55 protein-coding genes and 1 riboswitch (2 of these 56 running past the window's edge) are annotated in these 57,671 nt (G+C 40.3%); of the genes, 31 read left to right on the top strand and 24 right to left on the bottom strand.

Translation table 11 applies throughout. The features are described 5' to 3' along the window. Window positions 1-1,890 carry part of the coding region annotated (locus ACWIT3_RS06895; protein WP_457162014.1) for a YopT-type cysteine protease domain-containing protein on the top strand (this coding region is incomplete at its 5' end). 3,078 nt of the annotated region lie to the left of the window's left edge, so 1,890 of the 4,968 annotated nt are shown. Between the two features lie 310 nt (window positions 1,891-2,200). Here the strand turns inward: ACWIT3_RS06895 and era are convergent. The 5 genes from era to grcA all read right to left on the bottom strand — a co-directional run bounded on the left by era (window position 2,201) and on the right by grcA (window position 7,201). After that, on the bottom strand, window positions 2,201-3,109 hold the full coding sequence (era, locus tag ACWIT3_RS06890; RefSeq protein ID WP_457162020.1) for a GTPase Era: 909 nt from the start codon (window positions 3,107-3,109) through the stop codon (window positions 2,201-2,203). A gap of 8 nt (window positions 3,110-3,117) precedes the next feature. After that, window positions 3,118-3,795, bottom strand: a complete 678-nt coding sequence (gene rnc, locus ACWIT3_RS06885) for a ribonuclease III (RefSeq protein WP_457162013.1) — start codon at window positions 3,793-3,795, stop codon at window positions 3,118-3,120. Window positions 3,796-3,800: 5 nt separating this feature from the next. Beyond that, window positions 3,801-4,832, bottom strand: a complete 1,032-nt coding sequence (gene lepB, locus ACWIT3_RS06880; protein ID WP_457162012.1) for a signal peptidase I — start codon at window positions 4,830-4,832, stop codon at window positions 3,801-3,803. Window positions 4,833-4,841: 9 nt separating this feature from the next. After that, window positions 4,842-6,638, bottom strand: coding sequence for a translation elongation factor 4 (gene lepA, locus ACWIT3_RS06875; protein WP_457162011.1), 1,797 nt, complete (start codon window positions 6,636-6,638; stop codon window positions 4,842-4,844). Between the two features lie 179 nt (window positions 6,639-6,817). Then, window positions 6,818-7,201: an autonomous glycyl radical cofactor GrcA gene (gene grcA / locus ACWIT3_RS06870; protein WP_457162010.1), complete on the bottom strand. Its 384-nt coding sequence runs from the start codon at window positions 7,199-7,201 to the stop codon at window positions 6,818-6,820. 275 nt (window positions 7,202-7,476) lie between these two features. Here grcA and ung point away from each other — a divergent pair, with 275 nt between their 5' ends. From ung to pfkA, 5 genes are all read left to right on the top strand, one after another. Next, window positions 7,477-8,145 carry a uracil-DNA glycosylase gene (gene ung / locus ACWIT3_RS06865; protein WP_457162009.1) on the top strand — a complete coding sequence of 223 codons (669 nt, stop codon included), beginning with the start codon at window positions 7,477-7,479 and terminating at the stop codon, window positions 8,143-8,145. A gap of 19 nt (window positions 8,146-8,164) precedes the next feature. Then, window positions 8,165-8,941, top strand: a complete 777-nt coding sequence (gene yaaA, locus ACWIT3_RS06860; RefSeq protein ID WP_457162008.1) for a peroxide stress protein YaaA — start codon at window positions 8,165-8,167, stop codon at window positions 8,939-8,941. A 1-nt stretch (window position 8,942) separates the two neighbouring features. Then, window positions 8,943-9,509: a hypothetical protein gene (locus ACWIT3_RS06855; RefSeq protein WP_457162007.1), complete on the top strand. Its 567-nt coding sequence runs from the start codon at window positions 8,943-8,945 to the stop codon at window positions 9,507-9,509. Next, window positions 9,510-10,424: a cation diffusion facilitator family transporter gene (locus ACWIT3_RS06850; protein ID WP_457162006.1), complete on the top strand. Its 915-nt coding sequence runs from the start codon at window positions 9,510-9,512 to the stop codon at window positions 10,422-10,424. 96 nt (window positions 10,425-10,520) lie between these two features. Continuing rightward, window positions 10,521-11,486, top strand: a complete 966-nt coding sequence (gene pfkA, locus ACWIT3_RS06845) for a 6-phosphofructokinase (RefSeq protein WP_457162005.1) — start codon at window positions 10,521-10,523, stop codon at window positions 11,484-11,486. A 65-nt stretch (window positions 11,487-11,551) separates the two neighbouring features. On the opposite strand, the gene rlmC is transcribed toward pfkA, so the two are convergent. Genes rlmC through hinT form a run of 4 tightly spaced genes read right to left on the bottom strand, consistent with a single transcriptional unit; the run spans window position 11,552 to window position 14,493 of the window. After that, the gene (gene rlmC, locus ACWIT3_RS06840) at window positions 11,552-12,718 is read right to left on the bottom strand and encodes a 23S rRNA (uracil(747)-C(5))-methyltransferase RlmC (protein WP_457162004.1); all 1,167 of its coding nucleotides are present in this window, start codon (window positions 12,716-12,718) and stop codon (window positions 11,552-11,554) included. Between the two features lie 10 nt (window positions 12,719-12,728). Beyond that, window positions 12,729-13,778, bottom strand: coding sequence for a beta-N-acetylhexosaminidase (gene nagZ / locus ACWIT3_RS06835; protein WP_457162003.1), 1,050 nt, complete (start codon window positions 13,776-13,778; stop codon window positions 12,729-12,731). A gap of 14 nt (window positions 13,779-13,792) precedes the next feature. After that, window positions 13,793-14,143 carry a YcfL family protein gene (locus tag ACWIT3_RS06830; RefSeq protein ID WP_457162002.1) on the bottom strand — a complete coding sequence of 117 codons (351 nt, stop codon included), beginning with the start codon at window positions 14,141-14,143 and terminating at the stop codon, window positions 13,793-13,795. Continuing rightward, window positions 14,143-14,493, bottom strand: a complete 351-nt coding sequence (hinT, locus tag ACWIT3_RS06825; RefSeq protein WP_457162001.1) for a purine nucleoside phosphoramidase — start codon at window positions 14,491-14,493, stop codon at window positions 14,143-14,145. Before hinT ends, ACWIT3_RS06830 begins: the two co-directional genes overlap by 1 nt. Window positions 14,494-14,887: 394 nt before the next feature. Between hinT and focA the strand changes: the two genes are divergently transcribed. The 4 genes from focA to pflA all read left to right on the top strand — a co-directional run bounded on the left by focA (window position 14,888) and on the right by pflA (window position 21,291). Next, window positions 14,888-15,739 carry a formate transporter FocA gene (gene focA, locus ACWIT3_RS06820; protein ID WP_457162000.1) on the top strand — a complete coding sequence of 284 codons (852 nt, stop codon included), beginning with the start codon at window positions 14,888-14,890 and terminating at the stop codon, window positions 15,737-15,739. 102 nt (window positions 15,740-15,841) lie between these two features. Next, window positions 15,842-18,166: a formate C-acetyltransferase gene (gene pflB / locus ACWIT3_RS06815; RefSeq protein ID WP_457161999.1), complete on the top strand. Its 2,325-nt coding sequence runs from the start codon at window positions 15,842-15,844 to the stop codon at window positions 18,164-18,166. A 186-nt stretch (window positions 18,167-18,352) separates the two neighbouring features. Further along, entirely contained in the window at window positions 18,353-20,392 is a 2,040-nt protein-coding gene (locus ACWIT3_RS06810; protein WP_457161998.1) for an autotransporter domain-containing protein, read from the top strand. 158 nt (window positions 20,393-20,550) lie between these two features. Next, the gene (pflA, locus tag ACWIT3_RS06805) at window positions 20,551-21,291 is read left to right on the top strand and encodes a pyruvate formate lyase 1-activating protein (protein ID WP_457161997.1); all 741 of its coding nucleotides are present in this window, start codon (window positions 20,551-20,553) and stop codon (window positions 21,289-21,291) included. A 65-nt stretch (window positions 21,292-21,356) separates the two neighbouring features. On the opposite strand, the gene tadA is transcribed toward pflA, so the two are convergent. From tadA to ampD, 6 genes are all read right to left on the bottom strand, one after another. Then, window positions 21,357-21,848, bottom strand: a complete 492-nt coding sequence (gene tadA / locus ACWIT3_RS06800) for a tRNA adenosine(34) deaminase TadA (RefSeq protein ID WP_457161996.1) — start codon at window positions 21,846-21,848, stop codon at window positions 21,357-21,359. 14 nt (window positions 21,849-21,862) lie between these two features. Beyond that, a complete protein-coding gene (locus ACWIT3_RS06795; protein ID WP_457161995.1) occupies window positions 21,863-22,714 on the bottom strand; it encodes a thymidylate synthase in 852 nt (283 codons plus the stop codon). Further along, window positions 22,711-23,523: a prolipoprotein diacylglyceryl transferase gene (gene lgt / locus ACWIT3_RS06790; RefSeq protein WP_457161994.1), complete on the bottom strand. Its 813-nt coding sequence runs from the start codon at window positions 23,521-23,523 to the stop codon at window positions 22,711-22,713. The genes ACWIT3_RS06795 and lgt overlap by 4 nt, the downstream gene beginning before the upstream one ends. A 9-nt stretch (window positions 23,524-23,532) precedes the next feature. Further along, on the bottom strand, window positions 23,533-24,327 hold the full coding sequence (locus ACWIT3_RS06785; protein WP_457161993.1) for a sulfite exporter TauE/SafE family protein: 795 nt from the start codon (window positions 24,325-24,327) through the stop codon (window positions 23,533-23,535). A gap of 2 nt (window positions 24,328-24,329) precedes the next feature. After that, window positions 24,330-24,926: an RNA pyrophosphohydrolase gene (gene rppH / locus ACWIT3_RS06780; RefSeq protein WP_457161992.1), complete on the bottom strand. Its 597-nt coding sequence runs from the start codon at window positions 24,924-24,926 to the stop codon at window positions 24,330-24,332. A 586-nt stretch (window positions 24,927-25,512) separates the two neighbouring features. Continuing rightward, the gene (ampD, locus tag ACWIT3_RS06775; protein ID WP_457161991.1) at window positions 25,513-26,076 is read right to left on the bottom strand and encodes a 1,6-anhydro-N-acetylmuramyl-L-alanine amidase AmpD; all 564 of its coding nucleotides are present in this window, start codon (window positions 26,074-26,076) and stop codon (window positions 25,513-25,515) included. A gap of 167 nt (window positions 26,077-26,243) precedes the next feature. Here ampD and ppdD point away from each other — a divergent pair, with 167 nt between their 5' ends. From ppdD to raiA, 9 genes are all read left to right on the top strand, one after another. After that, window positions 26,244-26,678 carry a prepilin peptidase-dependent pilin gene (gene ppdD, locus ACWIT3_RS06770; RefSeq protein WP_457161990.1) on the top strand — a complete coding sequence of 145 codons (435 nt, stop codon included), beginning with the start codon at window positions 26,244-26,246 and terminating at the stop codon, window positions 26,676-26,678. Beyond that, the gene (locus ACWIT3_RS06765) at window positions 26,675-28,069 is read left to right on the top strand and encodes a GspE/PulE family protein (protein WP_457161989.1); all 1,395 of its coding nucleotides are present in this window, start codon (window positions 26,675-26,677) and stop codon (window positions 28,067-28,069) included. Before ppdD ends, ACWIT3_RS06765 begins: the two co-directional genes overlap by 4 nt. Then, a complete protein-coding gene (locus tag ACWIT3_RS06760) occupies window positions 28,057-29,274 on the top strand; it encodes a type II secretion system F family protein (protein WP_457161988.1) in 1,218 nt (405 codons plus the stop codon). The genes ACWIT3_RS06765 and ACWIT3_RS06760 overlap by 13 nt, the downstream gene beginning before the upstream one ends. Continuing rightward, a complete protein-coding gene (locus tag ACWIT3_RS06755; RefSeq protein ID WP_457161987.1) occupies window positions 29,271-29,990 on the top strand; it encodes a prepilin peptidase in 720 nt (239 codons plus the stop codon). The genes ACWIT3_RS06760 and ACWIT3_RS06755 overlap by 4 nt, the downstream gene beginning before the upstream one ends. A gap of 20 nt (window positions 29,991-30,010) precedes the next feature. Beyond that, window positions 30,011-30,634 (top strand): dephospho-CoA kinase, encoded by a 624-nt coding sequence (coaE, locus tag ACWIT3_RS06750; RefSeq protein ID WP_457161986.1) that lies wholly within the window; start codon window positions 30,011-30,013, stop codon window positions 30,632-30,634. Window positions 30,635-30,641: 7 nt separating this feature from the next. Further along, window positions 30,642-30,842, top strand: a complete 201-nt coding sequence (yacG, locus tag ACWIT3_RS06745) for a DNA gyrase inhibitor YacG (protein WP_046338888.1) — start codon at window positions 30,642-30,644, stop codon at window positions 30,840-30,842. Then, window positions 30,842-31,111: a GNAT family N-acetyltransferase gene (locus ACWIT3_RS06740; RefSeq protein ID WP_046338887.1), complete on the top strand. Its 270-nt coding sequence runs from the start codon at window positions 30,842-30,844 to the stop codon at window positions 31,109-31,111. The genes yacG and ACWIT3_RS06740 overlap by 1 nt, the downstream gene beginning before the upstream one ends. Window positions 31,112-31,334: 223 nt before the next feature. Further along, window positions 31,335-31,453: riboswitch (glycine riboswitch) on the top strand. 112 nt (window positions 31,454-31,565) lie between these two features. Further along, the gene (locus ACWIT3_RS06735; RefSeq protein WP_457161985.1) at window positions 31,566-32,939 is read left to right on the top strand and encodes an alanine/glycine:cation symporter family protein; all 1,374 of its coding nucleotides are present in this window, start codon (window positions 31,566-31,568) and stop codon (window positions 32,937-32,939) included. A gap of 250 nt (window positions 32,940-33,189) precedes the next feature. After that, window positions 33,190-33,507 carry a ribosome-associated translation inhibitor RaiA gene (gene raiA, locus ACWIT3_RS06730; RefSeq protein WP_046338885.1) on the top strand — a complete coding sequence of 106 codons (318 nt, stop codon included), beginning with the start codon at window positions 33,190-33,192 and terminating at the stop codon, window positions 33,505-33,507. A 57-nt stretch (window positions 33,508-33,564) separates the two neighbouring features. Here the strand turns inward: raiA and xerD are convergent, their stop codons facing one another. The 3 genes from xerD to proC are packed head-to-tail and all read right to left on the bottom strand — an operon-like array spanning window position 33,565 to window position 36,445. Beyond that, a complete protein-coding gene (gene xerD, locus ACWIT3_RS06725; protein WP_457161984.1) occupies window positions 33,565-34,458 on the bottom strand; it encodes a site-specific tyrosine recombinase XerD in 894 nt (297 codons plus the stop codon). 2 nt (window positions 34,459-34,460) lie between these two features. Continuing rightward, on the bottom strand, window positions 34,461-35,618 hold the full coding sequence (locus tag ACWIT3_RS06720) for a 3-phenylpropionate MFS transporter (protein WP_457161983.1): 1,158 nt from the start codon (window positions 35,616-35,618) through the stop codon (window positions 34,461-34,463). Next, the gene (gene proC, locus ACWIT3_RS06715; RefSeq protein WP_457161982.1) at window positions 35,618-36,445 is read right to left on the bottom strand and encodes a pyrroline-5-carboxylate reductase; all 828 of its coding nucleotides are present in this window, start codon (window positions 36,443-36,445) and stop codon (window positions 35,618-35,620) included. The genes ACWIT3_RS06720 and proC overlap by 1 nt, the downstream gene beginning before the upstream one ends. 95 nt (window positions 36,446-36,540) lie before the next feature. Here proC and rdgC point away from each other — a divergent pair, with 95 nt between their 5' ends. Further along, window positions 36,541-37,449 carry a recombination-associated protein RdgC gene (rdgC, locus tag ACWIT3_RS06710; RefSeq protein WP_457161981.1) on the top strand — a complete coding sequence of 303 codons (909 nt, stop codon included), beginning with the start codon at window positions 36,541-36,543 and terminating at the stop codon, window positions 37,447-37,449. A gap of 82 nt (window positions 37,450-37,531) precedes the next feature. Here rdgC and oapA read toward each other — a convergent pair whose 3' ends face one another. Together oapA and epmB are read right to left on the bottom strand one after the other, a co-directional pair. Continuing rightward, complete coding sequence (gene oapA / locus ACWIT3_RS06705; RefSeq protein ID WP_457161980.1) at window positions 37,532-38,692, bottom strand: opacity-associated protein OapA; 1,161 nt, start codon at window positions 38,690-38,692, stop codon at window positions 37,532-37,534. A 90-nt stretch (window positions 38,693-38,782) separates the two neighbouring features. Continuing rightward, entirely contained in the window at window positions 38,783-39,796 is a 1,014-nt protein-coding gene (gene epmB / locus ACWIT3_RS06700) for an EF-P beta-lysylation protein EpmB (RefSeq protein WP_457161979.1), read from the bottom strand. A gap of 35 nt (window positions 39,797-39,831) precedes the next feature. Here epmB and efp point away from each other — a divergent pair, with 35 nt between their 5' ends. The 7 genes from efp to mfd all read left to right on the top strand — a co-directional run bounded on the left by efp (window position 39,832) and on the right by mfd (window position 48,738). Further along, window positions 39,832-40,398, top strand: a complete 567-nt coding sequence (efp, locus tag ACWIT3_RS06695) for an elongation factor P (protein ID WP_046338879.1) — start codon at window positions 39,832-39,834, stop codon at window positions 40,396-40,398. Window positions 40,399-40,536: 138 nt separating this feature from the next. Continuing rightward, window positions 40,537-41,634, top strand: a complete 1,098-nt coding sequence (locus ACWIT3_RS06690) for a PhoH family protein (RefSeq protein WP_457161978.1) — start codon at window positions 40,537-40,539, stop codon at window positions 41,632-41,634. Continuing rightward, complete coding sequence (ybeY, locus tag ACWIT3_RS06685) at window positions 41,635-42,102, top strand: rRNA maturation RNase YbeY (protein ID WP_457161977.1); 468 nt, start codon at window positions 41,635-41,637, stop codon at window positions 42,100-42,102. It begins immediately after the preceding gene. A 134-nt stretch (window positions 42,103-42,236) separates the two neighbouring features. Beyond that, on the top strand, window positions 42,237-42,971 hold the full coding sequence (locus tag ACWIT3_RS06680; RefSeq protein WP_457161976.1) for a DUF5358 family protein: 735 nt from the start codon (window positions 42,237-42,239) through the stop codon (window positions 42,969-42,971). Between the two features lie 18 nt (window positions 42,972-42,989). Beyond that, window positions 42,990-44,942 (top strand): tRNA(Met) cytidine acetyltransferase TmcA, encoded by a 1,953-nt coding sequence (locus ACWIT3_RS06675; RefSeq protein WP_457161975.1) that lies wholly within the window; start codon window positions 42,990-42,992, stop codon window positions 44,940-44,942. 37 nt (window positions 44,943-44,979) lie between these two features. After that, window positions 44,980-45,168: a DUF5363 family protein gene (locus ACWIT3_RS06670; protein ID WP_457161974.1), complete on the top strand. Its 189-nt coding sequence runs from the start codon at window positions 44,980-44,982 to the stop codon at window positions 45,166-45,168. Window positions 45,169-45,300: 132 nt separating this feature from the next. Next, on the top strand, window positions 45,301-48,738 hold the full coding sequence (gene mfd, locus ACWIT3_RS06665; protein ID WP_457161973.1) for a transcription-repair coupling factor: 3,438 nt from the start codon (window positions 45,301-45,303) through the stop codon (window positions 48,736-48,738). 89 nt (window positions 48,739-48,827) lie between these two features. Here mfd and mglC read toward each other — a convergent pair whose 3' ends face one another. The 4 genes from mglC to ACWIT3_RS06645 all read right to left on the bottom strand — a co-directional run bounded on the left by mglC (window position 48,828) and on the right by ACWIT3_RS06645 (window position 53,731). Next, the gene (gene mglC, locus ACWIT3_RS06660; RefSeq protein ID WP_046338872.1) at window positions 48,828-49,838 is read right to left on the bottom strand and encodes a galactose/methyl galactoside ABC transporter permease MglC; all 1,011 of its coding nucleotides are present in this window, start codon (window positions 49,836-49,838) and stop codon (window positions 48,828-48,830) included. Between the two features lie 24 nt (window positions 49,839-49,862). Continuing rightward, the gene (gene mglA / locus ACWIT3_RS06655; RefSeq protein WP_457161972.1) at window positions 49,863-51,383 is read right to left on the bottom strand and encodes a galactose/methyl galactoside ABC transporter ATP-binding protein MglA; all 1,521 of its coding nucleotides are present in this window, start codon (window positions 51,381-51,383) and stop codon (window positions 49,863-49,865) included. A 68-nt stretch (window positions 51,384-51,451) separates the two neighbouring features. After that, window positions 51,452-52,444, bottom strand: a complete 993-nt coding sequence (mglB, locus tag ACWIT3_RS06650) for a galactose/glucose ABC transporter substrate-binding protein MglB (protein WP_457161971.1) — start codon at window positions 52,442-52,444, stop codon at window positions 51,452-51,454. A 288-nt stretch (window positions 52,445-52,732) separates the two neighbouring features. Further along, on the bottom strand, window positions 52,733-53,731 hold the full coding sequence (locus tag ACWIT3_RS06645) for a substrate-binding domain-containing protein (RefSeq protein WP_457161970.1): 999 nt from the start codon (window positions 53,729-53,731) through the stop codon (window positions 52,733-52,735). A 225-nt stretch (window positions 53,732-53,956) separates the two neighbouring features. Between ACWIT3_RS06645 and galT the strand changes: the two genes are divergently transcribed. The 4 genes from galT to corC form a co-directional block, all read left to right on the top strand. Next, window positions 53,957-55,003: a galactose-1-phosphate uridylyltransferase gene (gene galT / locus ACWIT3_RS06640; RefSeq protein WP_457161969.1), complete on the top strand. Its 1,047-nt coding sequence runs from the start codon at window positions 53,957-53,959 to the stop codon at window positions 55,001-55,003. 78 nt (window positions 55,004-55,081) lie between these two features. After that, entirely contained in the window at window positions 55,082-56,239 is a 1,158-nt protein-coding gene (gene galK, locus ACWIT3_RS06635) for a galactokinase (RefSeq protein WP_457161968.1), read from the top strand. Next, window positions 56,233-57,261 carry a galactose-1-epimerase gene (gene galM, locus ACWIT3_RS06630; RefSeq protein ID WP_457161967.1) on the top strand — a complete coding sequence of 343 codons (1,029 nt, stop codon included), beginning with the start codon at window positions 56,233-56,235 and terminating at the stop codon, window positions 57,259-57,261. Before galK ends, galM begins: the two co-directional genes overlap by 7 nt. A gap of 116 nt (window positions 57,262-57,377) precedes the next feature. Next, window positions 57,378-57,671: the beginning of a CNNM family magnesium/cobalt transport protein CorC gene (gene corC / locus ACWIT3_RS06625; protein ID WP_457161966.1), read on the top strand. Its footprint extends 609 nt past the window's final position; 294 of the gene's 903 nt are visible here — the first part of the coding sequence; it begins with the start codon at window positions 57,378-57,380; the stop codon falls past the right edge of the window.

Genomic DNA, 57,671 nt, shown 5'->3' with positions numbered 1-57,671 from the left:
CGTGATGATTCGAGAAACCGTATCAATGAAGCAAATGTTGAAGATAACCAACGTATTATTCGTGAGTTAATCAAGAATGAAAATGCAGTGGATGCCTTGAAACGTATTGCGACCTTGAGCGATCAAGAACAAGACATGTACGATGCCTTGAGAAAAAATCCAAAATTCGATATGGAAGAGCTACAAGAGTCAGCTAACTACACTACGGAAGAAAATAAAGCCATTCGTGACTATCAAACGACACAAACGGCTTTAAATGACGCCCGAATGGATTTCTTTGCAGAAAAAACGAAGTTTATTGCGAAAGAAACGTTAGAACGTGGTGGACAATTATATTTCGCGTTAGATGGCTTGGCGACAGATACACCAACTTATCGAGAAAATTCAAAAATTGATTTAGCTCGTTTGAAAGAGGTGTTTGATCCTGCAAATCCGTTCTATGATTCTGTGACATCGAGAGAGTTAAGATACTTGTATGAAAACTACAAAGATCATCCAAACTTGAAATTTACGATTAAGGATCATGTTATTGAGAATCCGCTAAAAACATTAGAGATTCCAACTACGGAAAGTGCGGTTTCTTCTGGTGAACAAAGTACGGCATACAAAAAACAATTGTTGCCTAACTTGTTCAAGCGTAAAGCAAAATCAGAATCAGAAGGTCCAAAAATCGAGCATCTTGGTGGAACAACAGATAAAGACGCGTTCTATTTCCCATTAGATAAGATCGTGACGAAAAATAATGGTATTTCTAAAGATATGAAAGTGAATCTTGATAATATTAAGAAAGCATTCAACCCGAAAGATAGCCATTATGAGAGTTCGGAAGCGAGAAATCTAAGAGCGTTGTATGAACAAGATCCAACGATGTCTTCTACTCGATTTGTGATCGGTAACCAAGTGATTGAAAATCCATTTAAATCACCTGAGTTACAAGATTACATTAAGAAACATCATGTGAACGAGCCAGTTGCGAAGAAAGCAAAACCATTACCAGCGGTACCGACTAAAGCGGTGGCAGGTAAAGAAGACGCTTTACAAAAACCATCTCATACTAACCCAAGAAAACCTGTGCAACCGCCGAAGCCAAAAGCGGAGCAAGCGGCTGATCCAAGCGCTATTTATGCACAAGTGAATAAAAATAGAAAAGCGGCGCAAGTAGACGGTTTCTATCCTGAGTCTCAATTGAGAACCAGAAGTGATCGAATTGTAGAACAAGTGAGCCATGCACCGACAACGGAGCCAACTTATGCGGACTTACAATTCCCTCGCAACGCAACGCGTTCTCAGGCACATGGCTCAGATGCGGTGATTTATGATGAAGTGGCATCTGCGGCACAACGCAATGGTGCGAAAAAGCCAGAGAAACCAAAAACAGCGCAAAAACCTCAGAAACCACAGGCATTAAGTCATGGGATTATTCCAGAATCACAACTGAAAACCAGAAGTGATCGTCTTGTGGAGCAGGTGAGTCATGTACCAACAACGGAACCAACGTATGCTGAGTTGCAGTTCCAAAATCAAGGGAAACACGCACCGCGCCGTGATTCAAATGAGGTGGTATATGAAACGCTGACGCCTAAAGCACCGAGCAAACCTGCGCCTAAAAAGCCAGAAAAACCGCAGAAAGTGCAAAAGCCTCGCGCCGCTCAACCACTTAGCAAAGGGATTATTCCTGAGTCACAACTGAAAACCAGAAGTGATCGAATTGTAGAACAAGTGAGTCATGCACCGACGACTGAACCCGTCTATGCTGACGTGCAATTCCGTCCAGCGGGTAAGAATCAAAATGTGATTTCTTCTCACGAAGAAACGATTTATGAGAAAGTTGGGACAAAAACGCAGGAAGAACCGATTTATCAAAACGTGATTAGAAAAAATGCGAAATGATAAACGAAACTTGCTAATAATATAGCGTTGTCAACAAAATAGGGTCTCATTATGAGGCCCTATTTTTTTATATTGTATGAGTCAATAAGTGTGTTATTGCTTATGCGAGCAAGGTATCGGATATGATGTATTGGCAAGCGTGTGTTAGGTATCAGTAACATAGACGATAGACGCAGCGAGTGAGTATTGTGATGGCTGCATAGTGAGGGTGTTTATACAGTATAAAAAGAGAAAAGGCAGCGTACTGAGTGCTGCCTATTATAGAAAGATGAGTGCTGCAATCGTGCAGCGTATTCGAGGGAAGAAAAGCTTACTCGTCCATATAACCTAAGCTACGCAATGCGCGCTCATCGTCTGCCCAACCAGATTTGACTTTTACCCAGAGTTCTAGGTGTACTTTATTATCAAATAAGCGTTCCATATCTGCACGCGCTTCGGAACCAATTTGTTTAATCTTCTGACCTTTGTTTCCAATGACCATTTTCTTTTGACCTTCTCGTTCGACAAGAATGAGTCCATTGATTTCATAAGTGCCGCGCTCATTGACTTTAAATTGTTCAATTTCTACCGTCACGGAATAAGGCAATTCTTCGCCAGTAAAACGCATGAGTTTTTCTCGAATAATTTCGGAGGCCATAAAACGTTGGGAGCGGTCGGTAACATATTCCTCAGGGAAATGATGTACTCCTTCACGTAGGGATTGGCGTACAATTTTTTCTAGTTCATCGACGTTTTTCCCTTTTTCCGCAGAAATGGGTATGACATGCGCAAAATCAAATTTTTCAGTTAACGTCGAGATGAAAGGCAACATCTCTTCTTTATTTTTAATGTTATCAATTTTGTTAATAGCTAATACAACGGGCGCTTTAGCGGCACGTAGTTTATTCAGCACCATTTCATCATCATCGTTCCAATGTGTGCCATCTACAACAAAAATAATTAAATCCACATCGCCGATTGCGCTGCTTGCCGCACGATTCATTAAGCGGTTAATTGCACGCTTTTCTTCAATGTGAAGCCCTGGTGTATCCACGTAAATGGCTTGGTAAGGACCTTCGGTTTGGATTCCAACAATGCGATGTCGTGTTGTTTGTGCTTTGCGCGAGGTGATGGAAATTTTTTGCCCTAAGATTTTATTGAGCAACGTTGATTTGCCAACATTGGGACGACCGACGATGGCGATAAAGCCACAATAAGTCGTGCTATTGTCTGTTAACATGGTTTCTGTCATTTGTTTTCCAATTCTTGTAAAAGTTTTTCTGCTGCCGCTTGTTCTGCTTTTCGGCGACTTGAGCCGATGCCAACAAAAGTGCGGTCGATCGTTTGAATATTACATTCCACCGTAAAGGTTTGACAATGCGCTTCCCCTTTGATGTCGACAACATGATAAGTGGGTAGGGGTAAACGCTTGCCCTGTAAATATTCTTGTAAGCGAGTTTTAGGATCTTTTTGATTTTCGCCAGGTTTAATTTGGCTAAGTAGCGTTTGGTACCAGGTTTTTATGACTTGATTGGCCGTGTCAAAATTGCTATCAAGTGAGATGGCACCGATAATCGCCTCTACACAATCGGCGAGGATAGATTCGCGGCGAAATCCGCCGCTCTTTAATTCTCCAGGGCCTAATGCCATATAATCCCCTAGCTCAAATTCACGCGCTAAGATCGCGAGCGTAGGTTCTCTGACGAGCGACGCTCGCATTCGACTTAATTCCCCTTCATTCGATTTAGGGAATTGATGGTACAAGGCTTCAGCAATGGTGAAATTCAAAATTGAATCACCAAGAAACTCAAGACGCTCATTGTGTTTAACCGCGGCACTACGATGAGTTAAGGCTTGTTTGAGCAGGGTCTCTTGTTTGAAACAATAACCAAGTTTGCGTTGTAAACGTTCTAAATTTGAGGTCATTATCTTTACTTAATTTCTGTAAAAAAGCGTTCGAGGCGAATACCTGTCGGCCATTGATCTTGTTTTTTATCTAAACTCAACCAGATGTAAGTCGCTTTTCCAACAATGTTCTTTTCTGGTACAAATCCCCAGAAACGACTGTCTTCACTATTATTGCGATTATCACCCATCACAAAATATTCACCTTCGGGGACGACCCATTCGGTCACCCCATTGTCTTTTGAACGATAGGCTTTATAGCGAAATCCTTCATTTGCCAGATCTTCAGGATTTGGGTACCAGTGAATTTTATGAGAGATGTCGCCTGTTTCCGTGGTTTCTAATGGGCTTGGTCCATATAAGTATTCACCTTTATGATTACGACCAATGAGATACTGGAAATCTGGATTTTCAACTGGTTCACTGTAGGTAAATGGTTTAGTGATGCAGTTTACTGTACATTCTTTTCCATCTTTTGCGTAAGTAAGTGTTAACTGGCGAGTATATTCATTATATTGAATTTTGTCTCCCGGTGTTCCGACGATCCGTTTAATATAATCCACATTAGGTTGTGGTGGTGCTTTGAAGACGATGATATCCCCTCGTTCTGGTTTGCCTGTTTCAATCAACGTATTTTGAAAAACAGGATCTTTAATACCATACGCATATTTTTTTACTACTAAGAAATCGCCAATGCGTAATGTCGGCTCCATTGAGGAAGAGGGAATTTGAAACGGTTCAAACAAAAATGAACGCAAGATCAGCACAAAGGCAAGCACAGGGAACAGCGATGAGAGAAACGCAGAGCCCTCTGAAATGGGCTCAATCTTGGCTTTTTCTTCTTCGCTGAGTGGTTGACCTGAGCGTTGTTCTGCACGCACGATTTGGCGGGCACGCTTTGGTAGAACAGTGAAGCGGTGGTAACACCATAACACGCCAGAAATTACCGTTAAAATAATCAGTAAAATAGAAAATGTATTGGGTAAGGCAAAATAATCTAATGCCTTCCACATACCAAATCCGACGGCTAATAAAATCACGAGAAATAAGTTTGACATGGGCGTTCCTTATTTATCTTTTCCAACGTGTAAAATCGCTAAGAATGCTTCTTGTGGTACTTCTACGTTACCTAAAGACTTCATGCGTTTTTTCCCTTCTTTCTGTTTCTGTAACAGTTTTTTCTTACGGCTGACGTCCCCACCATAACATTTTGCTAAGACGTTTTTACGTAATTGTTTTACGGTTGAACGCGCAATAATGTGGTTACCGATAGCGGCTTGAATGGCAATATCGAATTGTTGACGTGGAATCAATTCACGCATTTTTTCCACTAATTCACGACCGCGGTAAGGCGCATTGTCTTTGTGTACGATTAATGCAAGGGCATCAACACGTTCGCCGTTAATCATAATATCAACACGTACCATGTCTGCCGTTTGGAAACGTTTAAAACCGTAATCCAGTGAGGCATACCCACGTGATGTGGATTTTAAGCGGTCGAAGAAGTCGAGAACCACTTCTCCCATTGGGATTTCATAAGTCAGTGCCACTTGGTTACCATGATATACCATATGAGTTTGTACACCGCGTTTTTCCACACAAAGCGTGATCACGTTACCTAAGTAAGATTGTGGCAATAACATATTACATTCAGCAATCGGCTCGCGAATTTCCGCAATGTTATTGAGTGGGGGTAATTTTGATGGGCTATCCACATAAATCACTTCGCCATCGGTTTTTTCTACTTCGTACACTACGGTAGGTGCAGTCGTAATCAGATCAAGATCGTATTCGCGTTCTAAACGTTCTTGAATGATTTCCATATGTAAAAGACCTAAGAAACCACAGCGGAAGCCAAAACCAAGTGCGGTCGAATTTTCTGGTTCATAGAACAATGACGCATCGTTAAGGCTTAATTTGCCTAATGCGTCACGAAAGGCTTCATAGTCGTCTGAACTGATCGGGAATAATCCTGCATAAACTTGAGGTTTGACTTTTTTAAAGCCCGGTAATACAGAAGAGGCAGGGTTGTTGTGTAAGGTGAGGGTATCCCCCACAGGTGCGCCCAAAATGTCTTTGATGGCACACACGACCCAACCTACTTCACCACAGTTCAATACTGTCGTATCCACTTGTTTTGGCGTAAAGATACCAAGACGATCAACGTTGTAAGATTGTCCAGTTGACATCACTTTGATTTTATCGCCTTTGCGTAAAGTACCATTTTTGATACGTACTAACGAGACGACGCCGAGGTAGTTGTCAAACCATGAGTCAATGATCAATGCTTGTAATGGCGCTTCTGGATCGCCTTCTGGGGCGGGAATTTTGTGGACGATTTCTTCTAGTACATCCTCAATACCAAGACCAGTTTTCGCTGAGCAGCGTACCGCTTCCATTGCGTCAATACCGACGATGTCTTCGATTTCTTCGGCAACACGTTCAGGGTCTGCCGCAGGCAAGTCAATTTTATTTAAGATCGGTACCACTTCGAGATTCATTTCGATTGCAGTATAACAGTTTGCTAGGGTTTGGGCTTCTACCCCTTGTCCTGCGTCGACGACTAATAAGGCGCCTTCACACGCAGCTAATGAACGTGAGACTTCATAAGAGAAGTCAACGTGCCCTGGTGTATCAATGAAGTTTAATTGATAGGTTTCGCCATCTTTTGCGGTGTAATTTAAGGTTACACTTTGTGCTTTGATCGTGATACCGCGCTCACGTTCAAGATCCATCGAGTCAAGGACTTGCGCTTCCATTTCACGATCGGATAATCCACCACAAGTTTGGATTAAACGGTCAGATAAAGTGGATTTACCGTGGTCAATGTGCGCAATAATAGAAAAGTTACGTATATTCTTCATATTAAAAAATCAATTTAAGTGTAAAAATTTGATAAAGTTAAACTGGACGATTTTACCTGAATATTCACTTGTTCGCTAGCAATAGCTGAAAAGTGCAGCGAAATAAGCCGTGGAGCAGTACGTAGGGAAGAAAAATGCCCCAAACATGTTGGGGCATCGTGATGAATAGGTGGAATGGATTATAAACTTTCTGTGAAAGTACGAGTAATCACATCACGTTGTTGTTCTGGTGTTAATGAGTTGAAACGTACAGCATAACCAGAAACACGGATAGTTAATTGTGGGTATTTTTCAGGGTGATTTACCGCATCTTCTAATGTTTCACGACGTAATACGTTTACGTTTAAGTGTTGACCACCTTCAACTTTCACTGTTGGTGCAACATCAACTGGCAATTCACGATATTCGATTTGACCTAATTCGCTGACTGCAACAATTTGATCTTCAACGAATTCACCTTTAGCACATAAACAACGCGCTTCACCTTTGTCGCTATCTAATAGCCAGAATGAATTTAATAAATTGTCATTAGCTGCTTGGGTAATTTGAATACCTTTAATCATGGTATGCCTCCTAAATTGGCGATTTGTTAATCATTTTAAATTGTTCGCGATTTTATCAAAAATTTTGATGATTTCAAATTGTTTTGACATAGAACAAAGTATTTTTATCATGTAATTTTTAAATTTTGATTTAAGTCAAAATTATTTGTAACTTTTTGATTTATATGCACTTTATTTTAACAAAAATCAAACAAGTATTTAACATTTGATGGTCTGTAACTGTCAATTTTATGCGAAGTTATTTATAATCAATTTGTCATTGAAAGGAGATAAAAATGAAAACGTGGAAAGATGTGATTGGGATAGAAAAAGAACAGCCGTATTTTAAACGAATTTTAGCGTTGGTTCATCAAGCAAGAGCATCTGGCAAGGTGATTTATCCTCCTGCACAGGAGGTTTTTAGTGCATTCCAACTCACTGAATTTGATCAGGTAAAAGTCGTGATTTTGGGACAGGATCCTTATCATGGTCCTCATCAAGCACATGGTCTGGCGTTTTCCGTCAAACCAGGTGTCGCTCCCCCTCCTTCTTTGATGAATATGTATAAAGAATTGTCACAAGATGTCGCTGGTTTTCAGATTCCAAACCATGGGTATTTAATTCCTTGGGCACAACAAGGGGTATTAATGCTTAACACGGTGTTGACTGTCGAACAAGGGCAAGCCCATTCTCATGCTAATTTTGGTTGGGAGACGTTTACAGATCGTGTGATCTCTGTATTAAATGAACAGCGAGAGCATCTTGTTTTTTTACTGTGGGGCAGCCATGCTCAAAAGAAAGGGCAGTTCATTGATCGTCACAAACATTGTGTTTTGACCGCTCCCCACCCTTCTCCTTTGTCTGCGCATCGTGGTTTTTTTGGATGTCGCCATTTTTCTAAAGCCAATGAATACTTAATTCAACAAGGATTATCGCCAATTCAATGGCAATTAAGTTCACGTTAAAAAACAGGAATATCATATTATGTTAGCCATTATTTCACCTGCAAAAACGTTAGATTTTGAGAGTGATACGCCCAAATTCCCATTTTCTCAACCTACGTTGACCGATTACAGCGAGCAGTTGGTTGCAATTTGTCGTCAATTTTCTCCCGCGCAACTTGCCTCACTAATGTCGATTAGTGACAAACTTGCGGGGTTGAATGTAGCACGCTTTGCCGAGTGGCAAAAAACGCACGATGAACACAATGCACGAGCAGCGATTTATGCTTTTAAAGGCGATGTATATACGGGGCTGGATGTAGAATCTTTATCAGTACAAGATGTGCAATTTGCACAACAACATTTGCGTATGTTGTCGGGATTATATGGTTTATTAAAACCCTTAGATTTGATGCAGCCTTATCGTTTAGAAATGGGAACGAAATTGGCAAATCAGCGCGGGAAAGATTTATATGCTTTTTGGGGCAATGTGATTACGACGGCATTGCAACAAGCTATCGATGAACAGGGGGATGATGTCTTAATTAATCTTGCATCAGATGAATACTATAAAGCAGTGAACGAAAACACATTAAAAACCACTATCATTAAACCTGTTTTTTTAGATAACAAAAATGGGCGTTATAAAGTGATTAGCTTTTATGCGAAAAAAGCACGTGGCTTAATGTGCCGTTATATGATTCAACAGCGTGTCACTGAAGCCGAGCAGCTTAAGGGATTTGATTTAGCGGGTTACCGTTTTGATCCCATGAGCTCAAGTAAAACAGAATGGGTATTTAAACGTGATTTGGCGGAATAATATGCAAAAAAGTCGCTTAATGTTAACCGCACTTGTCGCTTTGTTATTAAGCGGCTGTGCCTCAAATTCACAACTTCTTGTTCCACCCCAATTGACTCATAATAAGCACACCTATCGGCTGGTTGCACAGCAAGATTTAGGTTCGATGGCGCGTTTTTTCTACCTTGAAAACGGTGAACAGTTAGAAACGTGGAAAAGTGCGGTGGAGTTATTGCTCGATCGCAATCAGGCGAAGCTGACTTTGGATGAGCGAGCCGCATTGCGTTCACGTGTTTATCAAAATACGGGAGTGAAACACTTCAAATTGCAGAATGAAGAAGATAGCTTATATGCTTATGTGATTTATGAACCTACGGTGAAAAATAATGATTGGCAAGTAGATGTGGCTAAAGGGAAAACTATACAAAATTGTGGTTTTGTGCAATATCAATATTCTTTAAAAGTTCCTAAAACGAAAAAATTGCGTCACATGACCAATGAAAAAGTCGTACGTTATTTAAAAAAATATGTGGTCGAAAAAGAGATGAAACATGTGAAAGCGCATGATTGGCAATGGACTTGTAAATAGATGGAAGAAAAGCTTTACTCCGCACAGGTTAAAAAGGCAGCGAATTGTGCGGTTTATACTGCATTGATGTTGATTTTAGTGAAAGGCTTTGCGTGGTGGGAAACAGGGTCGGTCAGTATGTTAGCATCCGTTGTGGATTCGACCTTAGATTTGGCTGCGTCTTTCTTAAATATGTTGATCTTACGTTTTGCGTTGATGCCTGCGGATGAAAATCATTCTTTTGGGCACGGTAAAGCAGAATCACTTGCTTCGCTGATTCAAAGTGCCTTTATTTCTGGTTCTGCTGTTTTTTTGTTATTACAGGGGATTCACCGTTTTAATGATCCACAGCCGTTGGAAAATACGACATTAGGCATCGGCGTGATTTGTTTTTCTATTCTGATGACGTCAGCATTGGTTTATTATCAAAGCTGTATCGTGAAGAAAACCGACAGCCCTGCGATTAAGGCAGATCAATTACATTATCAAACTGACTTGTTTATGAATGTGGCAATTTTGCTTTCGTTGATTTTGACCTTGTGGGATGTGGTGATTGCCGATGCCATCGGGGCAATTGTGATTGCCATCTATATTTTAGTGAGCGCACTTAAGATGCTATTTGATGCAGTACAGTTGTTGTTAGATCGTGCCTTACCAGATGAGGAAATTCAACAAATTGAACAGATCATTATGTCCGATCCCCGTATTCTCGGCTTTCACGATTTGCGTACACGTCAATCAGGTGCGGTGCGTTTTATTCAATTTGATTTGGAATTGGATGATCATTTGTCGTTCTTAGACGCTCATGATATTACAGAGCAACTTGAGCAGCGTTTGCGAAAAGCGTTTTCATTAGTGGATATCGTCATTCATCATGAGCCCACGAGTGTCGTACAAGCAGAAAAATTAGAAAATGCGAAACTAGATCAAATGTAATGAGTTTTTTGATAAATTTTGCTAGAGCCCTGTTAGTGAATAGTGTAATCTTAGCGACGATTTTGAATTGATTTTTTAGTGAGAAAGGCTGGAATTATGATAAAAAAAATAGCAGTGTTAACTAGCGGTGGTGATGCACCGGGTATGAATGCCGCCATTCGTGGTGTTGTACGCTCAGCGCTATCAGAAGGGTTAGAGGTCTATGGTATTTATGAAGGTTACTACGGTTTATATCACAATAAAATTAAACAAATGACACGTTACAGTGTGTCAGATGTGATTAACCGGGGGGGGACATTCTTAGGTTCGGCACGTTTCCCTGAATTTAAAAACCCTGAAGTACGCGCTAAATGTGCAGAGATCTTACGTTCACATGGTATTGATGCGTTAGTTGTAATCGGTGGGGACGGTTCGTATATGGGCGCCAAATTGTTAACCGAAGAGCACGGTTTTCCATGTGTTGGGATTCCAGGTACGATTGATAATGATGTGGCAGGGACAGATTATACGATCGGTTATCAAACTGCCCTTGAGACTGCGGTAGAAGCGATTGACCGTTTACGTGATACATCAAGTTCACACCAACGTATTTCTATCGTAGAAATTATGGGTCGTCATTGTAGTGATTTAGCCATTTCGGCAGGTATCGCAGGTGGTTGTGAATATATTGTCGCTTCAGAAGTGGCCTTTAATCGTGAAGAGCTCATTCAGCAAATCGAACGTAGTATCATCAAAGGTAAACGTCATGCGATTATTGCTATTACAGAGTTGATCTGTGATGTGAATGAATTGGCACGTGAGATCGAGGAACGTGTTCATCATGAAACACGTGCGACGATTTTAGGACATATCCAACGGGGTGGTACACCTTGCGCATTTGACCGTATTTTAGGCTCTCGTATGGGCGTTTATGCGGTGGATCTCTTACTACAAGGCAAAGGGGGATACTGCGTTGGTATTCAAAATGAGCAGTTAGTTCACCATGATATCATTGATGCAATCAATAATATGCGTCGTGAATTTAAGGCAGATTGGTTAGCACTTTCTAAACGTTTAGACTAATTCGACGTAGATGAGAGAAAAAGAACGGTGGAAATTATCCACCGTTTTTTTATAACTTGAAAACGCTATTTAGTTTTTCGGACTAGCAAACACAGCACTTCATAATGATGTGAGTGTGGGAACATATCAAATAATTGAACTTTTTGTAAGTCATAATCAGTGAGAGACAGCAGGTCTTTCCCCATAGTCTCGGCATTGCAACTGGAATACAGAATAAAGTGCGGTGCAAGTTGATTCAGAAATTGCGCCAGTTCTACACCAATGCCACGGCGAGGTGGATTCACAATCACTAAATCAGGCGTTTGGTTTTGTTCAAATGCAAAATTTTTAGCATCAAGTGCTTGGAAATTCACATTCTTTAAGCCTAATTGTTGAGCAGATTGCGTTGCTGCTGCAATGGCAGACGCCGAAATTTCAATCCCCGTCAATTCAATGTCTTTATCTGGATGAGTTTGTTGCAACACGGCTGCACAATGTAGACCAAAACCCCCCACGCCACAGAATAAATCCCACAGGTGAGTGATGGGTAAATCTTTAATCCATTGTTGTGCTGTGCCATATAACCCTTCTGCTACTTTAGGATTGGTTTGGAAAAAACCTTGTGGACGAATAAAAAGTGGAATGTGATTAAATGATTCGGGTAACGTGTGTTGTTGCGTGAGAAAAATTTCTTTTTCCCCTTCCAAAATAGCCGCGTGTTGCGGCTGAATATTCACACTGACCACATTTAATTGTGGCAATTTTGCCATTAAGCCCGCCAATTCACGTTGAATTAAGGGCAATTTGATTTCTGAACGTAGCACAAATCGGAGCATTAAACCGCCGTCCATTTGGCTTTCAGTCAATAGAATATATTTGAGCTCCCCTTTTTGTTTTGCAATGTTGTAAGGCACTAAGCCTGCACGCGCGATAAAATCTTTTAACACGGTAAAAATTTGAGCAAAATGGGCTGGATAAAGTGGGCAGTCTGTTAAATCCGTCGTGCTTTGTGGGTGGCTCAAAATAGGGCGTTCTACTACGCCACTGACCGCCATTTTGGCTTTATTGCGAAATGCGGTGAGCGGTGAGGTATACGGGGCGACCCATGTGGTTTTCGCACAGTCTAATTGAGTTAGCTGCTGTGTTAAATGTGCCATTTTACGCTCAAGCTGTTTGGCATAAGGTAGACTTAGCCATTGGCATGAGCGACATTGATTTAATTGGTAATGCGGACAAGGAATGGTGAGTTGCATAGGCGAATTGTTATGTTGCTTTCTTATCAAGCCATGCTTGCTGAAGTGCGCTCAGTTTTTTATGGTTTTCAAGCCAACGGGATGTAGATTCTAATGTTGCCCAGGTGAACGACCGACGTTTAAATAATTGGCGTAAACGATTCTGACGCTGTCTAAAGTCAGCTTGGCTTTCTGAGAGCATTAAATTGTCTAATACTTGAATCACGCCTTCTCGTTCATTACAAAGGAGTAGTAAATCACAACCTGCATGGAGTGATTGCTCACAACGTTCTACGAAGTTGCCCATAAACCCCGCGCCTTTCATGCCTAAATCATCAGAAAAAATCGCACCTTGGAAGCCAAGTTGCTGGCGTAAGACCTCTTTTAACCAGTAATGTGATCCACTCGCAGGCTGCGCATCACATTGGCTATAAATGACATGGGCTGGCATCACCGCATGGAGTAAATTTTGCTGAATAAGCTGTTGAAATGGGACGAGATCTTGGGAAAAAATGTCTGCTTTTGTACGCTCATCATAAGGCGTTTCTAAATGTGAATCAGCGATGACATGACCATGTCCAGGAAAATGCTTGCCCGTTGCCACCATACCTGCTTGTTGCATTCCTTGAATAAATGCTGTAGCGAGCTCCGTGGTCATCTCTGCGTCTTGATGAAAACTGCGGTCACCAATGGCTCGACATTGATGCCCAAGATCTAACACTGGTGCAAAGCTAAGATCAATATCCAAGGCTACCATTTCCGCCGCCATTTGCCAGCCTGCTTGTTGTGCCATATCTAAGCGTTGCTGTGGATCAGACAGCAATTCTGCGAACGCCTGCATAGCAGGTAATTGAGTAAAATCTGGGCGAAAGCGTTGTACTCGTCCGCCTTCTTGGTCTACTGTAATTAACAGGTCTTTTTTTACACGTTGCCGTACGGATTGAATTAATGCTTGAATTTGTTGGCGGTCATAAAAATTTCGCGTGAACAAAATTAAACCCGCAACAAGCGGGTGGTGTAAAAGTTCAACTTCTTCAGATGAAAGTTCTTGATTTTTCAGATCGATCAGCAAGGTTGACATAATAGGGATGCCTTTTATTTTAAGCGGATGTATAAACGATAATTCGCACTTTTTTCAGTTGGTTTGTTAAGTTCGATGCGCTGTTTCTCATCAGCATTCAACCGTAATCTGTACGAGGGTGCAAGCTCTTGCTGTGAAACACCTTGTTCGTCATACCAGAACAGACGATAAGTGAGATCATGAGGTTGCTTACTCTTATTTTTAATCCAGGCTGAATGAGGGGATACCTGAGCTTCTATGATAGGCTCAGCATCCGCTTCGATGTTGAGAATCGGTTGAGTTGTGTGTAATAAACTGGTTGGTTTATGGCTACTACAACCAACCATAAGAAAACCAGTGAGAAAAAGTGCGGTGCGTTTTTTCATTATTTTGCTAACATTCTGCCTAATGGTTCACCACCGACAAGGTGCATATGGAGATGGAAAACTTCCTGTCCACCGTGTTTATTACAGTTTACGATCAAACGATAACCGTCTTCGGCAATCCCTTCTTGTTTAGCCAGTTTGGCGGCGACAGTAAATAAACGACCTAGTGTTAATTCGTCTTGTTCACAGACATCATTCACGGTCGGAATTAATTTATTTGGGATAATTAATATGTGCGTTTGGGCTTGCGGAGAGATATCACGAAATGCCGTGACTAAATCGTCTTGATAAACAATATTTGCTGGGATTTCTCGACGAATAATTTTACTAAAAATGGTTTCTTCAGCCATGACCCTTATCCTTTCTTCTATGAGACAAAATTATCTGCATTTTTTAACAGAAAAAGCGCAAAATAGCAATTTTTTGCACCTGTTTTATTTAGGGCTTTTTTTGTTTAAAATTTAATTTAAACAAGCTTAAAAAATGAATGTTAATAGCTTGTTGTAAAGATTTTATTTTAATGTTAATTATTTGATTTATAATGAATTTATTGGATAAATTGATCTGGCGTAAGGAATTTTTGTTTTGATTGTTTTTTAAGCGGTAAAATGCTTTTATTTTGGTGTAAAACTCCCTATAATTAACAAATCTTATAAAAAATAAAATTTTTTTAAATTATTCGTCATTTCACATGATGAGAAGTGTACGCGATCATAATGAGATTCATATCAAGGGAGAGTGAGAATGAAAAGTGAAGATTCAACGTCAACCTGCATTGTGCCACCTGCAAAAATGGCACAGATTGGCGAAGATGTTGGTGTTTATAAAGCGACCAAAAAACAACGCTATTCTTTCTTCTCTGCCATTCCTGCAGGCGCATTTATTGCGATAGCCTTTGTCTTTTACGCAACAACTCAAACTGGAAACGGTGATGCACCTTGGGGGTTAACTAAGTTAGTGGGTGGAATCGTTTTCTCTCTTGGTGTAATTATGGTCGTTGTCTGTGGTTCAGAATTATTTACTTCATCTACCATGACTGCAGTTGCACGTGTAAGCGGGCGTATTACGACGACTCAAATGTTACGTAACTGGATCGTAGTGTATTTGGGTAATTTTGTTGGAGCGATGTTTATTGTGTTATTGACTTGGTTTGCGGGGCAAATCATGGCAGCCAATGGGCAATGGGGATTAACGATTTTAAAAACGGCACAACATAAAATTCATCACACATGGATAGAAGCCTTTGCACTAGGCATTTTCTGTAACATTATGGTGTGTATTGCAGTGTGGATGACTTATGCAGGGAAAACACTATTAGATAAAGCGATCATTATGATTTTGCCGATTTCCATGTTTGTGGCATCAGGATTTGAACACAGTGTGGCAAATATGTTTATGATCCCAATGGGAATGATGGTGGCACAATTCGCTTCTCCTGAATTTTGGCAAGCGATTGCACTGGAGCCGACCCAATTTGCTGATTTAGATGTCTATCATTTTGTTGTAAAAAATTTAATTCCCGTGACGTTGGGGAATATTGTGGGTGGCGCTTGCTGTGTGGCATTAGCACAGTGGTACATTAATCGTCCACATTAAATCATTGAGGTTGCAAAGTGCGGTCAGTTTCGATGTGAGTTTGATTCGCTTTGTGTAGGTATAACAGATTTTTTTATTTCATTTAATAGAAGGTAATTCAATATGAGTCAATTAACGGAAGCGCAACAAAAAGCTTGGGAAGGGTTTGCAGCAGGTGAATGGCAAACTGAAGTGAACGTACGCGATTTTATCCAAAAAAACTATACACCATATGAAGGCGATGAGTCATTCTTAGCGGGTGCAACGGAAGCCACCACAAAATTATGGAATGACGTAATGGAGAAAATCAAAGTTGAGAACAAAACGCACGAGCCATATGACATCGACTGTGATACCCCATCAACAATCACTTCTCACGCACCAGGTTATATTGATAAAAGCTTAGAAAAAATCGTTGGTTTACAAACGGATGCCCCATTAAAACGTGCAATTATGCCGTTTGGTGGTATCAATATGGTGAAAGGTTCTTGTAAAGTTTACCGTCGCGAATTAAAACCTGAAGTTGAACAAATCTTTACTGAATACCGTAAAACACACAACCAAGGTGTATTCGATGTTTACACGCCAGATATCTTACGTTGCCGTAAATCAGGCGTAATCACTGGTCTTCCAGATGCTTATGGTCGTGGTCGTATCATCGGTGACTATCGTCGTATGGCACTTTACGGTGCAGACTTCTTAATGAAAGATAAATTCAAACAATTTACTTCATTACAAGACAAATTAGAGCGTGGCGAAGATATCCAAGCGACCATTCAATTACGTGAGGAAATCGCAGAACAACACCGCGCTTTAGGCAAAATGAAAGAAATGGCAGCATCTTACGGTTATGACATTTCTGGTCCAGCAACTAACGCACACGAAGCAGTGCAATGGACTTACTTTGCATACCTAGCAGCTGTAAAATCTCAAAACGGTGCTGCAATGTCATTCGGTCGTGTTTCGACATTCTTAGATATCTATATCGAACGTGACTTAAAAGCAGGCAAAATCACAGAACAAGAAGCTCAAGAGTTAATTGACCATTTAGTCATGAAATTACGTATGGTACGTTTCTTACGTACGCCAGAATACGATCAATTATTCTCTGGTGACCCAATGTGGGCAACTGAAACCTTAGCTGGTATGGGCTTAGATGGTCGTACATTAGTCACCAAAAACAGTTTCCGTATCTTACATACCCTTTACACAATGGGTCCTTCTCCAGAACCAAACTTAACTATTCTTTGGTCTGAAAAATTACCAGAAGGCTTCAAACGCTATGCCGCGAAAGTCTCTATCGATACGTCATCTGTTCAGTATGAAAACGATGACTTAATGCGCCCTGACTTCCAAAACGATGACTATGCGATCGCTTGCTGCGTATCACCAATGATCGTGGGTAAAATGATGCAATTCTTCGGTGCGCGTGCAAACTTAGCGAAAACGTTATTATATGCAATCAACGGCGGTGTGGATGAGAAATCGGGTGACCAAGTTGGACCGAAATCAGAGCCAATCACAAGCGAATACTTAGATTATGATGATGTCATGACTCGCTTAGACAGCTTCATGGACTGGTTGGCAAAACAATATGTGACTGCGTTAAACATCATTCACTTTATGCACGATAAATATGCATATGAAGCCGCGTTAATGGCACTTCACGATCGTGATGTGTTCAGAACGATGGCGTGCGGTATCGCAGGTCTTTCTGTGGCAGCTGACTCATTATCTGCAATTAAATATGCGAAAGTGAAACCTGTTCGTGGCGATATTGAAATCAAAAACAAAGCAGGTGAAGTGACTGGTATCGCGAAAAATGTGGCAATCGATTTTGAAATTGAAGGGGAATATCCTCAATTCGGTAACAACGATAACCGTGTAGACGAAATCGCGTGTGACTTAGTTGAACGCTTTATGAAGAAAATCCAAAAATTGGGTACATATCGTAACGCGGTTCCAACTCAATCTGTTCTTACTATCACTTCTAACGTGGTATATGGTAAGAAAACAGGTAACACCCCAGATGGTCGTCGCTCAGGTGCGCCATTCGGACCAGGTGCGAACCCAATGCACGGTCGTGACCAAAAAGGTGCGGTAGCTTCATTAACCTCTGTTGCTAAATTACCATTTGCGTATGCGAAAGACGGTATTTCATACACTTTCTCAATCGTACCAAATGCATTAGGTAAAGATTACGAAGCGCAAAAACGTAACCTTGCAGGCTTAATGGACGGTTACTTCCACCACGAAGCAACAATTGAAGGTGGTCAACACTTAAACGTGAACGTCATGAACCGTGAAATGTTATTAGATGCGATGGAAAATCCAGAGAAATATCCTCAATTAACTATCCGCGTTTCTGGTTACGCCGTACGTTTCAACTCATTAACGAAAGAGCAACAACAAGACGTCATTACTCGTACATTCACTCAAGCGATGTAATCACGCTTAATATTCATTCAAAACATAAGCCTCTGTGTAAAGCACAGAGGCTTTTTTGTTCTGAGCTCTGACCTCTACTTATTTTTACCTGTTCATACCAGTACTGGTCTGTCTAGGCATTCCTGAGTGACCACCGTATTATCTTGCCAAATTTTACTTACTACTTAATTATTAAAGGATTTTATTGTGAAAATTAAGACACTTTCATTGGCATTATTGTGTTCATTCAGTTCTGTGATCTCTGCGCAAGAGGTGGTGGTATTCGGTGACAGTTTGAGTGATATGGGGCAAACAAATTGGAATAAAAAAGCGTCTTATTTAAATACAAATGGACAATATCATTATCTTTATGATGAGTATCTTGCTCAAGCATTAGGCGGAAAACTCACTCCTTCTACCCAAGGTGGATCAAGTTATGCTTACAGTGGTGGTGTGATTGTTGGAAGTAACAATACTAAAACTACGCAGCAAGCAAATTTAGCGTTGGCAAATCAAGTAACTACCTATTTGCAAACACCCGTGAAAAAAGAGGCATTACATATTCTTTGGGCGGGGGGGAATGATCTAGCAACAGTGCTTGCAACAGCAGTCACTAAGAAAACACCAGAAGAGAAGCAAGCTTATGTGTTAAGCAGTATTAATGCGATGGCGCAAACCATGGCGCAACAATGGGCAGTGTTACAGCAAGCGGGCGTAACTCAGATTATTGCCCCCACCATCCCAAATGTCACCTATACTCCTGAGTTTTTTGATAAATTAGGTGAGGCAGCAGGGGAGCAAATCCAATCTAGTTCTTATGGTTTTATCAAAAAAGGGGATTTTATTGCCAGTTTTAAAGGGGCAGTCGAGCAAATTTTGGTTCAACCAACACAAAATGCGGATGAATTTGAACAACATCGTATTGCAGTATTAAAGAAAGCAGCAACGGATTTTTATAATAGCCGTTGGACGTTAACAAAGCTAGCACTGTCTGCTAAAGGCTATAATGCAGAAAGCATTGCCAATACGCTAATTAAAGAATATCAAGAGATTGTTCAACAAGCCGCACAAGCAACAGCCCTCTTAAATGCAAGTATTACTTCTGCACTGAATCACGCGGGAGAAAATGTGGTACGTATCGATACGGACAGTTTATTAAAAGATATGATTGCTCGCCCTGCAGAATATGGGATTACGAATACGACAACCGTTGCTTGTGCAGGGAGTACGGCAGATCCTAACCAAGCCGCCTGCCAACCCGCTGACCAAACAGTCGCAAATCAACGTTTATTTGCCGATAGTTTCCACCCTGGTCCAACGGCACATCAAGCGATGTCTGATTATATGATGAATGTTTTACAGACACCAAAACAGATGGGCGTACTTGCCCAATTGGCTCAGCAACAAACAGATCTTGCCTTGGATTTTACGCGTACAGAAAGTAACCGTAATCGTTTCAACATACAAGAAGCCGAAACCGTTGATACGCTAGTGGCATATCAAACACAAGCGGGAGGAAAGAGCTTGCATATTGGGACGAAGGTCCAATTTAACCCTCAGTGGCAACTTACTGTGGTCGCCAGTCAACAAAAACAAGATGTACAACAAGGGTTGATTAACGTTGCGAGTAAAAATCGTGTGTTAAGTACCGCACTTCGTTATGATGCAACGACGTGGTGGATCGGTGGCGCTCTCCAATCAAATACGAGCCAATTTACTACTAATCGTATTGCGCGTATTGGGCAGTCGACGCATCATCAATCTGGTGAAACAGAGGCTGAGAGTCTAAGTATGGGCTTATTCGCGGGCTATGAATGGGCATTACAGGATGTGGCGCTAGCGTTGATTGCAGATATCTATAAGACTAAAACAGATATTGCGGCATTTAGTGAACGTAATCAGGGGATGACTAAAATGCAATTTGCAAGTCGTCGTGTCCATAGTGTAAGAAGTGGAGTAGGTATCGATTTGCGTTATGATGCAGCCGCATGGCAACCTTATGTCACAGTCCGTTGGGTGAAAGAATGGAATAATGCGATTCCTATGCTTAAGGCAGGCTTAAATGGAAGTTTGTTTAGTACTCAACTTGAACAGCAAGATAAGGCTTGGCTGAATCTCGTAGCAGGTTTGCAGTTTAAACCAATGGACAGTAATGTTTATGCCAATATTGGTTTAAGTCGTGATCTGGGACGAAAAGATGCTCTCTCAAATACACGCTTTCAAGCAAGTATAGGATTAGCCTTTTAGTTATCATTATAAATAATTGCTCCTGAGGATAGTACTCGGTGTTTGCTAACACAAATACCGAGTTTTTTATGTAAAAAGCCAGTGGATCTTGTCAAAGAATTCACAACAATCTGCTTAAATTTCGATTATAATAAGCAAAATTTTTTGAAGGATTGATTATGTCTACTGTGGGAAGAATTCACTCATTTGAGTCTTGTGGAACGGTCGATGGACCAGGGATTCGTTTTATTTTATTTTTACAAGGCTGCTTGATGCGCTGTAAATATTGCCATAACCGAGATACATGGGATTTACATGATGGCAAAGAAATTACTGTTGAAGAATTGATGAAAGAAGTGGTCACGTATCGCCACTTCATGAAAGCCTCTGGCGGTGGTGTGACTGCTTCTGGTGGCGAGGCGGTTTTACAAGCTGAGTTTGTTCGAGATTGGTTCCGAGCGTGTAAAGAACAAGGGATCCATACTTGTCTTGATACAAATGGTTTTGTGCGCAATTATGATCATGTTATTGACGAATTAATGGATGTTACTGATCTGGTTTTGTTAGATCTCAAACAACTTAATGATACGATTCACCAACACTTAATTGGTGTTCCGAATAAGCGTACCCTTGAATTTGCACAATATTTAGCAAAACGTAATCAGCCTGTTTGGGTTCGTTATGTCGTAGTGCCAGGTTATACTGATGCAGATGAAGATATTCATTTACTGGGTAACTTTATTAAAGAGATGAAAAATATCGAGAAAGTTGAGCTCTTGCCTTACCATCGTTTAGGTGCGCATAAATGGGAAGCAATGGGGGAAAAATACGAACTCGAAGATGTTGCACCACCTACTAAAGAATCCCTAGAACACATTAAAACGATTTTGGAAGGATACGGGCATATTGTGAAATATTAAATGTATTTCCATACATAGAGAAAAGGCTAATCAATTGATTAGCCTTTTATTTAGGATATCGTTTTTTAATCTGTCTTGAATTTATGCGCTTTTTTCTGTTCACGCCGTTTTTGAAAAAAAGCACTCAGTTTTTGACTACATTCTTCTTGCAGTACACCCGCGGTGATCTCAACATGATGATTCATTTTATAGTCATCGAAAAAGTGAAAACGTGAGCCGACTGCCCCCGTTTTATAATCGGAGGCGCCAAAGACCAAGCGTTTAATACGACTATGTAAAATTGCACCCGCACACATCGTGCAAGGCTCAAGGGTGACATAAAGGGTCGTATTCAGTAGACGGTAGTTATGTAAGGTTTTACCACCTTGGCGTAAGGCAACGATTTCAGCATGGGCAGTAGGATCAGAGTCAATAATCGATAAGTTCCAGCCTTCGCCGAGAATATTCCCCTCGTTATCGACAAGTACTGCACCGACTGGAATTTCACCTAAGGCTTCTGCTTTGTCTGCTAATTCAAGAGCGTAACGCATCCATTTTTCGTCTGAGTCTGACCGCACATTTACCTCAAAGATTAAACAGAAAACGGATATTTAATTGGTTCGTGGCACTGGTAACCCGTGACCTTGAAATCATCCATCGTAACCCAAGTTTCTAAGTCTTCTAATGTTTTAATATCTGGGTTAATTTCCAGTTGTGGCAGAGGAAAAGGATCGCGTTTTAACTGCACATTTTTCATTAAATCAAGCTGATCTTCATAAATATGTGCGTTAATAATTTTATGATAAGCCTGACCAGGTTTCTTGCCAGTTATCTGTGCCATCAGGGCCAAGAACGTAAATACTTGAATTTGGTTAAAATTGAGTCCAAGCGGTACATCACAAGAACGTTGATAACTGGTGAGATACAGTGTATCACCTAATAACGAGAACGTGTGGGTGTGCATACAAGGACGTAAGCAACCAAGATCAAATTCCCCTGGATTGAAAAACGTCATGATCTCGCCGCGGTCATCAATGCCTTTACTCAAATTATTCACGATTTTGCGTAGCTGATCGATCGTTTCCCCGTTAGGTTTACGCCAAGCTCGCCCTTGTACGCCATAAACTCGTCCCATATCGTCAGGTCCTTTACGGTGTGGATTATTTAGCCAAGCTTCATTTTCATTAGCGTTCGCATCCCACGTTTTCGTGCCAAGTTTTCGGAAGTCCGCTGCATTATCATAGCCGCGAATATAACCAAGAAACTCTGCAATTGCAGCTTTCCAATAGCTTTTTCGAGTTGTGATCAATGGAAATTGGTTGTTAGCAACATCGTAAGTGAGGTCTGCATCAATCACGGTTAAACAACGTTTTCCTGTACGGGCATTTTCTACCCATACTCCTTCATCAACGATACGTTGGCAGAGCGCGAGATATGTTTTCATAACGTTTCCTCTTTTTTTGCTGCATGGTTGTAAGCTATAGCAATAATCATTGCTCCAATGATAATCATCGGCATCGATAAAATTTGCCCCATTGAAATGTGTTGACCAAAGTAGAGACCAAGCTGAGGATCGGGTTCACGAAAGAATTCGACAATGAAGCGGAATGCTCCATATAAAACAAGGAATAATCCCGCTACAGAGCCTGTTGGGCGTGATTTTTGAATAAACCAGTTTAAGATAAAAAATAATACAAGCCCTTCTAAGAAAGACTCATAGAGTTGGGAAGGATGGCGTGGTAAATAACCGCCAGAAGGAAATAATACTGCCCAAGGGACATCCGTGACACGTCCCCACAGTTCGTCATTAATAAAGTTGCCAATTCTTCCCATTCCCAGACCAAAAGGAATTAACGGGGCGACAAAATCAGCCGTTGCCCAAAAGTGACGTTTTTGGTTTTTCGCGGTTAAAATCATCGCTAAAATTACCCCGATTAAGCCACCGTGGAATGACATCCCCCCTTCCCACATTCTAAATAAATACATTGGATCTTCTAGGAAATAATCGAATTGGTAGAAAAACACATAGCCAATTCGTCCGCCTAGAAATACCCCCATAAAGCCGTTAAATAACAAACTGTCTACTTGTTCTGTTGTCCAATTGCTATTTGGGCGGCGGGCTCGACGTACAGCTAACCATCGTGCAAAAATAAAGCCAATAAGATACATTAAACCGTACCAGCGTAAGCCAATTGGACCCATTTCAAAAATGACGGGATCAAATTGTGGAAAAGAGAAATAATTTGATTGCATATAATTCCTTTATTTAAAAATCATGTTTATCGCTAAAATCAGTAGCATGATTGCAAATGCCTTTTTTAAGATTGGAACAGGTAGAATAGAAGTGACAGTCGCCCCAATTTTTGATGTGAAAATAGAGGTGAGTGTAATCCCTAATAATGCAGGTAAATAGACATAGCCAACAAAATAGTCAGGTAGACCTTCAGCTCCCCAACCTGCAATAATAAAACTGAACATACCCGCTAGTGCGAGTAAACTACCGCAAACTGCCGAGGAACCAATTGCTTTTTTCATTTCAATCCCGCGTGAGTTTAAGAATGGCACAATAAAGCCACCCCCACCAATCCCAGCAGCACTAGATGCCATGCCAATAAAAATACCAGCAATCACTGTAGATGCTTTGGTTAATGTTTTTGTCACAGGTTTGGGTTTGACAGAAAGAAACATTTTTATAGATAAGTAAACAACAAGGCAGGCAAAGAGTTTGGCTGAAATGTCTTTTGGTAAGTAGCTGATAAAAAATCCAGAAATAAATGTGGTTACCATAATCACTGGGGCAAGGATCTTAACTACATCCCAGACGACGTTACCAAGCTTATGGTGTCGTTGTGCCGAGGAAAAACTGGTAATAATAATCGTCGCGAAAGAGGTACCCAATGCACAAGCCATTAACATTGAGTCAGGCACGCCAATATATTTCGGCATCAAGTACACGAGCACAGGAACAATAATTAAACCACCACCAATACCAAATAGGCCAGCTAAAAAGCCTGCGAATGCACCAACTGCAAGGCATATGAGAAAAAAGGTGAGCATAATCAACCCCTATATTTATGATGTTGTCGCTTTGAATATTTTGATGAAAATGAGGATTTTTTTGTTGAGTGTGTAGGTTTGGTCTCAACTTCTGTATTTTTTGTTAACGTAGTATTTTCTTTATTTTGCTCAAAGAGTACCGTTGCAAATTCTTTCATTGCTTTACGATAGACTTCTTTTTTAAAGGAGACAACTTGACGGACAGGATACCAGAAGCTTACCCAACGCCACCCGTCAAATTCAGGGGATTTACTGGATTGCATATTGATGTTTTTTTCATCTGATACAAGTTGCAGTAAAAACCAACGTTGTTTCTGACCAATACAGATTGGCTTGGTATCATAGCGTAATAAACGTTTAGGTAGTTTATAGCGTAACCAATGCTTTGATACATATAAAATTTTCACATCTTTTGGTGATAAACCGACTTCCTCAAATAATTCTCGATACATGGCTTGCTCAGCGCTTTCATTATCATTAATGCCGCCTTGAGGAAATTGCCAAGAATTTTGTCCGTACCTTTTTGCCCAGAGTACTTGACCGTTGTTATTGCAAATCACGATCCCCACATTTGGACGGTAGCCATCGAAGTCGATCACTCGCGTTTCACCTTAAAAATTTTGATTGTCTTTATTGTAAATAATCTATCGATTGTTTCATATAATTGCGATTTTCTCAACTGGTAATCAAGGTTAGTACCGCTTTTCTTTCACATGTTATGTGAAATTCAGCGCTTTTTGAGAAGCTTGGCGTTATATCATTTTTTTATATGTGGATAATTTTGTTGATAACCTATCAATAACCGCGAGATAAATAAAATCATGGTCTGAAAAAAACGATATAGAACGGCGACTTAGGATAGCAAACGATACGATCTTTCATTTTTTAACCAAGTTGACGCTTGACATATTGAGGAGGCTGATTTCACGGTAAAAGTCCTGCTGCGCCTTGCTACTTTTTATAAACAGATTTGTTTAGGATCAACTCACTTTCTTGTATTGATCAAGTTATTCACTTTTTCTGTGGATAAAATTGTGGCTGAATTGATGAATTGTATTTAATAACTCAAAAAGGTTGTTTTTTATACAGAGGAAAATTGGTAAATATCTTTATAAATCAAATGGATAAATAATATTTACCGTATTTTCGGACATTTTTTCTCATAGTATTATTATTGCTTGATTTTTAATCATGTTTTAAGTGCATCAGGTACTTGTCCCAGTGAAAGTACTGACCAGGATCGATTTTCCGACCAGGTGAGACATCGCAATGTCCAACAATACGTTCTGGAGTGATGCGTGGATAAGCAACCATAATCTGTTGTGTTAATTGAATTAATGCCTGATATTGTTTTTCTGTAAAAGGGTGTGCATTGCTACCTTCGAGTTCAATACCAATAGCAAAATCATTACATTTCTCTCGTCCTTGAAATTCAGATTGTCCCGCATGCCAAGCTCGATCATTAAAATTAACGTATTGTGTAATTTTGCCTTGGCGATCAATTAAGCAATGGGCAGACACACGCATTTGATAGATTTCGGCAAAATACGGGTGAGCATGCGGATCTAATTTTCCTTGAAAAAAATCATGAATTGCTTGTCCACCAAATTGTTCTGGCGGCAAACTAATATAATGAATAATTAACAAAGAAATATCTTGTGGATCAGGGCGTTGATCAAAATGTGGAGATAGGATTTTTTCTACACCATTTAACCAGCCTGATTGAATTGTGTTTTGTAATTTTTTCATTATAAATACTCGTTTTGCGATCAAGATCGGAAAAAAGTGCGGTTACTTTTTTTCTCTTTTCCTTTTTCTGACAAACTGTCCTTGCTAACTCTGTCATAAGCCATTTTTTAGCTCTTTCCATCTGGTAAGGTGCTATGTTGGTTCTTTTTTCAATTAAAGGTGATGTGATGAAAAACCATATTATTTTGTCAGTACAAAAAGGATTTACATTAATTGAGTTAATGATTGTCGTTGCAATCGTTGCTATTTTAGCGACTATCGCGATTCCTTCCTATCAGAATTATACAAAAAAAGCCGCAATCTCCGAATTATTACAAGCTGCAGCCCCTTATCGAGCAGAAGTTGAATTGTGTATTTATAATACGGGGAAAAAGGAGGGGTGTGCTTCTGGTAATAATGGTATTAGGGCTGAAATTAAAAAGGAGGCTAAATATTTATCAACATTGACTGTGAATAATGGAACTATACAAGTATCTGGAAAAGATTTATTAGCTGGTATCAGTTATACATTGATGCCAAATGAAGATATCTCTCAAGGAATTACTTGGAAAGCAACGTGTAATGGGAATACGGAGTGGTTTCCTGCGGGATTTTGTTCATGATGTCAGCTCGTATCTCAATTACAACACAAGAGGGGGACGTCATAACGGTTTGCCCTCAATTATGGCAAAAAAATCAACAAAAACAGCATATTTTATTACGTTATTTTGCCGTACCATTGAAAGAGGATGAGAAAACACTTTGGTTAGGCGTGGATTCGCTAGCAAATGTTTCGGCGTGTGAATTATTTGCTTTTTTAAGTAGTAAATTTGTAGAACCTGTTTTATTGGATGTCGATGAACTTAAAACGGCTTTACAGCGTCTTGTGCCATCATTATTACAAATAGAAGATATGACACAGGTGTCCTACCACAGTCCTACAGTGGAGGAAGACATTTCGTTAGATGACCCGATTATCCAATTACTGAATCAAATTTTTGAAAGTGCACGCCAGAAAAATGCGTCAGATATTCACATCGAGCCACAATCTCATGTATTACAATTGCGCTTTCGGATTGATGGTGTATTACAAGTTCAGCCTCATCTTGCGCTTTCGTTATCAAGTCGCTTGTTGTCTCGCCTTAAATTACTTGCCAAGCTTGATATCAGTGAAACACGTTTACCACAAGACGGACGTTTCCAATTTAAAACGCCGTTTTCTGATGTGTTAGATTTCCGCCTTGCTACCTTAGCGACGCATTGGGGAGAGAAAGCGGTATTACGTTTACAACAAAACCAACCTATTCATGCCGATTTCACTACTTTAGGGATGACTTCACATCAGCATCAGTATTTTGAAAGTATTTTGACGCAACCACAGGGGCTCATTTTAGTGACGGGTCCTACGGGAAGTGGAAAAAGCATTTCACTTTATACTGCACTGAATTGGCTAAATAAAACGGATAAACATATTCTAACGGCAGAAGATCCGATTGAAATAGAGCTAGAGGGCATTATTCAAACACAAGTTAATTCATCGATTGGATTAGATTTTTGTCGGCTATTACGTGCTTTTTTACGTCAAGACCCTGACATTATTATGCTGGGTGAAATTCGTGATGAAGAAACGGCTGCAATTGCTTTACGCGCTGCGCAAACAGGGCATTTAGTGCTGTCCACTTTGCATACCAATGATGCGCAATCTGCGCTGTCTCGCTTACAGCAATTAGGTGTGCAGCCACATGAAATTGAACACAGTTTATTACTGGTAGTTGCACAACGGTTAGTAAGACAGCTTTGTAGCAAGTGTGGAGGAAAGACAACGATAGGATGTGAATGTTACCAAGGTTATTCAGGTAGAATCGGTGTCTATCAGTTTTTACAAAAAGATGCAGTTGGTCAGTTTACCCTTGACTATTCGACCCTGTATGAGAGTGCTATGGAAAAAGTGCGCTTAGGTATGACCAACGAACAAGAAGTACGGCGTGTTTTGGGGGACGTATGCCTAAATTAAAATTGTTTCGCTGGCATGGTTTAAATCGATTAAATCAGAAGCAAAAAGGCATGATTATTGCAGAAAATAGGGATTTAGCTCGGCAGAGATTGTTTCAGCGTGGTTTTCGTGAACTCACTTTACAACGAAATTGGGTGCTTTGGAGGAAGGCTAATCATGTTGAGCTGTGTGATTTTTGGATCCAGCTTTCTTTACTTTTACATGCTGCGGTTCCACTAAAAGAAAGTTTACAAATTCTTCAACAACGTTGCATGAATCTTACGTTATACCAATGGTTAATCAGTTTATTAGCGGGGCTGGAATCTGGGCTATCTTTTCCTGAAGCGTTAGAGCACTCTCCATATGGTGTCACAAAGCAAGAAAAACAGATGATCGCGATGAGTCAACTGACAGGAACCCTGGCACAAACGTGTAAGCAAATTGCTCAACAACGCCAAAAAACACTTGCTTTACAACGTAAAGTACAAAAGATATTGCTTTATCCTATGTTAGTACTCAGTATTTCAGTACTTTTAACGGTTTTGTTATTACTGTTTATTGTGCCCCAGTTCGCTGAAATTTATGGCACACAACCTTTACCGCTATTTACTTCCATATTATTTGTGTTATCGGATGGGTTACATCAATACGGATTACAAATAATGTTGATATCTGGGTTAGTGATGTTATTGATACGTTTACAGTTGACGCGTTCTTCATGGCTGCGTCAGAAAAAAGTCTCTTTTATTTCTTCTTTACCTTTACTGAGTCACGTTGTTCAACTACATCGTTTAGTGTATTTCACTCGTCATGTTTCTTTGATGTTGAATGCGGGGATTCCTTTAGAACAAGCACTACATTGTTTTTTACCAAATCGAAAAAGCTGGCAGGTAAAACAGAATGAAGACGCCGATCCTGTGTTAGCGGCCGAAGTGCGTTTTATTTTAAGCCAAATCAAAGCGGGTTATGCTTTCTCTGATTCTGTGAGCGGTGTCTTGTTTACTGACTCAGCACAACAAATGTTACAAGTGGCGGAAAAAAGCGGAAAATTACCGATGGTATTACACTATGTTGCGGATAATGCTCAACAGCAATTAGAACATCAACTTGATTTATTGGCGCAATTGTTAGAACCCCTATTAATGTTAAGCATTGGCGGACTCATTGGGATGATTATATTGGGAATGTATTTACCCCTCTTTAACATGAGCACGGTTATCCAATGATTTTATTACTATTTGGGCTAGTTGGAGGAGGAGTGGGATTAGCCGTTCGATATTACTTATCTCATTTTATTCTCTGGGTAGAGGAAGATGTACATCAAGCCTATCAATACATGTTTCATGGAAATGTGCCTTCCTTTCAGCAATCTGTTTCTCGTTTTAGTCCATTAACATGTGAGCATATTTTTATTTTTTGTTTCGGTTTTTCTACTCTATTTATTGGGTGTTATATACTGCTCCCGTCGCCTGACGAGGCACTGTTAATCGCGAGTTATATCACAATCTTAATTTGTATTTCCATCATTGATTGGGTTTATCAGTTAATTTCAGTGCAACTCTGTTTATTGTTAACAGTATTAGGCATGGCAGCAGCCTATTGGGAAATCAGTCCGTTAACACTTTCTCAGAGCATACATAGCGGGCTTATTGGTTTCGGTAGCTTTTATATTGTTTATCATTTAGCAAAATGGGGATACAAAAAAGAAGCGTTAGGGAGAGGCGATTATTGGTTAATGTTAGGGTTAAGTAGCATGTTGCATTGGTCTTTACTCCCTCTTTTCGTGTTACTCGCTTGTTTGTGTGCCATCAGTTATGCGGTCTGGCTTAAATTTAATCATAAAATGTGTTTATCTCTCCCTTTTGCGCCTTTTCTGTGTATTGCCGCATTGCTTGTTATATTGCTTAATTGGTATGCGGGAAGTATGATGATCTCAGTGTGATATGAGTTGAAGGAAAAGCGATGACCTATATTGTAGGATTAACGGGTGGAATAGGAAGTGGCAAAAGTACGGTTGCTGATTTATTTGCTGAGCAAGGTGTACCAGTCATTGATGCAGACACAGTAGCAAGACAAGTCGTTGAAAAAGGATCACCGTTACTTATGAAAATAGTAGATCATTTTGGCGAACATGTTCTGCTTGAAAACGGTGAGTTGAATCGTAGTGCATTACGTGAATATATTTTTCAGCATCCAAAAGAAAAAACATGGCTTAATGCCTTGCTCCATCCAGCTATTCGTCAAGAAATGTTAGCGCAGCTTTATGCGCAATCATCCCCTTATGTACTTTGGGTTGTACCGTTATTAATTGAAAATGATTTGGTTTCGTTATGCCAAAGGGTATTAGTTGTTGATGTGATGCCTGAAACACAAATTAAACGTGCGACTTTACGTGATAAGAGTCAAGCTGAGTTAATTCAACAGATCATGGCGGCACAAGTGGATCGTATGACGAGATTGCGTTATGCGGATGACGTCATTAATAATGATGGAGATTTGGCGCAAACCTTGAGTGGATTAAAGCAAAAAGTGTTAGAATTACATCAACACTATTTAGCCTTAGCAAAAGCACACAAAGCAGAGTGAGAAATGTATGTCAGAAGTATTTGATGTTCCATGCCCAATTTGTCAAAAAAAAGTAGAATGGTCAGAGAAGAGTCCTTATCGTCCGTTCTGTAGTAAACGTTGTCAATTAATTGATTTAGGGGAATGGGCTGCGGAAGAAAAAACGATTCCTTGTGAGACGGCAGATTTTGCGATGAATGAGGAAAGCGAGGATTGGAGAACACATTAATGCACATTCAACATCAGCAAAATCAAACACATGGTGAATTTTTCTTACAAGATGAGTCAGGAAATAAAGTGGCAGAGTTGACGTATTTTTTTGTTGATGAAAAGACAATTAACGCCAATCATACTTATGTTTCAGAATCGTTACGTGGTCAAGGTGTTGCAGATAAACTTTATCAGGCATTAGTCAGTTTTGTTCGCGATAATCAACTCAGGTTGATTCCAACTTGTAGCTATATTGTCAGAAAATGGCAGCGGGATAATCGTTCATGATGTTTTAAGGGAAGGTAGTCTCTGCCTTGTCATTTTATTTTTCCTTCCAAACACGTATTGCCACTTCTTGTTTTTTGCATTTTATCTGCTAAAATTTAGCACACTTTTTTTGAAAATTTCAACAAAAGTAAGTTCGGATGAAGGTAGCTGGAGAGTAGGGAATCGACCCTACGCCGACGAGGTAAAATCTTTCAGGCGCTGATACTAAGCAGGGACTGTTACTGGACGAACCCTTGGAGAGAGCTGTGATATTACAACGATATGAACAGCCGCCGAAGGCGCAAAAAGAATGGATGACTATCCATTTTTCAAACGCTCAGGCAAAAGGACAGGGGCAAGAAGACAAAGTCGGTTTGATGTTTTACACACCTCTTTTGTGTGTCTTTCTATTTTAACTCTTCCGCAAAATGCTTTTGCCTCCTTGTAATTCGTTATTTTTTACGAGGATCTTTTCATGTCATTAGAATCATTTTTATCATCACTCAACAGTTTTGTTTGGGGACCGCCCTTATTGATTTTACTTTCAGGAACAGGGCTTTATTTAACATTTCGTCTAGGTTTTATTCAATTTAGATATTTGCCACGAGCATTGTCTTATTTGTTTAAAAAAGAAAAAGGAACAGGTAAAAAAGGTGATGTTTCTTCTTTCGCTGCGCTTTGTACGGCATTAGCGGCAACGATTGGTACAGGAAATATTGTCGGGGTTGCAACGGCAGTACAAGCAGGAGGTCCTGGCGCTGTTTTTTGGATGTGGTTAGTCGCTTTACTTGGGATGGCGACAAAATATGCTGAATGCCTACTCGCAGTTAAATATCGTGTACGGGATAAACAAGGATTTATGGCGGGTGGTCCAATGTATTATATTGAGCGTGGACTTGGTGTGAAGTGGTTAGCCAAACTATTTGCATTATTTGGTATTTTAGTCGCGTTCTTCGGCATTGGTACATTCCCACAAGTCAATGCAATTACACACGCGATGCAGGATACATTTAGTGTGCCTATTCCTCTGACGGCATCCGTGATTACGGGATTAGTCGCATTAATTATTTTAGGCGGAGTACGACGTATTGCGATTGTTTCTTCCTATATTGTGCCATTTATGGCACTGTTGTATGTTGCGACATCCTTAGTGATTTTGTTACTGAACTGGCAACATGTCCCACAAGCGATTGCGTTGATCGTTCATAGTGCATTTAACCCGACAGCTGCCTTAGGGGGGACATTGGGCTATACCGTAATGAAAGCAATTCAATCTGGTGTTGCGAGGGGGATTTTCTCCAATGAATCTGGTTTGGGGAGTGCTCCTATTGCCGCAGCAGCAGCTCAAACGAAAGAACCTGTCCGCCAAGGGCTGATTTCTATGACAGGAACATTCTTAGATACCATTATTGTTTGTTCAATGACAGGAATCGTTTTAGTGTTAACAGGCGCTTGGCAGTCGACTGATATGGCTGGTGCAGCGCTAACGAATTATGCTTTTTCTGAAGGGTTAGGATCGAATTTAGGTGGTACAATCGTGACTGTTGGTCTGCTCTTTTTTGCGTTTACGACCATTTTAGGTTGGTGCTATTATGGCGAACGTTGCTTTGTTTATCTTGTTGGAACACGAGGCATAAAATTTTATCGTTTTGTTTTTATTGTGTTAGTGGGGTGTGGTGCATTTATTCATTTAGATTTAATCTGGATTCTGGCAGATATTGTAAATGGATTAATGGCATTTCCAAATTTAGTCGCACTAATTGGTTTACGTCATGTGATCGTGAGTGAAACAAAAGATTACTTTGAACGTTTAAAACTCAATAAAGTGGATGCAGATGAATTGGCTTAATTTATAATTGATTGAAATTTAAGCGAAAATAATGAGGGGGTGCCGATATGCTATCCCCTCAATCATAACAACTTTCCTCTAATAATCCAGTATTAAATCATCATTTTTCTACTTAGATCATACTTTTCATTTTTTCCCAAAAAATTCTGTAAAAAGACTTGAAAACTTAGAGCAAGGGGACTATGTTGTAACTAAGGATTATTAATAACAAGGGACATTAGGTCCCCTTTTCAACAGAGAGGTAAATGCTATGACTCTAAATATCACAAGCAAACAAATGGAAATCACCCCTGCAATCCGTGCTCACGTCGAAGATAGACTTGCTAAATTAGGAAAATGGCAAACTCAGTTAATTAATCCCCATTTTATTTTAAACAAAATACCAAAAGGTTTCTCAGTAGAAGCATCAATGGGTACGCCACTTGGTGATTTGTTTGCAAAAGCAGAGTCAGAAGATATGTATAAAGCGATCAATGATGTGGAAGAAAAATTAGAACGACAGCTCAATAAATTACAACATAAAAGTGAGGCTCGTCGGGCAGATGAGCGATTAAAAGATTCATTTTAACGTGATCGGTTAAATTAAAAAACTGCATTGTGACGATGCAGTTTTTTTATGCGTGTTTTATCCTCTAGGGTGATAACGTTGGTGTAAATGTCTTAAACGTTCTTTGGCGACATGAGTATAGATTTGTGTGGTAGAAAGATCGCTATGCCCTAATAACATTTGTACGACACGTAAATCCGCTCCATGATTAACTAAATGGGTCGCAAAGGCATGACGCAACACATGCGGAGATAAGCTGTCTACATCAATTTCAGCCAAGATGGCATAATGCTTGATGCGGTGCCAAAATGTTTGTCGGGTCATTTTGACCGCTCTTTTGCTTGGAAAGACGATATCTGATGTTTGTCCATTGAGTAAAAAAGGTCTGCCGTAGCGGACAAATTGACGAATCCAATGTGTTGCCTCTTCACCAATCGGTACTATGCGTTCTTTGTTTCCTTTACCAATAACACGTACAACGCCCTGATTAATATCAATATTTTCAATTGTTAAAGACACCAGCTCGGTGACACGTAATCCCGTGGCATACAACAATTCCATCATGGCTTTATCGCGTAGTTCTAATGGGACATCGACATCAGGTGCATTCAGTAAATCGGTGACCTGTTGTTCTGTCAAATATTTGGGTAAACGCACAGGTAATTTAGGTGAACTTAAGATGGCGCTTGGATCATCATGCCGATATTTTTCACGATATAAATATTGGAATAATTTGCGTATAGCGCTGAGGAGACGAGCGGTACTGGTCGCTTTATAACCTTGTGTTAAACGTTCACCTAAAAAGGTTTGCAGATCAATAGTATCTAAAGTTAAGAGCGTTAATTCCTTCTTCTCTAACCAATGTAATAATGTCGTTAAATCTAAACGATAGGATTGCACTGTGTTATCGGATAGGTTTTTTTCTATCCAGACTTCATTGAGAAAAATATCAATTAACGCAAGATCTTTCATGCTTAGCACCGTTTAAGTAAGAATGCATCGATTTTTCGTGGGATGGCAAGTAATGACAACATAGCAAAACCCATCATCGCTAGGAAAGAGGCTGTTGGTGAGATTGGGTAGAGTACGCCAGAAAGTGCGGTTAACAATGCAACTGCACCACAGCCAGAGAGACCATTATAAAGTCCCTGTAATTTCGCAATATGAGAAATAGGTTGCGTAGTAAAATAGCGAATGATTGCATAGTGACTAACAGCATAGGTGAGACTATGTAATGTTTGAATGAGTGCCAATGACCACACATCTTCCGCGATACTTAATGCTCCCCAACGTATTACTGTGGCAATAGCAGATAAATAAAATAATGAACTGACTTTCCAAGTGCGGAAGAGTTTAGTGGAGAAAAAGAATAAGAGCATTTCTGCAATGACACTTAATCCCCACAGTAAACTGGTGGTTTGGACAGAAATACCTAAACTGGTCCAATATAACACGCTGTAAGCATAATATGCTGCATGTGAACCTTGAATGAGGGAGATCGCAATCAGTAAACGTAATGTGGTTTTATTTTTTAATAAGCCAGCAAAGCTAACTTGACTGGCAATATTGCTCTGTTGATCTTCTGGTAAGGGGGTTGGGGTGGTCATTTGTATTGTGGCATAACACACTAAAAGAGCGGTTAGAATCCACACAATACTGCCATCTCCTAATGCACCAATGAGGTAACCAAAAACGACGACACCAATAACGAATGCGAGCGAACCAATCAACCGTGCCTTTCCATAGTCGAGCTGGATTTGTTGTTGCCAGACACTTGCGAGTGTATCACTGAGAGGCATACCTGCAGCATTGACCATTGAAAAGAGCGCAATGGCAATAAACAGTAACCAGAAGCTTTCTGCAACAAAGCTGATACAAAATGCAATAACACAGCTTATCCACGCTAAATAGCGTAGCGCATAAATCAATTGAGAGGCTTTTTTGACTAAACTGGAGAAAAAGATACCGCCCATAAAACGAAATACATAAGAACTGGCAATGACTAAACCGATCAATTCTTCACCATAAGACTGTGATTTTAACCAAACGGGGAAAAACGGTACAAAAACGCCATAAGCACAAAAATATCCGAAAAAGCTGAATGCAAGCCAATTAAATGCTGAACTAGTCATTAAAATAATTTTTCCATTTGTTGAGAACGTGCGACACAAGCCTCCATCGCTTGTTGCACAGTTTTTGATAAGTCGTGTTGAGTAAAAATATCCAACGCTGCAGCAGTAGTACCGCCTTTTGATGTCACATTTTCACGTAATGTCGTGAGAGACAAATCAGGATTGTCTGCGACCATTTTTGCGGCTCCTAGCGCAGATTGTTGTACTAATAATCTTGCTGTATGGGGATCCAAATTCATCTTGATTAAAGTGCGTTGCATGGCTTCCATAAAGAAGAAAAAATAGGCAGGACTGCTGCCAGATCCCGCCGTGATGCTGTGCATAGCGGCTTCATCTGTCACCCAACAGGTTTTTCCTACCGCACTTAATAAATCTTGAGCAAATTGTTTGAGCGGAATGGGCACATTGGCGGGAGCAAATAAACCAGACATCCCTTCTGATACGAGGGCTGGTGTATTCGGCATGACACGCACAATATGGCGAGCAGTCGGGAGTAAGGTATGTAAACGAGCGATGGCAATACCCGCCGCAATGGAAATGACGAGCTTGTGGTTGAAATCGATTGCCTGAAAGGACTGGCAAACCTCAGCCATCACTTGTGGTTTCACCGCGAGTAAGATTACCTCCGCATGTTGAACTGCGGATTGAATTTGCGCTGGCGTATTCTCAAAAGCGCGGATACCTTTTTCGAGGAATAAGGCGCGTTTTTCTGGGTTGGGGTCACAGACAGTGATCTGTTCAGTTGGGTAATGTTGCTTGAGTAGGCCGAAAATAATCGCTTGTGCCATATTTCCGCCACCAATAAAGCAAATAGATTTAGTTTGCATATTTTATCTCGAAGTACGTTACAATATGAGAAATTTTGTCGCGAATGCGACATTGTAATGGATCTATTTTACCTGAAAAATATAAGGAACAAACTATGTTTTGGTTTAAAAACGCCATGATTTATCGTTTAACAAAGGAGTTAGATTGGTCTTCTGCGGTATTACAGACTCATTTGCAACAATGCCAATATCATCCTTGTCATCAATCAGATATGAGTAAATTTGGCTGGACTAACCCTTTACGTGATAGTGAAATGTTGCATTTTTCAGTGGGAAAACACATTTTATTAGTGGCGCATAAAGAAGAAAAAATCTTACCAGCACATGTTGTGAAAACAGAACTAGAGGAGCGTATTCAATACGTAGAACAAAAAGAAAATCGTAAATTGAAGAAAGTTGAAAAACAGGCATTAAAGGATGATGTCATTGCAGGATTATTACCGCGTGCATTCAGTAAACATCAACACACAGCACTATGGATTGATGCAGAAGCACACTTGATTTATGTTGATGCCGCATCAAGTAAACGAGCGGAAGACGTATTAGCGTTGTTACGTAAATCATTAGGTTCTTTACCTGTTGTGCCTTTAACTTTTGCGAATACCCCGAGTTTATTAATGACAGATTGGTTGCGCAATGAGAGGGTACCACAATGGTTATTCCCATTAGAAGAGGCTGAGCTAACAGGAAGCAGCGATACGGGGATTATCCGTTGTAAACAACAAAATCTCGAGTCTGAAGAAATTCAAAGCTTATTAAGCGCAGGAAAAGTTGTAACAAAATTGTCATTACTGTGGGAAGAACACGTCAGCTTTATCTTGCATGAGGATGGTTCATTAAAACGGTTAAAATTTGCGGATCAAATCCGTGAGAAAAACGATGATATTTTGAAGGAAGATTATGCCCAGCGCTTTGATGCTGATTTTGTATTGATGACTGGAGTATTGAGCAAATTAATTGAGAATTTGCTTGCTGATTTTGGCGGTGAAAAAGCGCGTTTATAACTTCTTTTGAGTTAAATAGGAACAGAAGAAAGCCTGTTAGTGTGAGTAACAGGCTTTCTTTTTTTATATTGAATAGCGCGCGTTATTTTTTATAAATATAACTTCCGTCGGCTTGACGAATAAATTTTGCACCATTTTCTAAGCGCAATTCAGTGACACGTCCTTGGCTATTGACAGAAACCTGTACTTTATCACCCGCTTTAAAATTACTTAACGCATTTCCCGCACCAGAAGCTTTTGTCATCGCGTTGACATCTGAAATGTTAAGATTATGGTTACGGAAGACTTGCATCAAGCTGACCCCCTGTGGAACCGTTAAGGTTTTACCTTTTGTGGTTTTCGCAGGCTCAGCTTCAACAACAGGCGCGCCTTTTTTCTCGACTTTCGCTTTTTCAACAGGTTTTTCGGAAGGTTTTGGTTTGTCTATTGCTTTTGGTTTTTCAGCGGCTTTGTGCTTTTCAGTGCTCACAATTTTATCGTTTTTCGGTTCTGTCACGACAGATTGGGGCTTGTTTAGTTGCGGTTTGTTTTCGGTTTGTTCAACTTTCGTTTGTCCAGCGTGTGAAGGTTGAGGCATTTCCATTGGGTCTGGCGCAGTCGTTGTGTGTGGTAACGTACTGCGATCGCTCATATTATCTTGTACTGGCGGATTGACGACAGCTTGGTTTTCCGTCATATCTTGTGGTTGCGTCACAGGATTATCTAAGACCGTTGGTTCAACGACTTGTTGTTTATCTAATGGCTGGAACTGAATAGGTACAGCTTGACCATGTTGTTGCTCAAAAGACTGTACTGTCTCCGAACTTGGTTTTAAGGCAAAGAAAATCATTAACAAGAGAATTAACCCGAGCAACACAACAAATAGGCGACGATGACGTTGCGGTAACATTTGTAGCATCGGCCAAGTTTCTGGATTTTTCCAGTGTACTGCGGGTGTGCTTTGGTTAGTGCTAACAGGTGCGATGGTATCCTCTGTATGAAGTGATGTCGCGTGAGATTCATGTTCATGCTTTTCTTCATGTTCAGCCACAAGTGGTTCACCAAACGTCGGTTCTTTACGAGTATTTAGCGTCGTATCAACCTGTTCTTTTTTCGCGAATAAGCTTTTTGCTTTGTCAAACAGAGAAGGTTCCGTTTTTATGACTTTTTTAGGGGTGATAGGTTCAACTTGGTTAAATTCTAAATCTAATTCATTTTGTTCTGGATGATGTTCCACGTCATTTTTTTGTTTGTCTGAATCCACGATAGTACCTCGATTCTCAATAGCTCACGGATATACACTGAAAAGTGCGGTCAAAATTTGGCTTATTCTAAAGGATATTTTTTGATTTTCCTATGCTGTATATAGCGTTTTGTTGGGCTCTTTGGCAATTTCACGCGCTAATTTCGGTACTAGATAGCCCGATGTGATGCTTTGTAATTCTTTGTAAATGTTTAAGGCGTGTTGATCCTCCAGATAAAAATGACTTGCCCCTTCCACTTTATCAAGCAAGTGCAAGTAGTAAGGCAAGATATTTGCTTGAAATAATTTATCACTTAGCTGTTTCAGTGTGTGTGCATTATCATTAATTCCTTTGAGTAAAACGGACTGATTTAACAGAGTAACGTTAATGTGTTTAAGTTTAGCCAGTGCTTGTGATAACAATGCATCAATTTCATTTGGATGATTGATATGGGTGACACAGACTTTTTGTAAGCGACTCGCCGCGAGAATTTGGCATAGGGCATCTGTGATCCGTTGTGGAATTACAACAGGTAAACGGGTATGAATTCGTAGACGTTTTATATGTGGTATTTGATCTAACTGCTCAATGAGCCATGCCAGTTCATGATCTTTTGCCATCAGGGGATCTCCACCAGAAAAAATGACTTCTTCAATCTCGGGACGTTCAGCAATATAGTCCAATGCTTTTTGCCAATTGGTTTTATTTCCTTTGTTATCGGCATAGGGAAAGTGACGACGAAAGCAATAACGACAGTTGATAGCACATCCCCCTTTTACCATGAGCAAGAGACGATTGTGGTATTTGTGTAACACACTCGGTACGATTGCCTCTTGTTCTTCTAAGGGATCTGTTGTAAAGCCTTCCACTTGTGTAAACTCATCATAAGCCGTCATGACTTGTAAGAATAGAGGATCGTTAGGATTGCCTTTTTCCATTTTTGCCACAAAAGGCAATGGCACACGCATAGGGAATAATTGACGTGCGGCAATGTCTTTTTCAAAGGCATGAATCGGTAAATTTAAGGTCTTGAGTAATATTTTCGGATCAGAAATGGCATTTGCGAGATGATCTGTCCAACTTTGTTCTTCTCTAATTGCTATGTTTTGAGTTAAAATATGCACTTTTAAAAACAATCTCTTTATAACTTGAGGATAATATGGCTACATATACTACCAGTGATTTCAAACCAGGTCTAAAATTTATGCAAGACGGTGAGCCTTGCGTGATCGTTGAAAATGAATTTGTTAAACCAGGTAAAGGTCAAGCCTTTACTCGTACACGTATTCGTAAATTAATTTCTGGTAAAGTATTAGATGTGAACTTCAAATCTGGTACGTCAGTAGAAGCGGCAGACGTCATGGATCTGAACTTAACTTACTCTTACAAAGACGACGCATTCTGGTATTTCATGCACCCAGAAACATTTGAACAATATTCAGCAGATGCAAAAGCAATCGGTGATGCAGATAAATGGTTATTAGATCAAGCAGATTGTATCGTGACATTATGGAATGGTGCACCAATCAGCGTGACTCCACCAAACTTTGTTGAGTTAGAAATTATCGACACAGATCCAGGTTTGAAAGGGGATACTGCTGGTACAGGTGGTAAACCTGCAACATTAAGCACTGGTGCTGTCGTGAAAGTCCCTTTATTCGTCCAAATTGGTGAAGTCATCAAAGTGGATACCCGTTCAGGCGAATACGTTTCTCGTGTGAAATAAGTCCATCATGATGAGCAATATAGGCAAGCTTAGGCTTGCCTTTATTTTTGTTCGTATCTAAATCCCGTGACTCACCTAGCAAATTTGCCCTAATCGCTTTACAATACCCTCACTTGTCTTTTATTTTGAGGTTTAGCTTTGAGCGATTTACTCACCGAAACAGTCACCCTTGAGCCGCAAGACAATGCACGTTTACAAGCATTGTGTGGCGCATATGAAGGGAATCTACAACTGATTGAAAAATCATTAAATTTAACGATTGCTCGTCGTAATTTCACTTTTACTGTTCAGTCAAATGAGGAAGTCAATAAACCTCATCATGCTAAATTGCTGAAAAGTGCGGTCAAATTGATTCAAACGTTGTATTTAGAAACGGCATCAGTACGTGGACAAATTAAAGTCTTGGATTTGGAAGATGTACATATTGCAATCCAAGAAAGCCGTATTCTCGTACAAGATGATGAACGTGAAGAAAGTAAAGTTTATGCTTCGTCAATAAAAACCAAACGTGGCTTAATTAAACCGCGTGGACCTAATCAAGTTCAATATTTGCACAATATTTTCCGTCATGATATCAGTTTTGGGATTGGTCCCGCAGGAACTGGCAAAACCTTTTTAGCCGTTGCAGCAGCTGTGGAGGCTCTTGAAAAGCAAGAAGTGCGTAGAATTTTGCTCACGCGCCCTGCGGTTGAAGCGGGTGAAAAATTAGGTTTCTTACCTGGCGATTTAGGACAGAAAATCGAGCCATATTTACGTCCACTTTATGATGCCCTATTTGAAATGTTAGGTTTTGAACGCGTGCAAAAGTTAATGGAGCGCAATGTTATTGAAATTGCGCCTTTAGCTTATATGCGTGGTCGTACATTGAATGACAGCTTTATTATTCTGGACGAAAGCCAAAATACCACGGTTGAACAAATGAAAATGTTCCTAACCCGTATTGGTTTTAACTCGAAAGCCGTGATTACGGGGGATATTACTCAGATTGACCTACCTCGTAGCCAAAAGTCTGGTTTACGTCATGCTATTGAAGTGCTAGAACATGTGCCTGAGTTAAGTTTTAACTATTTTGAAAGTAAAGACATTGTGCGTCATCCTGTCGTAGCGAAAGTGGTACAAGCGTATGATGCGTGGGAAGCACAAGATGAAATTCGTCGTGCGGCAATTGCGGAACAACGTCGTCAAGAACGTGCTGAAAAAGAGCAGTCAGAAAATTCAAAAAATGAGAATGAATAAATGAAGCAAGTGATTATTGATCTACAAATTGCCACTGAAAATACAGAAAACCTACCCACAGAAGCTCAAATTCAAGCTTGGGCAAATCGTGCTGTGCAACCTGAATTATCAGACGTGGAAATGACTGTTCGCCTTGTTGATGAAGCGGAAAGTCATGAATTGAATTTAACTTATCGTGGTAAGGATAAACCAACGAATGTGTTGTCATTTCCATTTGAATGTCCAGATGAAGTGGAGCTCGGGTTATTAGGCGATTTAGTGATTTGTCGTCAAGTCGTAGAAAAAGAAGCGGAAGAACAAGGTAAACCGTTGATGGCGCATTGGGCGCATATGGTGGTGCATGGTAGTTTACATTTACTTGGTTATGATCATATTGATGACGCAGAAGCGGAAGAAATGGAACATCTTGAAACGGAAATTATGCAATCGCTCGGTTTTGATGATCCCTATTTGAGTGAAAAAGAATAAAAAATTGTAAAGATTCGCCATTTTTTTAAACTATTTTTTTCGATTAAGGTCAAAGAAAACTCTATTTTTTCGGATGAGCATGTAAATGCTCAAAATATGACATATTTATTGCAGTAAAAAGAAAGGAAGGAATCATGTTTAAAAATTTACTGGTGATGTTATCGATTGTGAGTTTAAGTGCGTGTGTGACCTATTATCCTCACCCACAATATGAACCAGAGCAACCTGCCTATACGCCACCTTATGAGCCACCGCTTGAGCCAAGATTAGATCGCAAACATAAGCCTGAGTATCCTCATGAAACACGTGAGCGTAGCCGTTATTATAAGATTTCGACTGACCAGATGAACCGCTTTATTTTGGCAAAAAATAATTTGGAATATTGTTTATTACCAGAATTGGGGCAACAACGTGATGAGCGTTTAACTGCGTTAGAAAAACAATTGGTGAAAGAGATGATCCACGAGCAATTAGAGAAAATTGTGGGTAAATCATCGGCAAGAACGATCTATGATGATCCTGAGGCTTATCGTTATTTTCAGTTTAAATATCATCAGTTGAAACATGAGCTTGTGAATATTCGTGAATCAGAATGCCGTCATTTGAAAGAAAATTATAATAAACGTTTTAAAGACAGTAAGCGTCAACGCGGTTTAGATACGCCATCAGGCAATTCAATTGAGCGCCGTATTCACGAGCAACAACAATCGATTGAAGAGAAAATTCGTCATCAGCAAGAATCGATTGAACGCAAAATCCGTGATCAGCAAGAGGCGATTGAGCGTAAAATCAGTGGTAGACCTGAGCCACTTTATCAGCCGAAAAAAGATGTGAGTATCGATTGGGAGCACCCATTAGACCGTTGGTAAATCCACATAGACGATGTAATGAAGCAGACAGTGAAACCACGACATATCCAATTCTGGGTGGGTGACGAGGGCAAATTATCGCACCAACTGATGATGTTGCCTGAAACAAAAAGTGCGGTATGGATTGGCGACAATTTACCGCCTTTTTTGTCTTTTCCGCTTTTCCCTTTCAGTAATGCCAAAAATCTTTTAGGACAAGAGTTTGCCCTCATTGTGTATGATGCTAGCGTGGGGTTAAACCTTGATGCGTTAGCCATTGCGGGTGGTACCTTACGACAAGGCGGAACGCTCATTGTGTTGTTGAATTGCTGGAGTGAATTAGCGCAATGGCAAGATCCTGATTCTTTGCGTTGGTCGGGAGAAAATCACCCGATATTAACACCGCACTTTATTCAGTATTTTCAACAAAAGGTGCAAGAGTACGGTTTTCCAATTTATGACTCAATTTTTCCACAAATTGTATTGCCACAGAGTGTAGAAGATGAGACGGATTTTCAGCAACCTCCTACCGCAGAGCAACATCAGTTATTACGAGCGATAAAAGATACAACAGAAGACGTGTTGATTGTGACAGCGAAGCGTGGGCGGGGCAAATCCGCATTAGCGGGTTTTTGGGCAAAGCAGCTCATGCAGCACAATCAATCATTCGTTTTAACAGCACCGAATAAACGTGCGGTCACTATTTTGCAAGATTTTGCAGAAGTTGAACTGGAGTTTATGCCGCCTGATTTACTCTGTGAACAAATTGCACAAGATCCGAATCAATTTGCAGATAAATGGTTGTTGATCGATGAGGCGGCGATGATCCCGCTCACTTTGTTAGAGCAGATCACTTCAGCTTTCAAGCGTATTCTTTGCACCACCACCATTCAAAGTTATGAAGGTACAGGACGTGGTTTTTTACTCAAATTTTTGGCGAATTTGCACCGCACTTTTGCGCACTTTGAGCTTCATCAGCCACTGCGTTGGCAAGCGAACGACAAATTAGAAGCCTTTCTTGATGATCTTTTAATGCTCGATGCGGAAGATGCTTTTTTACAGCAAAATGATCTGCAAGGTGCTACTCAGATTCAGTTTTATTCACAGAGTGAGCTAGTAGAGAAAAACAAAGTTTCTGAATTTTATGGTTTACTCACCTTAGCGCATTATCGAACTTCACCTCTCGATTTACGCCGTTTATTTGATGCACCGAAACAGCAATTTTATCTCGCAGAAACGCAATCTGATTTAGTGGGCGGCGTATGGCTGGTGGAAGAAGGAAATATGCAGTCCGACGCTCTCATTTTGGATATCGCGCGTGGTGTGCGTCGTCCAAGAGGGAATTTGGTTGCGCAGGTACTGTGTTATCACAGTCATTTATTACAAGCATGTCGCTTGTCTTCTTTGCGTATTTCTCGTATTGCAGTGCAACCTGTTTGGCAACAGCGGGGTATTGGGCTGCAACTTATTGCGCAAATTAGCCGACACGCTGATGTGGATTTTCTTTCTGTGAGTTTTGGTTATACCAGACAACTGGCTCAATTTTGGCAAAAGTGCGGTTTTGATGTAGTACATTTAGGTGAACAAAAAGAAGCGAGCAGTGGTTGTTATTCCGTGATTGCATTGAAGCCCTTAACTGCGCAAGGCAAACACTTTTGCCAACAAGCTAAACAACACTTTGAGCGAAATGTGGCTTTATTCGCCCATCCTTTAACACAGGCGTTCCACACATCGAGTGTAGACTGGACGTTGTTAGCACAGGATAAACAATGCTTACAGGATTTCGCTGATTTTCATACTCCTCTATCCAGCACAATTCCCGCTATTCAGCGTTTATTCAAGCAAGTGGGGAAAGACGACTGTCCTGTTTTAACACAAGTTCTAGCAAGCAAGAAAATGGCAATGTCCATAGTAGGCGGGAAAAGAAACGGGTTGAAAATTTGTCGTGATGAAGTCAAGAAAGTGTTGCAAAAATATGCAGCCGTTTTATGATATTCATTAGATCATTCAATAAAAAGGAGAACGCAACATGACCGAACAAGCAACAAAAAAAGGCTTATTGCGCAGAGCGTGGGATGAATATAGCAAGTTTTGTAAAGACATCGGCGTAGAGCGTGGTGGTGGCAGAGGATGCTGCTGTGTGCCTGTAGTTAAGTTTGATGAAAATTGGACGCCTGAAGAAAAAGCAGCACAAGAGGCGAAAAAGAAAGCAGAATAACACGACAAAAGCCAAGTTCAACTTGGCTTTTTTACTGTGCTTTTATACAGATGGTTTATTGAAAAAAAGCGAGATTACGCTATACTACCGACTACTTTTTCACTTTATTTTACCTCAATATACACCGCAGTTATGACAACCACATATTTCGATTTAGCCATTCCGACAGAAGCCAATGATCATAAAATTTTAGGCAATGTACTAGCTGGCGCAGATGCGTTAGCGATTAATGAAATTGCCAGCCAATATTCAGGGCTGACGGTGGTCTTAACGGCAGATACACGAAGTGCGGTGCGTTTAGAAAAAGTGTTAGCACAATTTAGTCAACAGCCAATTACATTTTTTCCCGATTGGGAAACGCTGCCTTATGATGCGTTTTCTCCTCATCAAGAAATTATTTCCTCCCGTTTAAGTGCGTTATTTCAGTTGCAACAGCGTCAAAAAGGCATACTGATTTTACCGATTACTACACTAATGCAGCGTTTATGCCCACCAGAATTTTTACAGCATAATGTGTTGTTAATTAAAAAAGGTGATCGCTTACAAATCAATAAAATGCGTTTACAACTAGACAGCTCAGGTTATCGAGCCGTAGAGCAAGTGCTTGAACACGGTGAATACGCCGTACGTGGCGCGTTGTTAGATCTTTTCCCGATGGGAAGTGTGGTGCCTTTTCGTTTAGATTTTTTTGATGATGAAATTGATACTATTCGCACATTTGATGTGGATACACAGCGTACATTAGAAGAAATCAAAGCGATTAATTTATTGCCGGCTCACGAGTTTCCAACCGATGAAAAAGGCATTGAATTTTTCCGTTCCCAATTCCGAGAAACCTTTGGCGAGATTCGTCGTGACCCTGAACATATTTACCAACAAGTCAGCAAAGGCACATTAATTTCGGGGATTGAATATTGGCAGCCTCTCTTTTTTGAGCAAATGGCAACGCTGTTTGCGTATTTGCCGCAAAACAGCTTGTGGCTCGATGTGGGTGATATTCAAACCCAAGCTGAACGTTTTTACCAAGATGCACAACAACGCTACGAAAGCCGTAAAGTCGATCCGATGCGCCCGTTGTTAGCACCAGAACGTTTATGGTTACGCATTGATGAAATTAATCGTGAATTAAAACGTTATCCAAGAATCAGCTTCAACGCAGAAAAAGTACGTGCTTCAGTGCGTCAGAAAAATTTAGCCGTACAAGCATTGCCTGAACTGACGATTCAGTCGCAACAAAAAGAACCGTTAAAGCTATTACGTCAATTTACGGAACAATTTAAAGGCAATATTGTTTTCTCTGTGGAAAGTGAAGGACGTCGTGAAACCTTACGTGATTTACTTTCTCCATTGAAAATCACGGCGACAAAAATTACCGCACTTTCACAGGCAAAAGATAAATTTAACTTGTTGATTAGTGGTTTAGAGAACGGCTTTATTGTCGAGCAAGATCAGCCCATAGCCCTCATTACTGAAACAGAATTATTGGGCGAACGTGTTCAGCAACGTAGTCGAGATAAGCGAAAATCTGTTAATCCTGACACTTTAATTCGTAACCTTGCAGAATTAAAAATAGGGCAACCAGTAGTGCATTTAGAGCACGGCGTAGGGCGTTATGCGGGATTAGTCACGCTCGAAAACGGTGGCATTACGGCAGAATATTTACTGTTAAATTATGCCAATGAATCCAAGCTTTATGTGCCAGTGTCCTCTTTGCATTTGATCAGCCGTTATGTAGGCGGTTCAGATGAAACCGCGCCATTGCACAAATTAGGCAGTGATGCGTGGGTGAAAGCACGTCATAAAGCCGCAGAAAAAATTCGTGATGTCGCAGCAGAATTATTAGATGTGTATGCACAACGTGAGGCGCAGAAAGGCTTTGCTTTTAATTATGATCGTGAAGAATTTCAGCAATTTGCCGCCACGTTCCCATTTGAAGAAACTGTCGATCAAGAAATGGCAATTCATGCGGTGATTTCGGATATGTGTCAGCCGAAAGCAATGGATCGTTTGGTGTGTGGTGATGTGGGCTTTGGGAAAACGGAAGTGGCGATGCGTGCCGCATTTTTAGCGGTGATGAATCATAAACAAGTCGCAGTGTTAGTGCCAACAACCTTGCTTGCGCAACAACATTATGAAAACTTTAAAGATCGTTTTGCGAATTTGCCAGTCAATGTGGAAGTGCTTTCACGCTTTAAAACCGCCAAAGAACAAAAACAAGTGATACAAAACTTGGCGGAAGGCAAAGTGGATATTCTGATTGGGACACATAAATTAATTCAATCAGATGTGCAATTCCACGACCTAGGTTTATTGATTATTGATGAAGAACATCGCTTTGGTGTGCGTCAAAAAGAGCGTATTAAACAGCTACGTGCCAATATTGATATTCTCACCTTAACGGCAACGCCAATTCCTCGAACTTTGAATATGGCAATGCATGGCATTCGTGACTTATCGATTATTTCTACTCCGCCGGCACGCCGTTTAACGATTAAAACCTTTGTGAAACAAGCGGATGATTTAGTGATTCGTGAGGCGATTTTGCGTGAAATCTTGCGTGGTGGACAGGTTTACTATCTGCATAATGATGTGGCAAGCATTGAAAATTGTGCAGAAAAATTGACCGCACTTGTACCAGAAGCTCGCATTACGGTTGGGCATGGGCAAATGCGTGAGCGTGAACTCGAACGTGTGATGTCAGATTTCTATCATCAACGTTTTAACGTATTGGTTTGCTCGACCATTATTGAAACAGGGATTGATGTACCAACCGCGAATACGATCATTATCGAACGTGCGGATAACTTTGGTTTGGCTCAGTTACATCAGCTACGTGGACGTGTTGGTCGTTCCCATCACCAAGCATACGCCTATTTGTTAACGCCACCGCCAAAAGCCATGACGAAAGATGCGCAAAAACGTCTTGAAGCCTTGGAAAGCTTAGATAACTTAGGGGCAGGTTTTATTCTTGCGACTCACGATTTGGAAATTCGCGGTGCGGGTGAATTACTGGGTTCTGAACAAAGCGGACAAATTGAGTCGGTGGGCTTCTCGCTGTATATGGATTTATTAGAAAGTGCAGTGAATGCCTTAAAAGCGGGGCGTGAGCCGTCTTTAGATGAGTTGACGCAACAGCAAGTGGAAATTGATTTACGTTTACCTGCCTTGTTGCCAGAAGATTATTTAGGCGATGTGAATATGCGTTTGTCTTTCTATAAACGTATTGCCAGCGCCGAAAATAAACATGCGTTAGATGAATTAAGAGTGGAATTAATTGACCGCTTTGGTTCGTTGCCAGAAGCGACGCGTAATTTATTCCAAATTGCCGAACTTCGCCAAATGGCAAAAACTATCCAAATCCATAAAATTGATGGCAATGCACAAGGGGGATTTATTGAATTTTCACCACGTGCTGAATTAGACCCAATGAAATTCTTACAACTGATTCAAACAGAACCAACGGTCTATCGTTTCGATGGTCCAACTAAATTCAGATTTAATAAAGCCTTCACGAGTCATAAAGCGCGGTTGGATTTTGTTGAACATTTACTGAAAACGCTTCAAGAATAAGCAACACGAACATGTTATGAGGTTTGAATACATAAAAAATAAAGGCGATTCTTGGAATCGCCTTTGAGTTGCTAGTGCAATACGCGTTATTATTTTTTCTTCGCGTATTTGAGGGAGTCGATTGCCACCGCTAAGATGATAATGCTACCTTTGATAATGTATTGCCAGTATGGGTTTACCCCGATGTAAGTTAAGCCGTAGTTGATAACCGTGAAGATGATTACCCCAGTGACTACGCCGATAACAGTACCCACACCACCAGCGAATGATACGCCACCCACCACACAGGCTGCGATCGCATCTAACTCATACATAAAACCTAAGTTGTTGGTTGCTGAACCGATACGACCTGCTTCTAACATCCCACCGAAGCCGTAGAACATCCCTGCGATCATATAAATAACGACTAAGTTACGCGCGACGTTTACACCTGATACACGTGCAGCTTCTGGGTTACCACCGATAGCAAAGATATTTTTACCAAAACGTGTTTTGTTCCAAAGTACCCAGACTAAGAAGGTTGCGATAGCCGCATAAATGGTAATGTAAGAGAGCTTGAATGAACCAAATTTGAAGAAGCCTTGTGCAAATGTGGAGAAGGTTTCATTAAAGCCTGCAATTGGTGATCCCCCCACGGCGTCATAGTAAAGTGAGTTGATACCGTAGACGATAATCATGGTTCCCATGGTGGCAATAAATGGTGTAACGTTTAAGTAAGCGATGACCAGACCATTGACTAAACCAATGACCGCACCGATTGCACATACGGTTAAGATCACAACTGGAATTGGTAATTCAGGTAAATCAGGGAAGACACGGTTAAAGTTATCCATTGCTTGAAGCAAGGTTGCTGAAACCACCGCAGCAAGACCTACTTGGCGACCAGCCGATAAGTCAGTACCTTGTGTCACAAGTAAGCCAGCCACCCCTAATGCGATGATTAAGCGCACAGATGATTGAGTTAAGATGTTACTGAAGTTTCTTAGGTTCAAGAATGTTGGGTCTTGAACAATGATGATCCCGAGTAAAATTAATAATACAAAGTAGATTGCATTTTGTTTAAAGAAATCAAGGGATTTGTTTTGTTGTAACGCAGCCATAATTTATTTCCTTAATTCTGTGTGTTATAAATATTTTGCAGCGAGCTGGAGAATTTCTTCTTGTGAGGTTTCTGCGGTATTCACAATGCCTGCGACTTTACCGTTACTCATTACCAGAATACGGTCAGTTACCCCTAACAATTCTGGCATTTCAGAAGAAATCATAATGATGCCTTTATCTTTTTTCGCCAATTCCATAATGAGTTGGTAAATTTCGTATTTCGCACCAATGTCGATACCACGTGTTGGCTCATCTAACATTAAGATTTCAGGTTGGGTTAATAACCAACGACCGATAATCACTTTTTGTTGGTTACCACCAGACAATGAACCAATGTTCGTTTTATGTGATGGCGTTTTCACATTCATCGAATCAATTACCCATTGGGTATCGCTTTTCATTTTGGCATTACTCAATAACCCTAACTTACTGATGTAAGATTTCATATTTGAAATCAATGAGTTAAATTCAATGCTTAAGTTGGCGTAAATCCCAGTAGAGCGACGTTCTTCAGTCACAAGGGCAAAACCATTATTAATTGCTTCAAAGGCATTGCGGTTTTTCATTTCTTTACCGTGTAGCGTAATCACACCAGACTTACGTTCACGTACACCGAAAATGGTTTCAACGATATCTGTGCGTTTTGCACCAACGAGTCCCGCAATCCCTAAGACTTCGCCTTTACGTAATTCAAAGCTTATGTCTTGAATCGAAGGTTGATTCAGTGCGGTCAGATTTTCTACGGTTAAGATCGTCTCTTTTGGAGTATTGGTTTTAGGAGGGAAACGTTGAGTCAGTTCACGCCCTACCATCATGGAGACAATTTGATCCATTGTGGTATTTTTCACTTCAACGGTGTTAATCCATTTACCGTCACGTAAAATTGTAATTTCATCGCAAATCTTAAAGATTTCGTCCATTTTGTGCGAAATATAAATGATGCCACAACCGCGTTCTTTCAGTTTGGCGATGATTTTGAAAAGGTGTTCCACTTCTTTTTCAGATAAAGAAGAAGTCGGTTCATCCATAATCACAATTTTGGCATCATAAGAGAATGCTTTTGCGATCTCGATCATTTGCATTTGTGACACGGACAGTTTTGCCACTTTTTCTTTTGGATCGATATCAATATCTAATTCTTCAAAAATGGCTTTGGTATCACGATACATTTTACCGTGATCAACAAACCCCGCTTTTAATGGATAGCGACCAAGCCAGAGGTTATCCATTACGGTAGTTTGTTTGACTAAGTTTAATTCTTGGTGGACCATTGAGATCCCATTTTCTAAGGCTTCTTTTGAGGTTTTAAAGTTAACAGGGTTGCCTAAGAAGAGAATATCGCCTTCGTCTTTACTATAAATACCAAACAAGCATTTTAATAATGTTGATTTGCCTGCACCGTTTTCACCCATCAACGCATGCACCGAATGGGAACGGACGGTTAAGTTAGCATTGTCTAATGCTTTCACACCAGGGAAGGATTTGCAGACATTGGTCATTGTGAGCAGTATTTCACTGTCTTGATTTGGAATTTGAGTGGTCATATCCAACCTCACATAAAAGAGGGGAGGATTGACCTCCCCCGAGAGTTACAACTTATTGTTATAGATTATTATTTTAAGAAGTCGCCTAAGTTATCAGCGTCAACACCAACGTAAGGAATACGAACAACACGTTCTTTTAATTCCCATTTTGTGCCTTCTGTTGCTGGTTTGCCTTTTGCAAGGTTGTTACTTAATTGAACAACAGCTTTACCTTGGTTAACACCATCGTTTAATACAGTACCTGCAATTTCACCTTTTTTGATTAACTGTAATACTTCTGGTAATGCATCAACACCGAAGATTGGTAATTTTTTACCGTGTGCTTTAGTGGCTTCCAATGCCCCCATTGCCATACCGTCGTTGTTTGCAATGATCACTTCAATTTGACCCGCTTTAGAGCTTGATAACCAAGCATCCATTTTATCTTTTGCTAAAGCCGCATCCCACATCCCTGTATCAATGAATAATTCTTCAGTTTGGATACCTTTGTTATTTAATTCTTCGATAACGAATTTAGTACGTGCTTCAGCATCTGGGTGACCTGGTTCACCTTTTAATAATACATATTGGATTTTACCGTCTTTGTTTAAGTCGTATGCTGCATTTGCTTTCCAGTGTTTCGCAATTAATGAGCCTTGGATTAAACCTGATTCTTTCGGATCTGTACCAACATAGTAAGCGTGTTTATAGCTACCAATTGCTTTTGCGCCTGGATCTTTATTGAAGAATACTACAGGAATGTCATCTGGTTTTGCTTTACCGATAATAGTTGGAGCCGCAGCAGGGTCAACTAAGTTGATTGCTAATACTTTCACGCCTTTAGAAATCAAACCATCAACTTGGTCATTTTGTACAGCTTGCGCGTTTTGTGAGTCATTCATTAATAACTCAATATTTTTGAATTGTTCAGCTTCTTTATTAATTTCTTTGCGCATGAGTGACATGAAGTTATCATCATATTTGTAAATGGTTACACCAATGCGATCTGCTGCTTGAGCTGCTGAGGCAGCAACACCTAGACCTACTGCTAAAGCGACTGCGCTTAATACGGTTTTTTTCATAATAACTCTCCTGTTTGGAACGAATGGATGGTGTTATCTTTTTGCTTTTTAACCCACTTTGCCTAGATAACTGGCAGGCATAATACTGGAAAATAGGCTTAAAGACTGTGATCTCACTCACAATTGTGAAAACGATTACAATTGACTAATGAAAATGTTATCCAGATCACATTTTTAGGTGTTTTTTTCTGCTTTTTGTAAAAAAAGTACGGGGAAATTTGGTTGAATTTCCCCGTACTCTTTGTGTGGATTAATAAAAATGTTTACGTTTCCAATTTATTGGATTGCTTATCTTTGTTCAGTGGAAAAGCGTCTTACTAATGTCGGATTAAACTGAATATGCGCAGGTGTTTTCACATCTTGATCCACTAAACTGAGCGCCAATTTGGCTGCATAGTTTGCCATTAAATCAATAGGGTAACGGATTGTCGTCAATTTAGGAATTAAATAACGTGCAATAGGCATATCATCAAACCCAATGATCGAACATTGTTTTGGTACATTAATATTATTTTCGCTCAAAACAGAGATCGCGCCAGCAGCCATTGAGTCATTGTATGCGACGACAGCGGTGAGATCCGAATTGTAGCTTAATAGATTGATCATCGCTTCTTCTCCGCCCTCGAAATCTGGCGTACTGTGTGTAATAGCATGTTCAATCACTGGGATATTGTATTGTTTTAGTGCAGAAAGGTAACCACGTTTTCTTTCAATTTCATCTGTAATATGGTGGTTAGAACCAATATAACCGATTTTTTTGTGACCTAGGTTAATTAAAGTTTCAGTTGCAACAAAGGTGCCTTTTTCATTATCTAAACTCACACAACGATGCTCATAGCCAGCAACAATGCGGTTGATGATGACCATGCCAGGCACTTTTTCTAAATATTGACCGAGGGTTTCATCACTTAATGCTTTCGCGTGCACCACCAGACAGCTACAACGTTTACGTAACAAGGTATCAATTGCTTCTTTTTCTTTTTCTGCATTGTGGTAGCCAATGCCAATTAGAATAGTTTTCTTATATTCTTCAGCGACTTTATCAACGGCTTTAACTAAGATTGCAAAGAAGGCATCTGTAACATCAGTGACGACAACGCCGATGGTATCGGTATTCTTCATCGCAAGTGCTTGAGCATTCGCATTGGGCTGATAGCCTAGTTTTTCTACTGCTGTTTGTACTGCAAGGCGTGCTTTCGCGCTAGCAGAAGGGTGGTTGTTTAGTACACGAGACACGGTGGCAACCGATACGCCTGCGTGTTGTGCTACATCATGAATAGTAACCATAATTAATATGACCTTTCCTTTGAGAACAACTTACTCTCATCATATAAAATTTTTGTGATATTTGAAAACGCTTACCTTTAATTTTGACAACTCGGTCACAAAAATAATGGCAAATTATGACAGATTTATCGATTTTGTGATCTAGTTAACAGTTTATTTTTGGTAATTTGCTATCTTATGCCAATCATAAAATGTAACCGTTTTCAGTCGTCGGGAGTATAAAAGATGAGTCATCAAGTATTTGAACCAACTGAACATCCACATCGTCGATATAATCCATTAACAGACCAGTGGGTGCTTGTCTCACCACATCGCGCAAAACGACCATGGCAAGGGCAACAGGAGAAAGTTGCTGAGGATGAAAAGCCAAGTCATGATCCAAGCTGTTATCTTTGCCCGAGTAATAAACGTATTACAGGCGAACAAAACCCAGATTATAAAAAGCCTTTCGTGTTCAAAAATGACTTTTCTGCGTTATTAGAAGATACACCTAACCCAGAAAATACGACAGATCCTTTATTCCAAATTTCAAAAGCACAAGGCGAAAGTCGCGTTATTTGCTTTTCACCTGATCATAGCAAAACCTTACCTTTATTAACAGTCGAAGAAATCACAGAAGTGGTGAAAGTTTGGCAAGACCAGTTGCACGAATTAGGTAAAACGTACCAGTGGGTACAAATTTTTGAAAATAAAGGTGCAGCGATGGGATGTTCAAATCCACATCCACACGGACAAATTTGGGCAAACAGTTTTTTACCAAATGAAGTTGCTCGCGAAGATCAAACTCAACGTGCATATTTTGAAAAATACGGTTCAGTGATGTTAGTTGATTATGCAAAACGTGAGCTGGAATTAAAAGAACGTATTGTCGTTGAAACAGAGCATTGGTTAGCTGTCGTGCCTTATTGGGCAGTTTGGCCATTTGAAACTTTGTTGTTACCTAAAGTACAGGTGAAACGCTTAACTGATTTAAGCGATGCACAAGCACAAGATCTGGCATTAGCATTGAAAAAACTCACAACAAAATACGATAATTTATTTGAGATTTCATTCCCTTATTCTATGGGTTTTCACGCAGCGCCATTTAATCAAGACAATCATGATCATTGGCAATTACATGCACATTTCTATCCTCCTCTGTTACGTTCTGCGACAGTACGTAAGTTCATGGTCGGATATGAAATGTTAGGGGAATCACAACGTGATTTAACCGCAGAGCAGGCGGCGGAAAGACTTCGTGTACTGAGTGATGTGCATTATAAGCAAAAATAAAAGGCGTGATGATGTATTGAGTCGACTCAATGCAAAATAGCGTGAAGAATAAGAAAAACAAATAAAAAGGAATATAACATGACCCCTCAGCAATCAGCTCAAAATTTATTCCAACAAAAATTTCATACTGAGTCTACGCTAAATGTTTATGCGCCAGGACGTGTGAATATTATTGGTGAGCATACCGATTACAATGATGGTTTTGTGATGCCTTGTGCAATTAATTATGGCACAGCAATTAGTGGTAAACCACGCCAAGATAGTCTTTTTCGTGTTTTTGCGGGTGATTTAACTGCGTGGGACGAATTTGATTTAGCGCAACCAATTGTGCCTGAACCTCGTAAAAAATGGACTGGCTATGTACGTGGTGTCGTGAAATTTATTCAAGAACGTTATCCTGCATTTCAGCAAGGCGCTGATTTAGTTATTTCGGGCAATGTTCCGCTATCTGCGGGATTAAGTTCTTCCGCTTCATTAGAAGTGGCAGTCGGTAAATTCTGCCAACAATTAGGGAACTTGGCATTAACAAACACTGAGATTGCCTTGATTGGTCAAAAGGCAGAGAATCAATTTGTTGGCTGTCAGTGTGGCAATATGGATCAGCTTATTTCGGCATTAGGTCAAAAAGATCATTTATTGATGATTGATTGCCGTACGTTAGAAACTGTGCCAACACCGATTCCAAGCAATGTTGCCGTGATGATTGTCAATTCACATGTGAAACATGATTTGGTGGCGGGGGAATATAATACGCGTCGTCAGCAATGTGAGGCCGCTGCGAAATTTTTTGGCGTCAAAGCGCTACGTGATGTGTCACTTGCACAATTTAAACAACGAGAAGACGAATTGACCGCGTTTGATGCAGAAGTTGCCAAACGCGCACGTCATGTTGTGACAGAAAACCAACGTGTATTAGATGCTGTGCAAGCACTCCAAAGTGGAAACTTGGCATTATTAGGTGAGCTAATGGGGCAATCTCATGACTCGATGCGCGATGACTTTGAAATCACAGTACCACAAATTGATTATTTAGTTGAATTAGCACAAGTGGCAATTGGTAAAACGGGTGGTGCTCGTATGACAGGCGGCGGTTTCGGTGGCTGTATTGTCGCTGTAGCGCCTATCGAAAAAGTCGAAGCAGTTCGTCAAATTATTGCCGATAATTATGAGAAACAAACGGGATTAAAAGAGGACTTTTATGTTTGCACCGCATCACAAGGGGTGACGGTATGCTGATGCAAACGGCACAAGGACGCGCACCAGATGGGTTGCCCTTTCAGTTATTTACGCTCACGAATACGAAAGGTATGACCATCCAAGTGATGGATTGGGGTGCGACATGGATGTCATGCAAAGTGCCAGTTAAACAAGTATTACGTGAAGTGTTATTAGGATGTCAAGTTGAGGACTACCTTGTTCAACAAGCCTATTTAGGCGCAACGGTAGGGCGTTATGCTAACCGCATTGCACAGGGACAATTTGTGCTGAATGGTAAAACGATTCAACTGGACATTAATCATGGTCGTCACCAATTGCATGGTGGGACTACAGGATTTAATGGTAAGCGCTGGCGTGTTGCACAGTGCGGTGATCATTTTGTGCGTTTTACACTTTTTTCTGCGGATGGGGATCAAGGCTTTCAAGGTAATCTCAATGTGACATTAACTTATACATTGACAGAAGAAAACTGTGTCGAAGTAAGGTTTGATGCTGAAACAGACCAAGACGGTCCACTCAATTTAACTAACCATGCGTACTTCAATTTAAATGATGCAGATTATGGGGCGGATATTCGTACTCATCATTTGCAATTAAATGCAGACTATTATTTGCCTGTTGATGCAGAAGGCATTCCGAATGGTCCATTAAAATCGGTACAACAGACCAGTTTTGATTTTCGCCGAATGAAAAAAATTGGTCAGGATTTTCTACAAGATGAACAGCTTTTAGTTAAAGGCTATGACCATGCTTTTTTGCTTAATGAAGATAAGAGGCAGACCAGTGCGGTGTTAACCGCCAGTGATGGCTCCTTGAGTCTGCATGTTTCTACTTCGCAACCCGCATTACAAGTCTATACGGGTAATTTCTTAGCTGGGACGCCCACAAGAGTAGCTGCAGTTTATGCCGACTATGCTGGTGTTGCGCTGGAAACACAAGCCTTGCCAGATACCCCAAATCATCCAGAATGGTGGCAGTTGGGGGGGATGGTTCGAGCCAATGAAAGCTATCAACATTGGACCCAATTTAAATTTTTATAATAAGAAATGTGAATTGTAGTGATATTGCCCCGCTGTCTAGGGGCTTTTTTTGCTATTATGTAGGAAATATGTTAATTTTCAAAGGTCAATGTTGACGGAAACTTATTCTAATTTTTATGTTAAACGAAGAACCATCGAATACGAATCAAACTGACGCTTCACACAAGAAAAGTTTTTTTCAATCTTTATTTGGACGATTTTTCCAAGGGGAATTAAAGAATCGCGAAGAGCTGGTGGAAGTGATTCGTGATTCAGAACAAAATGATTTGATTGATCAGGATACGCGCGAAATGATCGAAGGCGTGATGGAAATCGCTGAGTTACGAGTCCGTGATATCATGATTCCACGCTCACAAATTGTTTTTATTCAAACAGATCAAAATCTTGATTCTTGTCTTGATACAATTATT

The organism is Pasteurella sp. P03HT (assembly GCF_054052285.1).
The sequence above is the reverse complement of the archived record's forward strand: the minus strand, read 5'-3'. Positions and strand labels throughout refer to the sequence as shown.

Coding starts and splice junctions, on each gene's coding strand:
- yaaA (WP_457162008.1), top strand. CDS start 8,165: ATGTTAGCCATTATTTCACCTGCAAAAACGTTAGATTTTGAGAGTGAT.
- ampD (WP_457161991.1), bottom strand. CDS start 26,076: ATGAAAAAATTACAAAACACAATTCAATCAGGCTGGTTAAATGGTGTA.
- ACWIT3_RS06850 (WP_457162006.1), top strand. CDS start 9,510: ATGGAAGAAAAGCTTTACTCCGCACAGGTTAAAAAGGCAGCGAATTGT.
- ACWIT3_RS06760 (WP_457161988.1), top strand. CDS start 28,057: ATGCCTAAATTAAAATTGTTTCGCTGGCATGGTTTAAATCGATTAAAT.
- mglB (WP_457161971.1), bottom strand. CDS start 52,444: ATGAAAAAAACCGTATTAAGCGCAGTCGCTTTAGCAGTAGGTCTAGGT.
- pfkA (WP_457162005.1), top strand. CDS start 10,521: ATGATAAAAAAAATAGCAGTGTTAACTAGCGGTGGTGATGCACCGGGT.
- ACWIT3_RS06830 (WP_457162002.1), bottom strand. CDS start 14,143: ATGAAAAAACGCACCGCACTTTTTCTCACTGGTTTTCTTATGGTTGGT.
- rlmC (WP_457162004.1), bottom strand. CDS start 12,718: ATGCAACTCACCATTCCTTGTCCGCATTACCAATTAAATCAATGTCGC.
- raiA (WP_046338885.1), top strand. CDS start 33,190: ATGACTCTAAATATCACAAGCAAACAAATGGAAATCACCCCTGCAATC.
- pflB (WP_457161999.1), top strand. CDS start 15,842: ATGAGTCAATTAACGGAAGCGCAACAAAAAGCTTGGGAAGGGTTTGCA.
- ACWIT3_RS06740 (WP_046338887.1), top strand. CDS start 30,842: ATGCACATTCAACATCAGCAAAATCAAACACATGGTGAATTTTTCTTA.
- galT (WP_457161969.1), top strand. CDS start 53,957: ATGAGTCATCAAGTATTTGAACCAACTGAACATCCACATCGTCGATAT.
- galK (WP_457161968.1), top strand. CDS start 55,082: ATGACCCCTCAGCAATCAGCTCAAAATTTATTCCAACAAAAATTTCAT.
- ACWIT3_RS06670 (WP_457161974.1), top strand. CDS start 44,980: ATGACCGAACAAGCAACAAAAAAAGGCTTATTGCGCAGAGCGTGGGAT.
- galM (WP_457161967.1), top strand. CDS start 56,233: ATGCTGATGCAAACGGCACAAGGACGCGCACCAGATGGGTTGCCCTTT.
- mglA (WP_457161972.1), bottom strand. CDS start 51,383: ATGACCACTCAAATTCCAAATCAAGACAGTGAAATACTGCTCACAATG.
- ybeY (WP_457161977.1), top strand. CDS start 41,635: ATGAAGCAAGTGATTATTGATCTACAAATTGCCACTGAAAATACAGAA.
- ACWIT3_RS06675 (WP_457161975.1), top strand. CDS start 42,990: ATGAAGCAGACAGTGAAACCACGACATATCCAATTCTGGGTGGGTGAC.
- proC (WP_457161982.1), bottom strand. CDS start 36,445: ATGCAAACTAAATCTATTTGCTTTATTGGTGGCGGAAATATGGCACAA.
- rdgC (WP_457161981.1), top strand. CDS start 36,541: ATGTTTTGGTTTAAAAACGCCATGATTTATCGTTTAACAAAGGAGTTA.
- lepA (WP_457162011.1), bottom strand. CDS start 6,638: ATGAAGAATATACGTAACTTTTCTATTATTGCGCACATTGACCACGGT.
- rnc (WP_457162013.1), bottom strand. CDS start 3,795: ATGACCTCAAATTTAGAACGTTTACAACGCAAACTTGGTTATTGTTTC.
- pflA (WP_457161997.1), top strand. CDS start 20,551: ATGTCTACTGTGGGAAGAATTCACTCATTTGAGTCTTGTGGAACGGTC.
- mfd (WP_457161973.1), top strand. CDS start 45,301: ATGACAACCACATATTTCGATTTAGCCATTCCGACAGAAGCCAATGAT.
- lgt (WP_457161994.1), bottom strand. CDS start 23,523: ATGCAATCAAATTATTTCTCTTTTCCACAATTTGATCCCGTCATTTTT.
- ACWIT3_RS06645 (WP_457161970.1), bottom strand. CDS start 53,731: ATGGTTACTATTCATGATGTAGCACAACACGCAGGCGTATCGGTTGCC.
- ACWIT3_RS06680 (WP_457161976.1), top strand. CDS start 42,237: ATGTTTAAAAATTTACTGGTGATGTTATCGATTGTGAGTTTAAGTGCG.
- ACWIT3_RS06720 (WP_457161983.1), bottom strand. CDS start 35,618: ATGACTAGTTCAGCATTTAATTGGCTTGCATTCAGCTTTTTCGGATAT.
- yacG (WP_046338888.1), top strand. CDS start 30,642: ATGTCAGAAGTATTTGATGTTCCATGCCCAATTTGTCAAAAAAAAGTA.
- hinT (WP_457162001.1), bottom strand. CDS start 14,493: ATGGCTGAAGAAACCATTTTTAGTAAAATTATTCGTCGAGAAATCCCA.
- ung (WP_457162009.1), top strand. CDS start 7,477: ATGAAAACGTGGAAAGATGTGATTGGGATAGAAAAAGAACAGCCGTAT.
- efp (WP_046338879.1), top strand. CDS start 39,832: ATGGCTACATATACTACCAGTGATTTCAAACCAGGTCTAAAATTTATG.
- mglC (WP_046338872.1), bottom strand. CDS start 49,838: ATGGCTGCGTTACAACAAAACAAATCCCTTGATTTCTTTAAACAAAAT.
- xerD (WP_457161984.1), bottom strand. CDS start 34,458: ATGAAAGATCTTGCGTTAATTGATATTTTTCTCAATGAAGTCTGGATA.
- ACWIT3_RS06735 (WP_457161985.1), top strand. CDS start 31,566: ATGTCATTAGAATCATTTTTATCATCACTCAACAGTTTTGTTTGGGGA.
- ACWIT3_RS06765 (WP_457161989.1), top strand. CDS start 26,675: ATGATGTCAGCTCGTATCTCAATTACAACACAAGAGGGGGACGTCATA.
- focA (WP_457162000.1), top strand. CDS start 14,888: ATGAAAAGTGAAGATTCAACGTCAACCTGCATTGTGCCACCTGCAAAA.
- ppdD (WP_457161990.1), top strand. CDS start 26,244: ATGAAAAACCATATTATTTTGTCAGTACAAAAAGGATTTACATTAATT.
- ACWIT3_RS06785 (WP_457161993.1), bottom strand. CDS start 24,327: ATGCTCACCTTTTTTCTCATATGCCTTGCAGTTGGTGCATTCGCAGGC.
- era (WP_457162020.1), bottom strand. CDS start 3,109: ATGTTAACAGACAATAGCACGACTTATTGTGGCTTTATCGCCATCGTC.
- lepB (WP_457162012.1), bottom strand. CDS start 4,832: ATGTCAAACTTATTTCTCGTGATTTTATTAGCCGTCGGATTTGGTATG.
- ACWIT3_RS06855 (WP_457162007.1), top strand. CDS start 8,943: ATGCAAAAAAGTCGCTTAATGTTAACCGCACTTGTCGCTTTGTTATTA.
- grcA (WP_457162010.1), bottom strand. CDS start 7,201: ATGATTAAAGGTATTCAAATTACCCAAGCAGCTAATGACAATTTATTA.
- ACWIT3_RS06795 (WP_457161995.1), bottom strand. CDS start 22,714: ATGAAAACATATCTCGCGCTCTGCCAACGTATCGTTGATGAAGGAGTA.
- coaE (WP_457161986.1), top strand. CDS start 30,011: ATGACCTATATTGTAGGATTAACGGGTGGAATAGGAAGTGGCAAAAGT.
- ACWIT3_RS06755 (WP_457161987.1), top strand. CDS start 29,271: ATGATTTTATTACTATTTGGGCTAGTTGGAGGAGGAGTGGGATTAGCC.
- nagZ (WP_457162003.1), bottom strand. CDS start 13,778: ATGTCAACCTTGCTGATCGATCTGAAAAATCAAGAACTTTCATCTGAA.